The organism is Streptomyces sp. NWU339, from assembly GCF_003143855.1.
In the GTDB taxonomy this organism is placed as follows: Bacteria; Actinomycetota; Actinomycetes; order Streptomycetales; family Streptomycetaceae; genus Streptomyces.
In genome coordinates this window covers 1-57671 of sequence record NZ_QFRK01000022.1, presented here as the reverse complement: position 1 = coordinate 57671, position 57671 = coordinate 1, and the positions used below count along the sequence as shown (strand labels likewise).

The window sequence follows — 57671 nt, the reverse complement described above, 5'->3', positions numbered from 1 at the left end:
GCAGCCGGGCGCGGTCGGTGTCGTCGAGTTCGTGGACGGCGTCCAGGTTGCCGGCGTTGACGTTGTCCCGGTCGAGGTCGATGACGTAGGCGACGCCACCGGACATGCCGGCCGCGAAGTTGCGGCCGGTCTCGCCGAGGACGACCGCGTGGCCGCCGGTCATGTATTCGCAGCCGTGGTCGCCCACGCCCTCGGAGACGACCAGCGCGCCGGAGTTGCGCACGCAGAACCGCTCGCCGACCTTGCCGCGCAGGAACATCTCGCCGCCGGTGGCGCCGTAGGCGAGGGTGTTGCCGGCGATGACGCTGTACTCGGCGAGGTGGTCGGCGCTCCGGTCGGGGCGGATGACGAGGCGGCCGCCGGAGAGGCCCTTGCCGACGTAGTCGTTGGCGTCGCCCTCCAGGCGCAGTGTGATGCCGCGGGGGACGAAGGCGCCGAAGGACTGGCCGGCGGATCCGGTGAAGGTGATGTCGATGGTGTCGTCGGGCAGGCCGGCGCCGCCGAACTTCTTCGTCACCTCGTGGCCGAGCATGGTGCCGACGGTGCGGTTGATGTTGCGGATGGCGACCTGGGCGCGGACCGGCTGGGCGTCGGAGGCGCAGTCGGCGGCGAGCGCGTCGGCGGCGAGCTTGATCAGCTCGTTGTCGAGGGCCTTCGCCAGTCCGTGGTCCTGGGGGACGGCCTGGTGGCGGACGGCGCCGTCGGGCAGGTCCGGGACGTGGAGCAGCGGGGCCAGTTCCAGGCCCTGCGCCTTCCAGTGGTCGACGGCGCGGGTCACGTCGAGGACCTCGGTGTGGCCGACGGCTTCCTCGAGGGAGCGGAAGCCGAGTCCGGCGAGGAGTTCGCGGACCTCTTCGGCGATGAACCGGAAGAAGTTCACGACGTGCTCGGCCTTGCCGGCGAACCGCTCGCGCAGCACCGGGTTCTGGGTGGCGATGCCGACCGGGCAGGTGTCCAGGTGGCAGACGCGCATCATGACGCAGCCGGAGACGACCAGGGGTGCGGTGGCGAAGCCGAACTCCTCGGCGCCGAGGAGGGCGGCGACGACCACGTCCCGGCCGGTCTTGAGCTGGCCGTCGGTCTGGACGACGATCCGGTCGCGCAGGCCGTTGAGCAGCAGGGTCTGCTGGGTCTCGGCGAGGCCCAGCTCCCAGGGACCGCCCGCGTGCTTGAGCGAGGTCAGCGGGGAGGCACCCGTGCCGCCGTCGTGACCGGAGATGAGCACCACGTCCGCGTGGGCCTTGGACACGCCCGCGGCGACCGTGCCGACGCCGACCTCGGAGACCAGCTTGACGTGGATGCGCGCCTGGGGGTTGGCGTTCTTCAGGTCGTGGATGAGCTGGGCGAGGTCCTCGATGGAGTAGATGTCGTGGTGCGGCGGCGGAGAGATGAGGCCCACGCCGGGTGTCGAGTGCCGGGTCTTCGCGATCCACGGGTAGACCTTGGGGCCGGGCAGCTGGCCGCCCTCGCCGGGCTTGGCTCCCTGGGCCATCTTGATCTGGATGTCGTCGGCGTTGACCAGGTATTCGGAGGTCACGCCGAAGCGGCCGGAGGCGACCTGCTTGATGGAGGAGCGGCGGGCCGGGTCGTACAGGCGCTCGGGGTCCTCGCCGCCCTCGCCGGTGTTGGACTTGCCGCCGAGCTGGTTCATGGCGACGGCGAGGGTCTCGTGCGCCTCCTGGGAGATGGAGCCGTACGACATGGCGCCGGTGGAGAACCGCTTGACGATCTCGGAGGCCGGCTCGACCTCGTCGAGGGGGACCGGCTTCCGGTCGGTGGTGAAGCCGAACAGGCCGCGCAGCGTCATCAGGCGTTCGGACTGCTCGTTGACGCGGTCGGTGTACTGCTTGAAGACGTCGTAGCGGCCGGAGCGCGTGGAGTGCTGGAGGCGGAAGACGGTCTCCGGGTCGAACAGGTGCGGTTCGCCCTCGCGGCGCCACTGGTACTCGCCGCCGATGTCGAGGGCGCGGTGGGCGGGGGCGATGCCGGAGGCGGGGTACGCCTTGGCGTGGCGGGCGGCGACCTCCTGGGCGACGACGTCGATGCCGATGCCGCCGATCTTGGTGGCGGTGCCGTGGAAGTACTTCTCGACGAACCGCTCGTCGAGGCCGACGGCCTCGAAGACCTGGGCGCCGCGGTAGGAGGCGACGGTGGAGATGCCCATCTTGGACATGACCTTCAGTACGCCCTTGCCGAGGGCGTGGATGAGGTTGCGGATGGCCTTCTCGGGCTCGCCGTCGACGACCTGCAGGAAGGTGCCCGCGCGGACGAGGTCCTCGACGGACTCCATCGCCAGGTACGGGTTGACGGCGGCGGCGCCGAAGCCGATGAGGAGGGCCACGTGGTGGACCTCGCGGACGTCTCCGGCCTCGACCAGGAGGCCCACCCGGGTGCGCTGCCTGGTGCGGATGAGGTGGTGGTGGACGGCCGCGGTGAGCAGCAGCGACGGGATCGGCGCGTGCTCGGCGTCGGAGTGCCGGTCGGACAGGACGATCAGGCGGGCGCCGTTGCCGATGGCGGCGTCGGCCTCGGCGCAGATCTCCTCGATGCGGGCGGCGAGGGCGTCGCCGCCGCCGGAGACCCGGTAGAGGCCGGAGAGGGTGGCGGCCTTGAAGCCGGGCAGGTCGCCGTCGGCGTTGACGTGGATGAGCTTGGCCAGCTCGTCGTTGTCGATGACCGGGAAGGGCAGGACGACGGAGCGGCAGGACGCGGCCGTCGGCTCGAGCAGGTTGCCCTGGGGGCCCAGGGAGCTGCGCAGGGAGGTGACCAGTTCTTCGCGGATCGCGTCCAGCGGCGGGTTGGTGACCTGTGCGAACAGCTGGGTGAAGTAGTCGAAGAGCAGCCGGGGGCGGTCGGAGAGCGCGGCGATCGGCGAGTCGGTGCCCATGGAGCCGATCGGCTCGGCGCCGGTCTTGGCCATCGGGGCGAGCAGGACGCGCAGTTCCTCCTCGGTGTAGCCGAAGGTCTGCTGGCGTCGGGTGACCGAGGCGTGGGTGTGCACGATGTGCTCGCGCTCGGGCAGGTCGGACAGTTCGATCTCGCCGGCTTCCAGCCACTGGGCGTAGGGGTGCTCGGCGGCGAGGGCGGCCTTGATCTCGTCGTCCTCGATGACGCGGTGCTCGGCGGTGTCCACCAGGAACATGCGGCCGGGCTGCAGGCGGCCCTTGCGGACGACCTTCGCCGGGTCGATGTCGAGGACGCCGACCTCGGAGCCGAGGACGACCAGGCCGTCGTCGGTGACCCAGTAGCGGCCGGGGCGCAGGCCGTTGCGGTCGAGTACGGCGCCGACCTGGGTGCCGTCGGTGAAGGTGACGCAGGCGGGGCCGTCCCAGGGCTCCATCATCGTGGAGTGGTACCGGTAGAAGGCGCGCCTGGCCGGCTCCATCGAGGCGTGGTTCTCCCACGCCTCCGGGATCATCATCAGCACGGAGTGCGGCAGCGAACGCCCGCCGAGGTGCAGCAGTTCGAGGACCTCGTCGAAGGAGGCGGAGTCGGAGGCGTCGGGGGTGCACACCGGGAAGATGCGCTCGAGGTCCTTCTCGGGACCGAACAGGTCGGAGACCAGCTGGGACTCGCGGGCGCGCATCCAGTTGCGGTTGCCCTTGACGGTGTTGATCTCACCGTTGTGGGCGACGAAGCGGTAGGGGTGCGCGAGCGGCCACGACGGGAAGGTGTTCGTGGAGAACCGGGAGTGCACGAGCGCGATCGCGGAGCTGAAGCGGCGGTCCGACAGGTCCGGGAAGAAAGGCTCCAGCTGGCCGGTGGTGAGCATGCCCTTGTAGACGATGGTCCGCGCGGACAGCGACGGGAAGTAGACGCCGGCCTCGCGCTCGGCGCGCTTGCGCAGCGCGAAGGCCGTGCGGTCGAGGTCGATGCCGGTCGCCGCGTGGTCCGTGACGAAGATCTGGCGGAAGGCGGGCATCGTGGAGCGGGCGGCGGCGCCGAGCAGCTCGGGTGCGATGGGCACGTCGCGCCAGCCGAGGACGGTCAGGCCCTCGTCGCGGGCGATCTCCTCGATGCGGGCGGCGGCCTCGTCGGCCGCGTCGAGGGGGAGGAAGGCGGTGCCGACGGCGTAGGCGCCGGCCGCGGGCAGTTCGAAGCCGGCCACCTCGCGGAAGAAGGCGTCCGGGATCTGGGAGAGGATGCCCGCGCCGTCGCCGGAGTCGGGCTCGGAGCCGGTGGCGCCGCGGTGCTCCAGGTTGCGCAGGACGGTGAGTGCCTGATCCACCAGAGTGTGGGACGCCTCGCCGGTGAGGGTGGCGACGAAGCCCACGCCGCAGGCGTCGTGCTCGTCGCGGGGGTCGTACAGGCCCTGGGGGGCGGGGCGGGCATCCATGGAGGACCGGTTCTGGCCTTGCGCGGAATGCTGGCACGGCTGACGCGGCATACGCATCGGCTCTCCTCGTCGTCGTCATGTGGCGTGTGGCAAGTGCCGAGGGACGACGCTGGCCCTCTGCGTGACTGCGAAATTTCGTGCAGATTACACGATGGGTAAGGTCCCGGAAAGGGGGATATTTCATTCCATTGTGCAGACACCTTGCAGGTCACGGCGGGGTTCCGCGCCTGGCGGTGGAGGCTGTGGGGACCGGGGCGGGCAGATCGGTGTCCGCCGGTCCGAAGGCGGGGGGAGGGCGTTCTCGCCTCTCCCCGCGGGTGCGTCACGGGCTTCATTGCCCGCAGCGCTTTCGGCTCATGCCCCGTCGTCACGCGGTCGAAACCAACGAGTAAACAGCTACTTGTGCGGTCCGTCGCACGAAAGCGGAGCCGGATCACCGGACGGCCCGGTCGGATCACGCGAGCCGCGTGATCCGACCGGGCCGTCCGAACCGGATCACCCGAACCGGATCGCCCGTCCGGGTCGGGTGGAGCCGGGTCATCCGACGGCGGTTCCGAACAGCGCGCCCAGGGCGTAGGTCACGCCGGCCGCCGCGCCGCCGAGGGCGAGCTGCCGCAGCCCACTGAACCACCAGGTCCGCGCGGTCACCTTGGCCACCAGCGCGCCGCACAGGAAGAGCCCCAGCAGGGCCACCAGCACGGCCGGCCACAGGCTGCTCGCGCCGAGCAGATAGGGCAGTACGGGAAGCAGCGCGCCCAGCGCGAAGGAGCCGAAGCTGGAGACTGCGGCCACGGTGGGCGAGGGCAGGTCGCCGGGGTCGATCCCCAGTTCCTCGCGGGCGTGGATCTCCAGCGCCTGCTCGGGGTCCTTCGACAGCTGCCGGGCCACCTCGCGGGCGAGCTCCGGATCGACCCCGCGGGACTCGTAGAGGGCGGCGAGTTCGGCCTCCTCGTCCTGGGGGTGCTTGCGCAGTTCGCGCCGCTCGACGTCCAGTTCGGCCTCGACGAGGTCGCGCTGGGAGGCGACGGAGGTGTACTCGCCGGCCGCCATGGAGAAGGCGCCGGCCGCCAGGCCCGCGAGGCCGGTGATGACGATGGTCTGCTGACCGACCGAGCCTCCGGCGACGCCGGTCATCAGCGCGAGGTTGGAGACCAGTCCGTCCATCGCGCCGAACACGGCGGGGCGCAGCCAGCCGCCGTTCACGTCCCGGTGGGTGTGGTTGTCGCGGTGCGCCTCGTGCAGCGTCGCCTCGGTCTCGATGATCGCCATGCGGTCCCCCAGGGAGTTCACGGGAGCGTCTGCGAGCAGACGCAACTTTAGACACGTTCTATTTTTTTACAACGCTCAAGATACTCCCCCTGATTCCCCTCCGCCAGCAAGGAAAGGCTGGGCTAACCTGCGGTTTTGCGGATTCTGCACGTCTGTGCGGAGGGCCGCGCAGATGTCGACCGGGTGACGCTGAGGCGTGTGAGGCTGCGCCGCACACCTCACCGGGGACAGTTCCGCAAAGGGCTTCGCGCCCCTCGGGGCGCCCCTGAGAGGAGAGCCGCGTATGGCATCGACCGCCCGCATCCCCTCCGCCCCGGCACCCGAAGGCTCCGCCGGACTCCGCGAGCGGGCACGCGGCGCGCTGCTCGGCCTGGCCGTCGGCGACGCGCTGGGCGCCCCGGCCGAGAACATGCGGCCCTCCGAGATCCGCGCCCGGTGGGGCCGTGTCACCGGGTACGTCGCGGAGCACCCCGCGGGCACGGACGACACCGAGTACGCGATCCTCACCGGCCTGCTGCTGGCCCGGCACGGCTCCGCGCTCACCCCGGAGCAGGTGGGGGCGGCCTGGCACGAGTGGATCGCGGACCGCTCCGAGGGGTCCTTCCGCGGCGCGGGCTTCAGCGAACGCGGCACCCTGGAGAACCTCCGCCGAGGACTGGCCGCCCCCCTATCCGCCCAGCACCGCCATCCCTGGAGCGACGGGCTGGCGATGCGGGCGGCACCGCACGGCGTCTTCGCGGCCGGCCGTCCCGCCGAGGCAGCCCGGCTGGCGGCCGTCGACGGCTCGGTCAGTCACGACGGCGAGGGCATCTACGGCGGCCAGGCGGTCGCGGCGGGCGTGGCGGCGGCGATGACGGGAGCACCGGTGGTCACCGTCGTCGCCTCCGCGCTGGCCCTGGTGCCGGAGGACTCCTGGACCGCCCGTTCCCTGCGCCGCGCCGTCACCGCCGCCCACCTGGGCGAACGCGCGGTCCGCTCCGCCGTCGTGGTCGGTGGCTATCCCTGGGCCGATCTGGCCCCCGAAGCCGTCGCCCTCGCCTTCGGCGCGTACGCGGCGGCGGACGGCGACTTCGAACAAGCGGTGCTGACGGCCGTCAACATGGGCCGCGACGCCGACACCACGGCGGCCGTGGCGGGCGCCCTCGCGGGGGCGACCCGGGGCGTTCACGCGATCCCGGAGGCCTGGGCCGCGGCCATCGGCCCGGCCCGCGGCAGCTGCCTCCCCGCCATGGCCGGCCACCACGTCCTGGACATCGCGGACCTGCTCGTACCAGGCACTTTCGTCCTGGCAGCGGACAACGACACGGAGGCCCCGGCATGACCCCATCTCCCGCCCCGCCGCCGCGGGCGCGCATCGAGGGCCTGCTCCTCGGCCTCGCCGCCGGCGACGCCGCCGGCTGGCCCGCCGCACGGCACCGGGCCGCCCGGATGCCCGAGTGGACCCGGCGGCTCACCCGGGAGCTGGACGCCTTCGCCGAGCAGAACGCGACCACCACCCTCCCCGTGCCGATCGCCCTCAACCAGTCCCCGGAGCCCTTGCGGCTCGGCCCCTCCGACGACGCCGAGTGGGCGGCGTTCGCGGCCGAGGCGGTCCTGCTGGCCGGCCGCGACAGCGTCCTGGGGGACCTGAGCCGGGAACGCCGTACCCGGGCCGCCATCGACCTGACCTGGAACGTCGTGGCCGGAGAGGTCGCCGCGGCGGCCGCCCGCGCCCCCGAGATCGAGTCGGCCGTGCTCCCCCTGCGCGCCCGTATCTCCGTACGGGCCGGGCTCGGCAACCTCGCCACGGGTCTGCGTCCGCCCGCCACCGGCCACGACAACCCGCACTACTTCGACGACGCGGCCTGCGTACGGGCCTGCGTCCTGGCCGTCGCCCACGCCGGGGACCCCGGACGCGCCGCGGCGCTCGCCGAGTTCGACGCCCGCTACACCCAGGACGGCGACGGGGTGCACGGCGCCCGCGCGATGGCCGCCGCCGTCGCCCTCGCGCTGGCCGGAGCGGACGTGGCGGAGTGTGTGGCCGCCGCGGTCGCCGAGCTGCCCGAGGAGACGGAGATCGGCCGCAACGCCCGGCACGCCCTGCGGCTCGCCGCGGACACCGACGGCGCCTTCGCCCTCGTACCGCTCCTGGAACACCAGATCGTCGACCACGTCTACAGCTACGGTGTCGCCGCCGCCGAAACCGTTCCCGTCGCTCTCGCCCTGGCCACCGCCGCCCGCGGCCGGCTCGCGGAGGCGGTCCCCGCCGCGGCCTGCCTGTCCCGGGTCGCGGACTCCGCCCCCGCCCTCGTGGGCGCCCTGACCGGCGTGCTGGGCGGCGGTGCGGTGATCCCCGCATCGTGGCGGGAGAGCTGCCGCATCCTCTCCGGCTGCGCGCTCCCCCGGTTCACCGGCACCGACCTGGTGGAACTCGCCGGACTGCTGGAAGCCGCGCAACCACCCCCACCAGGGGGATGATTCGGACATGACGCTCACAGAGGACGACAAGCGGGGCCGGGGCGCGCCCCTGGACGAACGGATCACCGGCGCGCTGGTGGGAGCCGCCGTCGGCGACGCGCTCGGCGGCCCCGTCGAGGGGTACTCCCCCGAGCAGATCGCCGAACGCCACGGTGGCCGCGTCCACGGTGTCGTCGGTCCCTGGAACGGCGACGCCTGGCGCACCGCGCGGCCCATCGCCCCGTACCACAAGGGCGACGGACACGTCACCGACGACACCCTCATGACGCACGCCCTGGTCCGGGTGTACGCGCGGGTCCGGGACCATCTGGACGCCCATGCCGTCGCCGACCATCTGGTGCCGGACCTGATGGGCACCCCGCGCTGGATCCCGGAGCTGGAGGCGGAGGCGCTCCCGCTCCAGCGGATCTTCCTCGCGGAGAAGTGGCTGGTGGCCCGGATCCACTACGGCCATGTCGACCCGCGCGAGGCGGGCGTCGGCAACATCGTCAACTGCGGTGCCGCGATGTACATGGCCCCCGTCGGCCTGGTCAACGCGGCCAACCCGGCGGGCGCGTACGCCGAGGCGCTGGACGTCGCGGGGGCCCACCAGTCGTCGTACGGCCGGGAGGCGGCGGGGGTGCTCGCCGCGGCCGTGGCGGCGGCGAGCGCACCGGGGGCGAGTGCGGACTCGGTCGTCGACGCGTGCCTGTCGCTGGCGAAGGACGGCACCCGGGAGGCGATCGAACGGGTCTGCGAAGAGGCTTCCCGGCACCCGGACTTCGAGTCCGCGCTGCGCCCGCTGCGGGAGGCGGTGGCCCCGTACGACACCGTGGGCCCCGACTACCGCTCCCCGTCGCTGGGCGCCCGCCGGCCGTCCCGGCTGCACGCCGTCGAGGAACTCCCCGTCGCGCTGGGCATGGTGGTGGTGGCCCGCGGCGACTTCCGGCAGGCGGTGCTGGGCGCGGTGAACTACGGCCGGGACTGCGACTCCATCGCCACGATGGCCGGGGCGGTGACCGGCGCCCTCGGCTCGCCGGTCCCCGAGGACTGGGCGAAGACCGTGGCGGACGCCAGCCGTCTCGACCTCTGGGCACCCGCGGCCGCGCTGACCGCGGTGACCTGCGAGGTCTTCGCGCGCGACGTCTCCCGACGCCGAGCGCACGAACGGGCGTTCGCCGAGTTGGGAGGCCCGGCATGCTCCGACTGACCTGGGTCCAGCCGGAGGACCTGATCGGCCACGAGCTGCGCCAGGCGGCCCAGGACGGCAGGACGCCCTCGGCCGTCGCGGCCCGCTGGCGCGCGGCGGGCGGCCCCGAGGCCCCGCTCCGTGCCGGCGCCTCCCCGCGTCCGGCGTCCCGCTACCTCAGGCTGCTGGCCGGGGACCTCCTGGACGAACTGGCCGACCTGCCCAGCAGCCTGGCGGACGACGAGCCGACGGACTTCGCCGCGATCAAGTCCCTGTGCCCCGACTGGCCCTCCCCCGCCGGCACCGCTCCGACGGCTCCCGACCACGTCGACGCGGACCACCGCCGTACCGACCGCCTCGAAGCCGCCTGGCTCGGCCGGGCCGTCGGCTGCCTGCTCGGCAAGCCCGTGGAGAAACTCCCCCTCGACGGCATCCGCCAACTCGCCCGGGCCACCGGGAACTGGCCCTTGAACGACTACTTCACCGCCCGCGGAGTCCCCGCGGAACTGGCCGCCCGGTACCCCTGGAACCGTCGCTCCGCGGCCACGTCCCTCGCCGAGAACATCGACGGCATGCCCGAGGACGACGACCTCGACTACCCCCTCCTCAACCTGCTGCTGCTCCAGCGGTACGGCAGGGACTTCACCACCGCGGACGTGGCCCGGCTCTGGCTGGACGAACTCCCGGCGGGCCGCGCCTTCACCGCCGAACGCATCGCCTACCGCAACCTCCTGAGCGGCCTGGAGCCCCCGCGCACCGCCCGGCACCGCAATCCGTTCCGCGAGTGGATCGGCGCCCTGATCCGCGCCGACGTGCACGGCTGGACCAACCCCGGAGACCCGGCGGGCGCGGCGGAACAGGCCCATCGCGACGCGACCCTCACCCACACGGCCAACGGCGTCTACGCCGCGATGTTCGCCGCGGCCGTCATCGCCACCGCCGCCGCGGACCAGACCGTCGGCACCGGCACCGGCGGCCAGGACGTCCACGCCTGTCTGCGGACCGGTCTCGCCGTCGTACCGCCCCGCTCCCGGCTCGCCCGCGCCGTGCGCCACGCCGTGCGGCTGGCGCACGAGCACGACGACTTCGCCACCGTCGTCGACGCGATCCACACCCGGCACGCGGACGTCCACTGGGTGCACGCCGTGCCCAACACCGCGCTGATCGCCGCCGCCCTCACCCACGCGGACGGCGACTTCACCGGCGCGATCTGCCGCGCCGTGTCCGGTGGCCTCGACACCGACTCGAACGGCGCGACCGCCGGCGGCATCGCCGCTCTCCTCGCCGGCTCCCCCGCCGCACTCCCCGAACGCTGGACGGCCCCGCTGAAGAACCGGCTGGCCACCTCCATCGGCACCTTCGACGGCATCGGCTTCGACACCCTGGCCCGTCTGACCCACCTGGAGGCCTCCCGCCCATGACCCGGCCCACCGCCCCCGCCGACCCACCGTCGGCCGTCCTGCGCGTCCTGGACCGCGCCGCCCTCTCCGCCGGGCCCCTCGCCGCGACCCTGCTCGGCGACTTCGGCGCCGAGGTGGTCGAGGTCGAGCACCCGAGGGAGCCGGACCCCTCCCGCGGCCACGGACCGTCGAAGGACGGCGCGGGGCCGTGGTGGAAGATGCTCGGCCGCGACGAACGGACCATCACCCTCGACCTGTCCACGACCGGCGGCCGGGCGACCCTGCTGCGCCTCGCCGGGGCCGCCGACGTGATCATCGAGACCTTCCGGCCGGGCACCCTGGGGAAGTGGGACCTGGGCCGGCCCGTACGCCCGTCGCCCCCCGGCTTCGGCACCCTCGCCGAGGCGACGAGCGGCTTCGCCGCCATCACCGGTGCACCGGACGCGCCCCCGGCGGCCGCCGGTCATCGAGCGCGCCTGTCTGCCGACGGAGCAAGAGATCGAACGGGCGGAGAGGATCGTCAAGGCGGCGGTCGGCGAACGGGGCGCCCGGGCCCTCCCCGACGACGGCTGCTCCATCGACGCGGCGGTGGTGACGGCCGCCCAGTGCGTCCTGTCCCCGGCCCGCCGGGTCTGAGGGCCGCACACACGCCGTGGGGCGCCCGGAATCCTCCGGGCGCCCCACGGCGTCGTTGTCGCAGAAGGCCGGCAGGCCGTCAGCTCTTCTTCGCCGACCCGGCCCCGTCCTTGGAGGGGGCGTCCCCGGAACCCGCCTCGGCGTCGTCCCCGGCCTCGGCGTCTTCCTTGCTCTTGGCGCTCTTGGCGTCTTCCTCTGCCTTGGCGTCCTCGCCCGCCTCGGTGTCCTTCGCCGACTCGGCGTCGCCCTTCGCCCCCGGGGAGTCCGCTTCGCCCTTCTCGCCGGTACCGGTCCCACCGGAGGCCTCGGCCGCACCGCCGGAGGCGGCGGCCGCGCCCGGTTCCACCACGTCCTCGCGTCCCGGCCGCTTCTTCGCCGACACCACGATGTAGACCACCGCGAGCACGAACACGATCATCGCGGTCCAGTTGTTCAACCGCAGGCCCAGGATGTCGTGGGCCTCGTCGACCCGCATGTACTCGATCCAGAACCGGCCCGCGCAGTACGCCGCGACGTACAGCGCGAACGCCCGCCCGTGCCCGAGCTTGAAGCGACGGTCCGCCCAGATGACCAGCAGGGCGACACCGACGCACCACAGCGACTCGTACAGGAACGTCGGGTGGTAGTACCCGGGCACCCGGCCGCCCGCCGTGGACGTGATGTGCAGGGCCCAGGGAAGGTCCGTCTCCCGCCCGTACAGCTCCTGGTTGAACCAGTTGCCCCAGCGTCCGATCGCCTGCGCCAGCGCCAGCCCGGGGGCCACGGCGTCGGCGTACGGCGGCAGGGCGATGCCCCGGCGTCGGCAGCCGATCCAGGCGCCCAGGGCGCCCAGGGCGACGGCTCCCCAGATGCCCAGGCCGCCCTCCCAGATCTTGAAGGCGTCGACCCAGTCGCGGCCCTCTCCGAAGTAGAGCTGGTAATCGGTGACGACGTGGTAGAGACGACCACCGACCAGGCCGAACGGGATCGCCCAGAACGCGATGTCCCAGGCGGTGCCCTTCTGGCCACCGCGCGCCACCCACCGGCGGTCGACGATCCAGAGGGCGACGAAGAGGCCGACGAGGATACTGAAGGCATAGCCGCGCAGCGGGATGGGGCCCAGGTGCAGCACCCCGCTCGACGGGCTGGGAATGTAGGCAAGTTCCATGGCAGGGTCGACGCTACCGTGCCGGACCGGTCCCACGTCGGGCGGCCCGGCTACGGCTCCATAACGGGAGGGCGCCTACTGCTCCTGGTTGGCCTTCCGGACCATCTCCTTCAGCTTCGCCGGCGTCATCGTCTTGTCCTGGTAGATGTTCTTGCCGTCGAGCAGGACGGTCGGTGTGCCCGAGAAGCCGCCCTTCTGGAAGGCCTCCTGGGACTTTCCGACCCAGCTGTGGTGCGTGCCGTCCTCCACACAGCCGCGGAAGGCGGGCGTGTCGAGACCGTCGACCTTGCCTGCCAGCTCGATGAGCTTGCCGTTGTCGGCGAAGGCGTCGTCCGTCTCCTGGGGCTGGTTGTCGAACAGCACGTCGTGGTACTCGGCGAACTTGCCGGCGTCCTGGGCGCAGGCCGCGGCGTTGGCGGAGTTGCGGGAGCCGGTGCCGCCCATGTTGCCGTCGATGAGCGTGACCAGGTGGTACTCGATCTTCAGCTGGCCGGACCGGGACAGCTCGTGCAGGGTCGGGCGGTACGCCAGCTCGAAGGACTTGCAGGCGGGGCAGCGGAAGTCCTCCCACACGGTGAGCGTGGACTTGGCGTTCTCCTTGCCGACCGGGATGGCGAGGCCGTCCTTGCCGAGGGCCCCCGAGGGCGCCACCACCGGGCCGGCCTCCTTTCCGTCGTTCTTCCCGGCGTTGGCGGCGACGACTCCGATCACCGCCGCGAGCCCCAGGACACAGACCACGCTCGCACCCACGATCAGGGTGCGGCGGCGCCTGTCCGCCGTCTTCTGCTTCTCGCGCTCGACCGCCAGCCGCTCCCGGGCGGTGCGCTTTCCCTCACGATTCTTCTCGCTCACACTCCGCAGAACGAACCGGGGAGGCGCACCGCGCCTCCCCGGCCCCAGGTCCACCCGTACGAGGGACCCGTATGACTATCTGCTGACGGCCTGCGGATGACCGGCCACCCGCGGTGCCCGGGCCGGAAACCGCGATCTCCGGCCCGGGAACGGCGTGCTCACGCCTGTCCGCGCACGCCCTTGGCGAGTTCGCCGGCGAGCGCCCGCACGGCCTCGACCCCGGCGGCCGGATCGGGGGCGTCCAGCATCCGCTTGACGAAGGCGGAGCCGACGATCACACCGTCGGCGAAGCGGGCGACCTCGGCGGCCTGGGTGGCGTCGGAGACGCCGATCCCGACGCACACCGGCAGGTCGGCGCGGCTCGCCCGGGTGCGTGCCACGAGTTCCTCGGCCTGCGTGCCGACCGACTCGCGGGTGCCGGTGACCCCCATGAGGGACGCGGCGTAGACGAAGCCGCTGCCCGCCGCGGTGATCTCGGCGAGCCGCTCGTCCTTGCTGCTGGGCGCGACGACGAAGACGGTGGCGAGGCCGTGCTTGTCGGCGTGTTCCCGCCACGGCGCCGACTCTTGGACGGGCAGGTCGGGCAGGATGCACCCGGCGCCGCCCGCCTCGGCGAGTTCGGTGGCGAACCGCTCGACGCCGTAGCGGTCGACGGGGTTCCAGTACGTCATGACCAGGATCGGCTTCCCGGTGGCCCGGTGCGCCTCCCGGACCGTGCGCAGCACGTCGGCGATCCGGACGCCGCCGCGCAGGGCGATGTCGTCGGCGGTCTGGATGACGGGCCCGTCGAGGACGGGGTCGCTGTGCGGCAGGCCCACCTCCACGACGTCGGCACCGCCGTCGATGACGGCCTTGACGGCGTCGATGCCGCCGTCGACGGTCGGGAACCCGGCCGGGAGGTAGGCGATGAGGGCGGCCCGGCCCTCGGACCTGGCCGCGGCGAGGGTGTCGCTCAGCAGCTGTACGTTCCCGCTCACTTGGCGTCCCTCTCGATCTCGGCGGTGTCGGTCTCCGCGTCGGCGGCGACGGTCTTGTCCGTGGTGGCGGTGGTGGCGCCGGCGTCGGCGGTGTCGTACAGCCCGAAGTAGCGGGCGGCGGTGTCCATGTCCTTGTCGCCCCGGCCGGACAGGTTGACCACGATCAGCCCGTCCTCGCCGAGTTCCCTGCCGACCTCCAGGGCACCGGCCAGCGCGTGGGCGCTCTCGATGGCCGGGATGATGCCCTCGGTGCGCGACAGCAGCCGCAGCGCCTGCATGGCGGCGTCGTCGGTGACCGCGCGGTACTCGCCGCGGCCGGAGTCCCTGAGGTAGGCGTGCTCGGGTCCGATGCCCGGGTAGTCGAGCCCGGCCGAGATGGAGTACGGCTCGGTGATCTGGCCCTCGTCGTCCTGGAGGACGTAGGAACGCGAACCGTGCAGGATGCCGGGCTCGCCCGCGGTGAGGGTGGCCGCGTGCTCGCCGCTCTCGATGCCGTGACCCGCGGGTTCGCAGCCGATCAGCCGTACCGAGGCGTCCGGGATGAAGGCGTGGAAGAGCCCGATGGCGTTGGAGCCGCCGCCGACGCAGGCGACGGCGGCGTCGGGCAGCCGCCCGGCGCGCTCCAGGAGCTGGCGGCGGGCCTCGACGCCGATGACGCGGTGGAAGTCGCGCACCAGGCCGGGGAAGGGGTGGGGCCCGGCGACGGTGCCGAAGAGGTAGTGCGTGGTGTCGACGTTGGCGACCCAGTCGCGGAACGCCTCGTTGATGGCGTCCTTGAGGGTGCGGCTGCCGGACTTCACGGCGATGACCTCGGCGCCGAGCATGCGCATCCGGGCCACGTTGAGGGCCTGGCGGCGGGTGTCGATCTCGCCCATGTAGATGGTGCAGTCGAGGCCGAACAGGGCGCAGGCGGTGGCGGTGGCGACGCCGTGCTGGCCGGCGCCGGTCTCGGCGATGACCCGGGTCTTGCCCATGCGCCGGGTGAGCAGCGCCTGGCCCAGCACGTTGTTGATCTTGTGGGAGCCGGTGTGGTTGAGGTCCTCGCGCTTGAGGAAGACCCGGGCGCCACCGGCGTGTTCGGCGAAGCGCGGCACCTCGGTGAGGGCGCTCGGGCGGCCGGTGTAGTTCACCAGCAGGTCGTCGAGTTCGCGGGCGAACTCGGGGTCGGCCTTGGCCTTGTCGTACTCGACGGCGACCTCGTCCACGGCGGCGACGAGCGCCTCCGGGATGAACTTGCCGCCGAACGCCCCGAAGTAGCCTTCGGCGCTGGGGGTCCGACCCTCCGGGTCGGGGATGAAGAACTGGCTGGGCATGCGGAAACCTCACGGTGAGCGTTGTTCTCGGTCACTGATCGCCGTGGGGGCGGGGGTGTCAGGCCACTGCGGGCCGTGGACGGCTCGTCGCGTCCGCGCGACGGAGCCGCACGTGGTCAGGCACAGTCCCGCGCCCCTGGAAGGGGCGCTGCCATCGCATGCCGTTGACCTGACCCGGCTCGTCACCGATCACGTACCGGACCCGGCGCCCGTGGACCCGGCGCGCGGGCGCGCGGCAGCCGCGCGGGCGGCAGCCGCGGGCGAGGCGCGCGTACGGGTCCCTGGCGGCCAGGGTGATCGGGAGCGTCATCGGAGCCAAGCCTACCGGGGGTCAGCCGCGGCCGTGCCGCAGCGCCGGGTGCTCGCCCGCCGCCACCAGGTCGGCGACCGCCGTCTTCGGGTCGCGGCCGGTGACCAGGGACTCGCCGACCAGGACGGCGTCGGCGCCGGCGTTGGCGTAGGCGATCAGGTCGTGCGGGCCCCGGACGCCGGACTCGGCGACCTTGACGAGGTGGTCCGGGAGCTCGGGGGCGATCCGCTCGAAGGTGCCGCGGTCGACCTCGAGGGTCTTGAGGTTGCGCGCGTTGATGCCGATGACCTTGGCGCCCGCGTCGATCGCGCGCTCGGCCTCCTCCTCGTCGTGCGCCTCGACCAGCGGGGTGAGCCCGATGGACTCGGCGCGCTCGATCAGCGACTCCAGGGCCGGCTGGTCGAGGGCGGCGACGATGAGCAGCGCGAGGTCGGCGCCGTGCGCCCGCGCCTCCCAGAGCTGGTACGAGGTGACGATGAAGTCCTTGCGCAGGACGGGGATGTCCACGCGCGCGCGGACCGCCTCCAGGTCGGCCAGCGAGCCGCCGAAGCGGCGCTGTTCGGTGAGGACGGAGATGACGGCCGCGCCGCCCGCCTCGTAGTCGGCGGCGAGTCCGGCCGGGTCGGCGATCGCGGCGAGCGCGCCCTTGGACGGGCTGGAGCGCTTGACCTCGCAGATCACCTTGACGCCCTCGCCCCGCAGGGCGGCCGCGCCGTCCTTGGCCGGGGGTGCCTTGGCCACGCGCTCCTTGAGCTCGTCGAGGCTCACCCGCGCCTGCCGCTCCGCGAGGTCGGCACGGACTCCGTCGATGATCTCGTCGAGCACACTCACGCGAGAGGCCCCCTTCCAGACGGTCCGTCTTCAGTGCGTTCGCTTCCGTCCCGGGGCGTCCCCGCCCTCGTGGTCGGGTCGCCGGACGAAACCGGTGGTCACTGCGATGGTATCCGCAGCGGGGCGTACCCCTCGCATCCGGTGGACGGCGGTCCCACTAGCTGGACGTTCACCAGTCGATCAAGGGTGTAGCCAGCCACCGAACGGCAGGTTCCGGACAACCGTGAAGACCAGCACCAACGCCCCCAGGGACCACAGGAGTGCGGGTGGGGGGTCGATGCGCAGGGGCTTGCCGCGTGCCGCGCGGGCCACCCACGCGGTCCAGAGCACGGCGAGGGCCGCGTAGCCGAGGACGGCGGGCGCGTTGGCCTGGAGGGCCGTCAGGAGGTCGCCGTGGACGACGGCGTGGGCGCTGCGCAGCCCGCCGCAGCCGGGGCAGTACAGGCCGGTGAAGCGCAGCAGCGGGCAGGCGGGGTAGTGGCCGGGTTCGTTGGGGTCCACCGCTCCGACGTAGGCGAAGGCTGCGGCGACGGCGGCGAGCACTCCGGCGGGGAGGGCCAGTCGTGCGGCCCTGCCGCGGGGCGCACGGGGCGTGCCGGGCGTGCGGGGGCTGACGGCGTTCACAGGGTGCATTGTGCCCCGCGCGCACGCGTCAGGGGCGGTCGCGGCACCCGCGTGCCGACCGCCCCTGTTCCGGAGTGCTCCCTGGCGTTCAGCTCTGGGCGCGGGCCGGCTCGCGGTCGCCGCCGGCCTGGTTCAGGGGGTGGACGTGCTCCGGCTTGCCCATGCCCATCTTGCTCATGATCCCGCCGACGGCCCCGCCGAGCAGCGCGATGCCGATGCCCGCCCAGAAGCCGACCGGCGAGCTCACCACCATGAACAGGCTCGCGACGCAGAAACCGATGAAGGCGATGATGACACCGGTCCAGGCGGCCGGGGTGTGACCGTGGCTGCTGCCCGCCATTGCTTGCTCCTCGTTGCCGTGTACTTGTCTGAGCAGGACGCTCGGACTCATTGTCCCGCACCCGCGCGCGTGCCGTCAGCGGGGGTGCTCCTCCGCGCGGCACACACGCCGTCCGGCGCCCGACCGGGCCGCGGTGCGGCCCGGTTCAGGTCCCGGTCGGGTCCTCCCCGCGGTCGAGGGCCTTCCACAGCTCCTCGGGCCGGTCGGGATCGGCGGCGGCCGCGCGGCGCGGCCGGGGGGCGCCGCCGCGCTCGTAGCGACCGGACATCGCGGGCCACAGCCTGCCGTAGCGCAGGGCGAGCGCGCCGGCCAGCAGGAGCAGCAGACCGCCCACGGCCGCGACGTAGGGCCAGGCCGTGTGGCTGAGGGCCGCCACCGTGGCGGAGGTGTCGCCGGAGACCTCGGCGGCCTTGTCGTCGAGCGCGGAGCTGTCGGAGGCACCGAGCAGGGCGGCCGTGACGATGCCCGCCCCGGACAGGGCGAGCAGCGCGGCGACGGCGAGGCGGCCGGTCCGCCGGACGGCGAAGACGGCGACGAGCGCGGCCAGGCCCACCACGGCGAGGGCGGCGGGGACGCCGGTGACGTCACTGCCGTTGGCGGTCAGGGGAAAGGCGCCGCCGGCCACCGTGGCGGTGCCCCGGGACCACTGCTGCCGGGTGGCGAGCAGGGTCACGGCCGCGCCCAGGGCCCCGCACAGCAGGGCGACGGCGAGACTGAGGCGGCCGGCGCGGGCGGGACCGGCAGCCTCGGAACGAGGGGAACGGGGGGGAGGTACAGCAGTCACGTACTCCACTATCGCGTGACCCGGGCGCGAACCGTCACCCGGGGCTCATCCCGGACCCGTCCCGCACCGGCTCACACCGTGCCCAGCCGGTTCGCCGTGTGCACGGCGCGCAGCACCGCGGCCGCCTTGTTGCGGCACTCGACGTCCTCGGCCACCGGGTCGGAGTCGGCGACGATTCCGGCGCCCGCCTGGACGTACGCGGTGCCCCCGCGCAGCAGCGCGGTGCGGATCGCGATGGCGGTGTCGGAGTCGCCCGCGAAGTCCAGATAGCCGACGCAGCCGCCGTACAGCCCGCGCCGGGACGGCTCGAGTTCGTCGATGATCTGCATGGCCCGGGGCTTGGGCGCACCGGAGAGGGTGCCGGCCGGGAAGCAGGCGGTGAGCACGTCGAAGGCGGAACGGCCGGCCGCGACCCGGCCGGTGACCGTCGAGACGATGTGCATGACGTGCGAGTACCGCTCGACGGACATGAAGTCGACGACCTCGACGGAACCGGGCTCGCAGACCCGTCCGAGGTCGTTGCGGCCCAGGTCGACGAGCATGAGGTGCTCGGCGCGCTCCTTGGGGTCGGCGAGCAGTTCCTCAGCGAGGGCCTGGTCCTCCTGCGGGGTGGCGCCGCGGGGCCGGGTGCCGGCGATGGGGTGGACCATCGCCTGCCCGTCGTCGACCTTCACGAGTGCTTCGGGGGACGATCCGACCACGTCGAAGGCCTCGCCGTCCCCGTGGGGGAACCGGAACAGGTACATGTAGGGCGAAGGGTTGGTGGCCCGCAGCACCCGGTAGACGTCCAGGGCACTCGCCGTGCACGGGGTCTCGAACCGCTGGGAGGGGACGACCTGGAAGGCCTCCCCCGCGCGGATGCGTTCCTTGATGTCCTCGACGGCCGCGCGGAAGTCGGGGCCGCCCCACAGCGCGGTGTGGTCGGGGAGCTCGGAGGGCGGGAGGACGGCCGGGGGCTGGGCCACCGCGCGGGTGAGGTCGGCCTCCATGGCGTCCAGGCGGGCCACGGCGTCGGCGTGGGCCTCGTCGACGCCGGTGTCCAGGTCGTTGTGGTTGATCGCGTTGGCGATCAGCCAGACGGAGCCCTCCCAGTGATCCATGACGGCGAGGTCGCTGGTGAGCAGCATGGTCAGTTCGGGCAGTCGCAGATCGTCCCGCTCGCCGGGGCCGATCTTCTCCAGCCTGCGCACGATGTCGTAGCCGAGGTAGCCGACCATGCCGCCGGTGAAGGGCGGCAGGCCGAGGTCGTGGGCGAGGTCGCGCGGGGTGTGCAGGGTTTCGAGCGTGGCGCGCAGCGCGGCGAGCGGGTCGCCCTCGGCCGGCACTCCGACGGGCGGGGTGCCCTCCCAGTGCGCCTGTCCGGCGCGCTCGGTGAGGGTGGCGGCGCTGCGGACGCCGACGAAGGAGTACCGAGACCATGGAAACGCAGGGCGTCCGTTCTCGGCGGACTCGAGCAGGAAGGTGCCGGGGCGCTCGGCGGCGAGCTTGCGGTAGAGGCCGACGGGGGTGTCGCCGTCAACGAGGAGCTTGCGGGTGACCGGGATGACCCGGCGGTCGGTGGCGAGCTTGCGGAACGTCTCGAGGTCCATGCCGGCCGACCTTACTGATCCGAGACGGGCACGCCGGCACCGGCGCCGTCCGGGTGGCTGTCGGTGAGCAGCACGTCGGCGTCGAAGCAGGTGCGGGCGCCGGTGTGGCAGGCGGCGCCGACCTGGTCGACCTTGACCAGGAGGGTGTCGGCGTCGCAGTCCAGGGCGACGGACTTCACGTGCTGGACGTGTCCGGAGGTGTCCCCCTTGACCCAGTACTCCTGGCGGCTGCGCGACCAGTAGGTGCAGCGGCCGGTGGTCAGTGTGCGGTGCAGCGCCTCGTCGTCCATCCAGCCCAGCATCAGCACCTCCTGGGTGTCGTACTGCTGGGCGATGGCGGGCAGGAGGCCGTCGGGGCTGCGCTTGAGCCGTGCGGCGATCCGCGGGTCGAGGCGGCCGGGCCGGGACGTACTACTGGTCATGGGAACCATTGTGCCGCGCGGGACGGGCGCGCCCGGGTCCCGTCCACCGACTGGAAGGGGGGTGGTGGTCGGGTGACGGGCCGAGGAAGGGGCGGCGCGATGCGCCTCGTTGGGGGGTGGAGGTCGGGTGACGGGTGGGCGGACCGGGCAGGTCACCGTAGGCTGACCCCATGTCGACCCATGCCAAGCGTGAACGACTTCTCCTGGCCGATCTGCTGGAGACGGCGGGCCCGGAGGCCCCCACTCTCTGCGAGGGCTGGCGCGCCCGTGATCTCGCCGCGCACGTGGTGGTGCGCGAGCGCCGCCCCGACGCCGCCGGCGGCATCCTGGTCAAGCAGCTCGCGCCGCGTCTGGAGCGGGTGATGGCGGAGTTCACCGCCAAGCCGTACGAGGAGCTGATCCAGCTGATCCGTACCGGCCCGCCGCGCTTCTCGCCCTTCAACCTCAAGCAGGTCGACGAACTGTCGAACATCGTCGAGTTCTACGTCCATACGGAGGACCTGCGCCGCGCCCAGCCCGAATGGACGCCGCGTGAGCTGGACCCGGTGTTCCAGGACGCCCTGTGGTCCCGGCTGGAGCGCAGCGCCCGGCTGATGGGCCGCGGCGTCCCCACGGGCCTGGTGCTGCGCCGTCCGGACGGCCAGACCGCGGTGGCCCACCGCGGCACGCCCGTGGTCACGGTGACCGGCGAGCCGTCGGAGCTGGTGCTGTTCGCCTACGGGCGGCACGGCGCCGCCAAGGTCGAGATGGAGGGCGACGCGGACGCGATCACGAAGCTGAACGAGTCCAAACAGCTCGGGATCTGAGACTTCGTTCCCCTGGAGATCTGGTAGATCTGAGGCACCTGAGAGATCGGAAGAAGAAGTCCCATGATCAAGGTCGCCATGACCAGCGTGTATGTCGACGACGTCGCGAAGGCGCACGCGTTCTACACCGATGTGCTCGGCTTCGAGACCCGTACCCGGATGGACCTGGGCGGCGGCACACTGTTCATCACGGTCGGGGCTCCCCAGGGCGCCCAGCGGGACCTGGAGCTGCTGCTGGAGCCCGGCCAGGGGCCCATCGCGGAGCCGTACCGCAGGGCGGTGCGTGAGGCGGGCCTGCCCGCCATGGTGTTCTCCGTGGCGGACCTCCGCGCGGAGTACGAGCGGCTGCGCGGCGAGGGCGTGATCTTCGTGCAGGAGCCGCAGGAGCAGGGCCCGGTGATCACCGCCCTCCTGGACGACACGGTGGGCAACCTGATCCAGCTCTCCCAGCCCAAGGACTGAGCGTCGGCGGCGCATGCGTTTGCCCGTAAGACAGTTGGCCCCGGCCCTCTCGAGAGGGCCGGGGCCAACTGTCTTACGGGGCGGAGTGTCACCGGACCGGGTGGCCCGCTTCCCGCAGGGTCTGCTTCACCTGGCCGATGCGCAGGTCGCCGAAGTGGAACACCGAGGCGGCGAGGACCGCGTCGGCGCCCGCGGCGACCGCGGGCGGGAAGTCGGTGAGCCGGCCGGCGCCGCCCGAGGCGATCACCGGAACGGTGACGTGCTTGCGGACGGCGGCGATCATCTCCAGGTCGTAGCCGTCCTTGGTGCCGTCCGCGTCCATGGAGTTGAGCAGGATCTCGCCCGCGCCCAGCTCCGCGGCCCGGTGCGCCCACTCCACGGCGTCGATGCCGGTGCCCCGGCGGCCGCCGTGCGTGGTGACCTCGAAGGAACCGCCGGACTCACCGGACTCGGTGGACCCGGTGCGGCGGGCGTCGACCGACAGGACGAGGACCTGGCGGCCGAAGCGTTCGGCGATCTCCCGGATGAGGTCCGGGCGGGCGATCGCCGCGGTGTTGACGCCGACCTTGTCGGCGCCCGCCCGCAGCAGCTTGTCCACGTCCTCGACGGTGCGGACGCCGCCGCCCACGGTCAGCGGGATGAACACCTGCTCGGCGGTGCGGCGCACCACGTCGTAGGTCGTCTCGCGGTTGCCCGACGAGGCGGTGATGTCCAGGAACGTCAGTTCGTCGGCGCCCTCGGTGTCGTACACCTTGGCCATCTCGACGGGGTCGCCCGCGTCCCGCAGGTTCTGGAAGTTGACGCCCTTGACGACCCGGCCGCCGTCCACGTCCAGGCAGGGGATGACTCGGACCGCCAGGGTCATGAACCGTGCTCCTCTATGTCCGCCGAGTGCCTCTGATGTCCTCGGAATGCTTCCACTTCGACCGACACCAGTACGCGCGAGTCCATGAAGCCCTCCACCACCAGGAGGCTGGTCACCGGGCGCACCGGGTCGAACAGCTCTTTGTGGGCGCGGCCCACCGCGTCGATGTCCCGCGAGTGCGCGATGTGCACGCGCGTGCGGATCACGGAGTCGACGCCGAGCCCGAACTCGGCGATCGCCTCCAGGGCGGTGCCGAAGGCGACCCTGGCCTGTTCGTACGGGTCGCCCTCCCCGTACAGCACGTCGCCCTTGAACGCGGTGGTGCCGCCCACCAGGACGCGGTCGCCCGCCGCGACGGCGCGTGCGCAGCCGAAGGAGTCCTCCCAGGGGCTCTCGCCCCGCACGCGCCGTACGGCTTCGGCCGTCATCGCACCGCGTCCTTCTTCACGAGGTGGCCTCCAGGGCCTCTTCCAGGGTGAACGCCTTCGCGTACAGGGCCTTGCCCACGATGGAGCCCTCGACGCCGAGCGGGACGAGCTCGGCGATGGCCCGCAGGTCGTCCAGCGAGGACACGCCGCCGGAGGCCACCACGGGGCGGTCGGTGGCGGCGCAGACGTTCTTCAGCAGCTCCAGGTTCGGGCCCTGGAGGGTGCCGTCCTTGGCGATGTCGGTGACGACGTACCGCGCGCAGCCCTCCTTGTTGAGGCGCTCCAGCGTCTCGTAGAGGTCGCCGCCGTCCCGGGTCCAGCCGCGTCCGCGGAGGGTGGTGCCGCGCACGTCGAGGCCGACGGCGATCTTGTCGCCGTGCTCGGCGATGACCTTGGCGACCCATTCGGGGGTCTCCAGGGCGGCGGTGCCGAGGTTCACGCGGGTGCAGCCGGTGGCCAGGGCGGCGGCCAGGGAGGCGTCGTCGCGGATGCCTCCGGACAGTTCCACCTTGATGTCCATGGCGCGGGCGACCTCGGCGATCAGCTCGCGGTTGTCGCCGGTGCCGAACGCGGCGTCCAGGTCGACCAGGTGCAGCCACTCGGCACCCGAGCGCTGCCAGGCGAGCGCGGCCTCCAGGGGGGATCCGTAGGAGGTCTCGGTGCCGGACTCGCCGTGCACGAGGCGGACGGCCTGGCCGTCGCGGACGTCGACGGCGGGGAGGAGTTCGAGCTTGGCCATGTCGCTACAGGGTTCCGATCCAGTTGGTGAGGAGCTGGGCGCCGGCGTCGCCGGACTTCTCGGGGTGGAACTGCGTCGCCCACAGGGCACCGTTCTCCACTGCGGCGACGAACGGTTCGCCGTGCGTGGACCAGGTGACCGTCGGCGCCCGCATCACCGGGTTGTCCGCCGGGAGGGTCCAGTCGTGGACGGCGTAGGAGTGCACGAAGTAGAAGCGGGCGTCCGCGTCCAGGCCGGCGAACAGCTCGGAGCCGGCCGGCACGTCCACGGTGTTCCAGCCCATGTGGGGCACGATGTCGGCCCGCAGCGGCTCGACCGAGCCGGGCCACTCGTCCATGCCCTCGGTCTCGACGCCGTGTTCGATGCCCCGCGCGAACAGGATCTGCATGCCGACGCAGATGCCCATCACGGGCCGGCCGCCGGACAGCCGGCGGTCGATGATCCAGTCGCCCCTGGCCTCCCTGAGGCCCTTCATGCAGGCGGCGAAGGCGCCGACGCCGGGGACGAGCAGGCCGTCGGCGTTCATCGCCGTGTCGAAGTCGCGGGTGATCTCCACGTCGGCGCCCGCACGTGCGAGGGCGCGTTCGGCGGAGCGGACGTTGCCGAAGCCGTAGTCGAAGACCACGACCCGCTTGGTGGCGCTCACGGTCACACCTCCAGCCGGAGGACGCCGGCGGTCAGACACATCGCGGCGCCGATCGCGAGCACCACGACGACACCCTTGGGCATCTTCTGCCTGATGAACGAGACGACCCCGCCGACGAAGAACAGGCCGACGACGATCAGGGCGGTGGACAGGCCGTTCATGCTTACAGGGCGCCCTTCGTGGAGGGCAGGATGCCCGCCGCGCGGGGGTCGCGTTCGGACGCGTACCGCAGGGCTCGGGCCAGCGCCTTGAACTGGCACTCCACGATGTGGTGCGCGTTGCGCCCGTAGGGCACGTGCACGTGCAGGGCGACCTGGGCCTGGGCGACGAAGGACTCCAGGATGTGCCGGGTCATCGTGGTGTCGTACTCGCCGATCATCGGCGCCATCTTCTCGGGCTCGGTGTGCACGAGGTAGGGGCGGCCGGACAGGTCGACGGTGACCTGGGCGAGGGACTCGTCCAGGGGGACCGTGCAGTTGCCGAAGCGGTAGATGCCCGTCTTGTCGCCGAGCGCCTGCTTGAAGGCGGCACCGAGGGCGAGGGCGGTGTCCTCGATGGTGTGGTGGGAGTCGATGTGCAGGTCGCCCTCGGTCTTCACGGTCAGGTCGAACAGACCGTGCCGGCCGATCTGGTCGAGCATGTGGTCGTAGAAGCCGACCCCGGTGGAGATCTCCGTCTTTCCGGTGCCGTCGAGGTCGATCTCGACGAGGACCGACGTCTCCTTCGTCGTCCGCTGCACGCGTCCTACGCGGCTCATGCGCTCTGCTCCTTAGGGGGTGTGGGGGTGGCCCCCACGTAACTGACCAGTTCACGGACCGCGTCGAGGAACGCGTCGTTCTCGGCCGGGGTGCCCGCGGTGACCCGCAGCCGTCCCGGTACGCCGTTGTCCCGGACCAGGACGCCCCGGTCGAGGATCTTCTGCCAGACCACGTGGGCGTCCGCGAACGTGCCGAACTGGACGAAGTTCGCGTCGGACGCGGTCACGTCGTAGCCGAGGCCGCGCAGTTCGGTGACCAGCCGGTCCCGCTCCCGCTTCAGCTGCTCGACGTACTGCAGCAGCGTGTCGGTGTGCTCCAGGGCGGCCAGTGCGGTCGCCTGGGTGATCGCCGACAGGTGGTAGGGCAGCCGGACGAGCTGCACGGCGTCCACGACCGCCGGATGCGCGGCGAGGTAGCCCAGACGCAGGCCCGCCGCGCCGAACGCCTTCGACATGGTGCGGGAGACGACGAGGTTCGGGCGTCCCTCGAGCAGCGGCAGCAGCGAGTCGCCGTGGCTGAACTCGACGTACGCCTCGTCCACGACCACCATCGACGGCTTGGCCGCCTGGGCGGCCTCGTACAGCGCGAGGACCGTCTCGGCCGGGACCGCGTTGCCGGTGGGGTTGTTGGGGGTGGTGACGAAGACGACGTCCGGGCGGTGCTCGGCGATCGCCTTCTCGGCGGCGGGCACGTCGACGGTGAAGTCTTCGCCCCGGGGTTCGGAGATCCATTCGGTGCCGGTGCCGCGCGCGATGAGTCCGTGCATCGAGTACGACGGCTCGAAGCCGATCGCCCTGCGGCCGGGCCCGCCGAAGGTCTGCAGCAGTTGCTGGATGACCTCGTTGGAGCCGTTGGCCGCCCAGACGTTCTGGACGTCGACGGGGTGCGAGCCGGTCTTCGTCAGGTACTCGGCCAGCCTGGTGCGCAGCTCGACCGCGTCCCGGTCGGGGTAGCGGTTGAGGTGCCGGGCGGCCTCGCGGACCCGCTCGGCGATCCGCTCGACGAGCGGCTCGGGCAGCGGGTAGGGGTTCTCGTTGGTGTTCAGCCGTACGGGGACGTCCAGCTGGGGCGCGCCGTAGGGGGACTTGCCGCGCAGCTCGTCCCGTACGGGGAGGTCGTCGATGGTGACGTTCGTTTCGTTCACTTGCTCTCGGGCACCTTCCAGCCGAACCTCGCCTTGATCGCCGCGCCGTGCGCGGGCAGGTCCTCCGCCTCGGCCAGCGTGACCACGTGGTGCGCGACGTCGGCCAGCGCGTCCTCGGTGTAGTCGACGATGTGGATGCCGCGCAGGAAGGACTGGACGGACAGGCCCGAGGAGTGGCAGGCGCAGCCGCCGGTGGGCAGGACGTGGTTGGAGCCGGCCGCGTAGTCGCCCAGGGAGACGGGGGACCAGGGGCCGACGAAGATCGCGCCGGCGTTGCGCACCCGGTCGGCGAGCGCGGCGGCGTCGGCGGTCTGGATCTCCAGGTGCTCGGCGCCGTAGGCGTCGACCACGCGCAGGCCCTCGTCGAGGCCGTCGACCAGCACGATCGCGGACTGCCGGCCGGCGAGCGCCGGTACGATCCGGTCCTCGATGTGCTTGGTGGCCTTGACCTGCGGCTCCAGTTCCTTCTCCACCGCGTCCGCGAGGTCCGCGGAGTCGGTGACGAGGACGGCGGCGGCCAGCGGGTCGTGCTCGGCCTGGCTGATCAGGTCGGAGGCGACGTGCACCGGGTCGGCCGTGGCGTCGGCGAGGATCGCGATCTCGGTCGGGCCGGCCTCGGCGTCGATGCCGATCTTGCCGGTGAAGTAGCGCTTGGCGGCGGCGACCCAGATGTTGCCGGGGCCGGTGACCATGGTGGCGGGCGGGCAGGACTCGGTGCCGTGGGCGAACATCGCGACGGCGGTGGCGCCGCCCGCGGCGTACACCTCGTCGACGCCGAGCAGCGCGCACGCGGCGAGGATCGTCGGGTGCGGCAGGCCGCCGAACTCCTTCTGGGCCGGCGAGGCCAGCGCGATCGACTCGACGCCGGCCTCCTGGGCCGGGACGGCGTTCATGATCACGGAGGACGGGTAGACGGACCGGCCGCCGGGCGCGTACAGGCCCACGCGGTCGACGGGCACCCACTTCTCGGTGACCGTGCCGCCGGGCACGACCTGGGTGGTGTGGGTGGTGCGGCGCTGTGCGCGGTGGACGAGGCGGGCGCGGCGGATGGACTCCTCGAGGGCCGCGCGCACGGCCGGGTCCAGCTGCTCCAGCGCGTCGGCGAGGGCCCGCGCCGGCACCCGGACGGACTCCAGACGCACGCCGTCGAACCGCTCGGTGAAGTCGATCAGCGCCGCGTCGCCCCGATGATGCACGTCCTCGCAGATGGGCCGCACCTTCTCCAGGGCGGCCGCGACGTCGAAGTCGGCTCGGGGCAGCAGGGCGCGCAGGGCGGGGCCCTCGGGGAGGGCGTCGCCGCGCAGATCGATTCGGGCCAGGAAGGAATCTTGCAGCACGGGGTCAATTCTCTCAGACCCGCGCCGGACGCCGTGCGAGCGTTCCAGTGGCTGATACGAGTCCCTCCTGGTGACGCATTGTGCACGCCGGGAAGAGCCTTCTTACTTTCTGTGTTCGAAAGGTCACCGGGTGGGCATGACCTGTTGTACGAGTTGTGCGAAGAGACGAACTCGCAAGTATCCGAGGAAAGAGTCCGAGGAGAGATCCGAGGAAATACTCGAGAAAGGGTGAAGGACGTGACCGAGGGGGCGGGGCCGCGCGCCGGGGAGCCGCCGGACGACCTGACCGCCGTGGAGGCGGGCATGTGGCAGGCCTTCCGCAACGGCAGCGTGTACGACCTGAGCAGCGGGGACGGCGTCGTCGACGATCCGCACGGAGGGCACCCGTGGGGGCCCGAGCGGACCGTGCGGGCCCGTGTCGTGTGCTGGCTCCTGCTGGACGGACCGCCCCCGCTGGCCGGGCGGGTCTCCTCACTGAAGCTGGTCGGAGTGCGGATCAGCGGTGTGCTGGACCTCGCGGGCGGCACGGTGGCGCCGTACGTCGAGATGCGCGACTGCCGCTTCGAGCGGGACGTGCTGCTGCCGGAGGCCCGGTTCACCACGATGCGGCTGGTGGACTGCTCGGTGCCGCGTCTGGAGGCGGCCCGGTTGCAGACGGAGGGCGATCTGCATCTGCCGCGCTGCCGGTTCCCGGGCGGCATACGGCTGACCGATGCCCAGATCGGTACGGATCTGCTGCTCAACCAGGCGATCGTGCACCGCGACCGCAGCGGCCGCTCGATCGCCGCGGACGGCATGACCGTCGGCCAGGACCTCCAGGCCGAGCTGCTGGAGTCGCACGGCGAACTGAGCCTGCGGACCGCGCAGATAGGTGTCTCGCTGAGTCTGCGCGGGGCCCTGCTGGACAATCCGTCCGCCCGGCTCGCGCTGAACGCGCCCCAGCTGACCGTCGAGCGGTCGCTGTATCTGACGCCCGCCGGGGTCGGTTCCCAGGCGAGGAGCGGGATGACACCGGCGCGCGGGACGCGGATACAGCGGTTCGAGTGCCGGGGCGGGGTGCGGCTGGACGACGGGCGGTTCGGGGACGCGGTCGACTTCGAGCGGGCCCGGTTCACCCTGACCGACGACCAGGAGCTGTCGCTGCGCCGGGTGCAGACGCCGGAGCTGCGGTTCCTCGGGGAGCGGCCGGCCCGCGGGCGGGTGACGCTGTCGGGAGCGCGGGTGGTCAATCTGGTGGACCGGGCGGACAGCTGGCCGGGGCCCGGCCGGCTGCACATGGGCGGCTTCGTCTACGAGACCCTCGTGCCGCGCGGGCCGTTCTCGCTGGCGGAGCGGCTGGAGTGGGTGGCCGCGGCGAGCGCCGAGTACACCCCGGAGCCGTACGAGCGGCTGGCCGCCGTGCTGCGGGCGGGCGGCGAGGACGAGGACGCCCGCGAGGTGCTGCTCGCCAAGCAGCGCAGGCGCCGCGAGAGCCTGCCGGTGGCGGCCAAGCTGTGGGGCTACGCACAGGACTGGACGGTCGCCTACGGCTACCGGCCGGGGCGGGCCGCGGTGTGGATGGCGGTGCTGTGGGCGGGTGGCTCACTGGCGTTCGCACACGCGCACCATCCGCCCATCAAGGACGGCGAGCATCCGACGTGGAATCCCGCCCTTTTCGCCCTGGACCTGCTGCTGCCGGTGATCGACCTGGGCCAGGTGGGGTTCTGGCAGCTGCGCGGCGGCTGGCAGTGGCTCGCGGCGGCGTTCATCCTGCTGGGCTGGATCCTCGCCACAACGGTGGCGGCGGGGGCCACCCGAACCCTGCGCCGCCTCTGACCGGCCTTGCCCGGCGCAGTCCCGACAGCACTCCCCGCGGCTCCGGCAGTCCCGGCGGGCCCAGGGCTTTTTACCCGGCCTTGACCGGTTGGCGTACAACTTTCCGCGACTTCCATGAAGGGTCTGGCGCTGCTGTGACCTGCGGTCTTTCAATGGTCGACACCATGGCTCTGCTGTATGCGTTCACCCGCGCGTCCCGGGTGCGAGGAAAGACGGGCACCGCCTCGCCCATCGCCCCTGCGCTGCCCGCCGACGACGAGGTGCTCCTCGACGCGCCCGACGAGGAGCTGGGTCCGGCACTGGTCGGGGCCGCCGCCGGCGATCCCGCGCCCGCCGCCGAACTGCTCGCCGCCACCCGGCACAGCGGGGCCTGGGAGCACCGCGACCGGAAGGTGCGGAAGCTCGCGGCCTTCGCGCTCTCGCGCCCCGAGTGGCTGGACACCTGGCGTGCCCGCGACCCGCACGACCCCGACGGGCTGCTCGTGGACGCCCAGCGGGCGGTGCACCGCGCCTGGGACTCACCGGCCCGTACCGAAGCGCTGCGCGAGGTGAGCCCGCTGATCACGGCAGCCGCCCGGGCCGACCACCGCGACCCCGTGCCGTGGCGGCTCGCCCTGGACCACGCCCGCGGCGCACGCGCCGGACACCGGTACTTCCAGGAGCTGTGGGAGGCGGCGGTCCGCCGCGCCCCGCACCACTACGGCTGCCATGTGGCGGCCCTGCGCTACCTGGCGTCCTCCTGGCACGGCGCGCACCGCGAGTGCTTCGACTTCGCCGACCAGGCCGCGCAGGACGCGCCGGAGGGCTCGCTCACGCAGGCGCTGCCGCTGTGGGCGGCCTTCGGTTACCTCACCGACGGCTGCGGTCCCGAGGTGCCGCGCGCCCGGCTCGAGGCGGCGGCCGACCGCGCCGCGTCCCTGTCCGCCCGGCTTCCGGCGGCCCACCCCCGGTCGGCCGAGCTGCGCAACCTGCTGGTCTACGTCCTCCTGCGCCTGGAGCGATGACCGGACGCCCTGGAGCAACTGCGCCTCACCGGCCCGTACGCCACCTCCTCGCCCTGGGACCGGGACGCGGACGATCCCCTCGGCCGGTTCCTGGAGGTGCGCCGGGACGTGTACGCGGCGGTGGCCGCCGGTCCCGCCGTCACCCCCTCCGGCGCCTTCGCACCGGGCTCCGGGCATCCACAGAATGAACGGGGCGGCCGGGTCCGCTTCGGCGACCATTAGGCTTTTGCGTCGTGACCACCGTCCGGCTCCCGCTCTTCCCCCTGAACTCGGTGCTGTTCCCGGGGCTCGTGCTTCCGCTCAACATCTTCGAGGAGCGCTATCGCGCCATGATGCGCGAGCTTCTGAAGACCCCCGAGGACGAGCCGCGCCGGTTCGTCGTCGTGACGATCCGCGACGGCCACGAGGTCGCCCCGAGCGTCCCCGGCATGCCCGACCCGACGGCCGTACCCGAGCGGGGCCCGGCGGCGGGCTTCGGTCCGGACCCGCTGCGGGCCTTCCACAAGGTGGGCTGTGTGGCCGACGCGGCCACGATCCGGGAGCGGTCCGACGGCACCTTCGAGGTGCTGGCGACGGGGACGACCCGGATGCGCCTGCTGTCGGTCGACGCCTCCGGACCGTTCCTGACGGCCGAGCTGGAACCGGTGGCCGAGGAGCCCGGCGAGGAGGCGGGGGCGCTCGCGGAGGGGGTGCTGCGGGCGTTCCGCCAGTACCAGAAGCGGCTGGCGGGGGCGCGGGAGCGGTCGCTGGCGACCGGCGCGGAACTGCCGGACGAGCCGGGGGTGGTGTCGTATCTGGTCGCCGCCGCGATGATGCTCGACACGCCGACGAAGCAGCGCCTGCTGCAGGCACCGGACACGGCGTCCCGGCTCCGCGACGAGCTGAGGCTCCTGCGCACGGAGACGGCCATCATCCGCCACCTGCCGTCGTTGCCCGCGGCGGAGCTCACCCGCGGACCGACGAATCTCAACTGAGGCAACAGAGGCAGCGGCAGGGCCAGGGGCAGGGGCAGGAATGGCGAAGAAGTCCAAGAAGCAGCAGCCGGGCGGTACGCCCGCGACGGTGGCACTCACCGCGGCGGGGGTGCCGTTCACGGTCCACTCCTACGACCACGACCCCGCGCACCCGTCCTACGGCGAGGAGGCGGCCGAGGCGATGGGCGTCTCCCCGGACCGCGTCTTCAAGACGCTGGTGGCGGACGTCGACGGCGCGCTGACGGTGGCGGTGGTCCCGGTGGCGGGGCAGCTGGACCTGAAGGGCCTGGCGGCGGCGGTCGGCGGCAAGCGGGCCGCGATGGCCGACCCCGCCCTCGCGGAACGCACCACGGGCTACGTCCGCGGCGGCATCTCGCCCCTGGGCCAGCGCAAGAGGCTCCGCACGGTGCTGGACGACTCGGCCGGCCTGCACGAGACGATCTGTGTCTCGGCCGGCCGCCGCGGCCTGGAGGTCGAGCTCGCCCCGGGCGACCTGGCCGAGCTGACCGCGGCGGTACTCGCCCCGATCGGGCGTGTCTGAGCCCTCGACGAGCCCCACTTCTTCGGTTAGTCAGAAGAGGCATGTCGAAGAGAACCCGCAAACGCAAGTGGCGCACCAGGAAAGGCCGCGCGAACCACGGCAGGCGCCCCGCTTGAACCGAACCCCCGCACGCCCCGCCCCGGCCCACCGCGGAGCCGGTGCCCCGGCGGGCGACGTCCGCCCGTCAAGGAGCGGCCTCATGGGGGTCCCCCTGTTCATGGGGCCCCCTGTTCATGGGGGTCCCCCCTGTTCGAGCGGAGCCGAGAACTCGGGGGAGGAGCCGAGAGCTCGGGGGCGCGTGCCGGGCGTCGCGACGGGGCGGACGTCGCCCGCCGGGGCGCTACGCCCCCGGGGCCCCGTCGGCCGGTCGCTGTGGGACGTAGGGGTCCACCGGCGGGAAGGGGTCGGGGTCACGGGGGCCGAAGAGCGCGGTCAGGCCCAGGTGGACGACCAGCCCGGCGAGCGGCCAGGCCAGCAGCGCTCCTTTGGCGTTCAGCTTCAGCGGCGCGTCGAACGTCACCCCCCTGCCCACGTCCTTCGCGTGGGCGACGACGTCCTGCGTGGGCCCGAGCCACACCCCGAGCCGCCACGCCAGCAACGACCCGAGCAGCCCGCCGACCCCGAGCGCCACCACCAGCGGCACGCCCCCGCGCCGCCGCACCAGGAACACGGCGAGCGCGCTCACCGCGCCGAGCCCCAGGGCGAGCAGTGTGAACGTCCCGTCCACCCCGATGGCCTGCTCACCTTCGGTGTCCTTGAGGTAGACGACCCAGTTGTCGCCCACGACGTCGCCCGTCAGCGGCACGCGCGGCGCCAGCCACCACCACAGCACGCCGAGCAGCACCCCGCCGAGCGCCACCGCCACCGCGGTCACGGCGGCCTCGCGCAGTTCCGTCCTCATCCCGGGGCCGTCCTGTTCGTACCAGCCGTAGCCGGTGTGGCCACCGTGACCGGCGGACCCGGTGGACCCGGTGTGGCCGGGACCGGTGGGCCCGTCCGCGGACGCGGCGGCCACCTGGCCGGCGGACGGCGGCTGCCACCCGCCGTGCAAGGAACGTTCATGCGGAGGCGGTGGTGGTGTCAGAGGTGCGCTCACCCTGACATCGTGCCAGGCCCGGCTGTGCGGCGCGTCACCGGACAGCGGCCCTGCGGTACGCCCAGGTCGCCACGGCCAGCGAGAGCACACCGACCACCCCGCACACGGCGAGATCGCCCAGGACCAGGGCCCAGTCGGGATGCGGCGCGAAGGTCCGCGCGAGGGCCTCGACGCCGTACGTCGACGGCAGCAGATCCCGGGCCAGGCGTACCACCTCCGGCATCCGCTCCGCCGGCAGCACGCCCAGCAGCAGGGCCGCCGACATGCCCAGCTGGCCGAGGAGCGTGGCGAACTCGGCCCGCGGTGCGAGCAGCCCCAGCGCGGCCCCCAGCCCGGCGAGCGCGGCTCCCGAGAGCGGGATCACCGCGGCCAGCACCCACAGATGCGTCAGCGGCAGCCCGAACAGCACACATCCGAAGGCCGCGGTCACCACGGTCCCCGGCACGGTGAACGAGGCGTAGGCGCCGGCGGCCCCCAGCACCACCGCCGCCGGCGGGACGGGCAGGGTCGCGTAGTGGTCGAGGCCGCCGCCGGCCCGCAGCTGCCCGAAGTACTGCGCGAGCAGGTTGAGCGCGACGAAGGCGACGACCAGGACGGACGATCCGGCGACCACCGCCCGCGCCTCACCGCCGCCGTCCACGACCCCGCGCATCAGGATCATGATCCCGACGGACTGGAAGGTCGCCACGAACAGCAGCGGGATCCGCGCCACCCGCGCCCGGGACAGCTGCGCCCGGTACACGGCCGCCAGTGAGGGCCACAGTCGCGCCCGCGGCCCGAGCACGGCCGGCTCCGGCACGGCCTCCTCCGCGGCCAGGGCACCGCCCGGCAGGACATCGGCGGGTACGACACTCACGTCGCGCTGCTCCCCTTCCCATTCCAACGGAGGTTCCCCCGGAGGTTCGGCCGGAGATCCACTCGCACCCACTCCGGCAGTCGCCCTGTTCCGTACGGACACGGCGCCCGGTGCGCTCAGCGCCCCGCCGTCGCTCACGCCTTCACCAGTCCCTGCCGCACGGCACCGCCCAGCGCCAGGTACACGTCCTCCAGACTGGGCGTGGCGAGCGTGAAGTCGTCCAGCGCGGCGAAGGCGGCGCCGCCGGTGACGGTGGCGACGACCGTACGGGCCTCCTCGGGCGCGAGCCGCAGCGTCCAGCGGCGGCCCGACTCGACGGCGCGGTCCACGAGCGCGGCCACCTCGGGCACGTGCAGCGGGGCCGCCTCGCGCCACACCAGGTCGACCCGTACCTCGCCCGCGACCCGCTCCTTCAGTCCGGCCGGGCTGTCGCAGGCGATCACCCGGCCCCGGTCGAGGACGGCGACCCGGTCGAGGACGGTCTCGGCCTCGATGACGTTGTGGGTGACCAGCAGCACGGTGGTGCCGTGCTCGACCCGGCGCCGGTCGACGGCGGACCACACGGCGCGCCGCGCCACCGGGTCCATCCCGGAGGTGGGTTCGTCGAGCACGAGCAGCGGACGCTCCCCCACCAGCGCGGTGGCGAAGCAGGCCAGCCGGCGCTGACCGCCGGACAGCTTCTTCAGGGGGCGCCCGGCGATCGGGGTGAGCCCCAGTTCGTCGAGGACGGCGTCCCGGTCCGTACGAGCCCGCTTCGCGTCGAGGCCGCGCAGCCGCGCGGTGGTCTCGACGGCGAGCGAGACCGTCAGCTCGTCGAGCGCGGTGGACTCCTGCCCGAGGTAGGCGAGGATCCGCGCGGCGCGCTCGGGGTGGCGCACGATGTCGTGGCCGAGGATCCGCACGCTGCCGTGGTCGGGCCGCATCAGACCGGTGAGCTGTCGTACCAGGGTGGACTTGCCGGCCCCGTTCGGCCCGAGCAGCCCGAAGATCTCACCGCGCCGGACGTCGAGCGTCACGTCGTCGGTGGCCCGGACCTCGGGGGTCGCCGGGACTCCGCGGCGCCCGCGGGCCGCCGGATACGTCTTGGTCAGCCCGCGCACCGCGCACACGATGTCGCCATCGTGCCGGAATGCGTGTACCGCGCGCGTGCTCACAAGGGACGAGACTACGGGGTCCGCGGCCCGGGCCCGCTTCCGGGTCGGCCGACCGCCCCAAAACCACCGGTAGAACGACAAACCCGCCGCACCCGCCGGACCCGCCGCAAAGGGCCGCCGTCGCGCGGCGGCGCGGACACCGGGCGGGCCCTCGGTCACTCCGCGGCCGCGGCGCGCTCCGTCCCCGTGCGCAGGTCCAGCTCGCGCCAGAAGCCCGCGCGGATGGCGTACCGGTCGCGTTCGTCGATCTGGTCGTCCTTGTGGGCGAGCAGGCCGAAGCGGGCGGCATAGCGCAGCAGCTCGCCGTCGACACGGTGCGGGATGCGGGGGTACATGGCGGACAGTCGCTGGATGCCGCTCTGGTCCCCGAGCCGGTCCACCCAGCGGCGGGCGAAGACCTGCCCCACCTCGAAGGGGTCCCCGCCGACCGTGGTGATGTCCTCCTCGCGGTCGGCCCACCGCTGCTCCGCGGAGGTCAGCTGGGCGAGCGTCGGCAACGAGGCGACGTCGCCGGGCTCGGTGACGGACCGGTCGACCCAGCCCTTGTCGGAGGACCAGCGCAGGGTGGCGGACTGCGGCTGGTGAGGGGGCGTGGCACTGGGGCCGCGGAGGGCCGCCAGATCCTTGGGGGTGGGTACGCCCTTGGTGGCGGGCGACCGCTCGCCGGTGCCGTTGTGCCCGGCGCCGACCGGATGCGGGGGTTCCTGCTCGGGCTGCTCGGCAGCCGGCGCGGACTCCGGCAGCGGGGCGGAGAGGATCGCGGCGATGTCGGGACGGGCGGGGGGCGGCGGGGCGCACACCCCGGAGAAGTCCTTGGCCCGCACCGCCTTGGTGATCCACGCACGGTCCAGCACCCGGCGTTCGTCGGCCTCGGCGACCAGGTCCTCGGACTGGTTGTAGTCGCCGTCGGCAGCCTGTACGGCCCACAGGTGGACGGCGACGCCGTGCTCCTTGGCCGCCATCATGCCGGGCAGCAGGTCGCCGTCGCCCGTGACCAGGACGATGTCGGAACAGGCGCGGTTGCGGGCCAGCTCGGTCAACTCGGCGTGCATGGCGGCGTCCACGCCCTTCTGCGCCCAACGGCCGTCACTGCGCGTGAGGGCTCCGAGCCGAACGGTGACCCTGGGCATCACCCGCAGCCGGCGGTGCTCGGGCTGCGGCACGCGGTCGGGGGCGCCGTCGAACCAGTAGATCCGCAGCAGGGGCTGACTCGTATCGGACTCGGCGCGGTCGCGCAGCCCCTGGATGAGGGCGGCGTGATCGACGGTGATGCGGGACCGCGAGGGCTCCCCGGCGAGGAGACTGGCGGCGGCCCCCAGCAGATACCCGGCGTCCACCAGGACGATGCAGCGGTCCACGCGATCCACCCTCTTTCCGGGAGGTTTGCTTCGGGCTTGCTTCGAGTCTGCCCGACCGTGCCGGGGTTAACGGTCCGAACTCGATCTTCGGCGTGGCGTTTCCACACTTCCTTCGCCCACTCACCCTGTCACACACGGTAATTGTCCGACATGCGACCATCATTCGGCTATGTGAGTCTGGTCCCGGCCCTGGCCCCTAGATCCCCCACAGGAGGCATCACCATGGCCAAGAACAAGAACCGTGAACGGAAGCAGCAGCCGGCCGCGCGCACCCAGCAGGCGACCCAGCCGTCTGCTGCGGAGCCGCAGACCGAGCAGCACGGCCCGCAGATCACTCCCGACGACGTCGCCCGCAAAGGCCGGCAGAAGCGCTTCGGCCACAACTGACACCCGCGCGAGGGGCCGTTGAGCGCCCCGCGCACGGTACATGCAGAGGGGCGCGCCCGTCACCGGGCGCGCCCCTCTTACGTCTTGGGCATCTCCTCACACACGTCGGCCGACCGACCCGGCGCGCGCCGGCCCGGAGGCCCCCCGGGGTACTGGCCCCTAGCCCGCCAGGCAGGACGGGCCGAGGAGGACCTTGAGGTCGCCGAACAGGGCGGGGTCCGGCTTGACCCGGTGCCGGTCCAGGCGCAGCACCGTCGTCTTCGTCGGCCCCTGGAGCCTGATGCGGACCTCGCTGTCGCCCTTGTGATGGCCGAGGATCTCGCCGAGGCGGCTGACCATCGGCGGGGTGACCCTGGTGGCCGGGATGGTGAGCACGACGGGCGCGTTGGTGCCCGCGTTGGACAGGTCGGGCACCTGGAGTTCCATGGCGACCAGGCGCGGCACGTCCTCGCGCTTGTCGAGGCGGCCCTTGACGAACACCACGGCGTCCTCGACGAGTTGGGTCGAGACGAGCTGGTAGGTCGCGGGGAAGAACATGCACTCGAGGGAACCGGCGAGGTCCTCCACCGTGGCGATCGCCCAGGCGTTGCCCTGCTTGGTCATCTTGCGCTGGAGGCCCGAGATGATGCCGCCGATGGTGACCACCGCGCCGTCGCCGAAGTCGCCGCCGGTGAGCTGGGAGATGCCCGCGTCGGCCTTGTCGGACAGGACGTGCTCCAGTCCGAACAACGGGTGGTCGGAGACGTACAGGCCGAGCATCTCCCGCTCCTGCGCGAGCAGGTAGGTCTTCTCCCACTCGTCGTCGGTGAAGGTGACGTCGAGGCCGAAGCCGGGCTCGCTGGTCTCCTGCTCGCCCATGCCGCCGAAGAGGTCGAACTGTCCCTCGGCCTCCTTGCGCTTGACCGCGACCACGTTGTCGATCATCGGTTCGTACTGGGCCGTGAGGCCCTTGCGGGTGTGCCCCATGGAGTCGAAGGCGCCCGCCTTGATCAGCGACTCCGTGGTCCGCTTGTTGCAGACGACCGCCTCGACCTTGTCGAGGTAGTCCGGGAACGAGGTGTACTTCCCCTTGGCCTTGCGGCTCTTGATGATCGACTCGACGACGTTGGTGCCGACGTTGCGGACCGCGGACAGGCCGAAGAGGATCACGTCGTCGCCCTGCGCGGCGAAGTTCGACTCGGACTCGTTGACGTTCGGCGGGAGCACCCTGATGCCCATGCGGCGGCACTCGTTGAGGTAGACGGCCGACTTGTCCTTGTCGTCCTTGACCGAGGTGAGCAGCGCGGCCATGTACTCGGCGGGGTGGTTGGCCTTGAGGTAGGCGGTCCAGTACGAGACCAGTCCGTACGCGGCGGAGTGCGCCTTGTTGAAGGCGTAGCCGGCGAAGGGCACCAGCACGTCCCAGAGGGCCTGGATGGCTTCGTCGCTGTAGCCGTTCTTGCGGGCGCCGGCCTGGAAGATGACGAAGTTCTTCTCCAGCTCCTCCGGCTTCTTCTTGCCCATCACGCGGCGGAGGATGTCGGCCTCGCCGAGCGAGTAGCCCGCGATGATCTGGGCGGCCTTCTGCACCTGCTCCTGATAGACGATCAGGCCGTAGGTGACCGACAGCACCTCCTGGAGCGGCTCCTCCAGTTCCTTGTGGATCGGCGTGATCTCCTGGCGGCCGTTCTTGCGCTCCGCGTAGTTGATGTGCGAGTTCATGCCCATCGGGCCCGGCCGGTAGAGGGCCGAGACGGCGGAGATGTCCTCGAAGTTGTCGGGCTGCATCTGGCGGAGCAGCGAGCGCATCGGGCCGCCGTCGAACTGGAAGACACCGAGGGTGTCACCGCGGCAGAGCAGTTCGAAGGTCTTGGGGTCGTCCAGCGGCAGGGCGAGCATCTCCAGGTCGATGCCCTTGTTGGCCTTCACCATCTTGATGGCGTCGTCCATGATGGTGAGGTTGCGCAGGCCCAGGAAGTCCATCTTCAGGAGGCCGAGCGACTCGCACTGGGGGTAGTCCCACTGTGTGATGGTCACGCCGTCGGTGTGCCGCACCCAGATCGGGGCGTGGTCGACGATGGGTTCGCTGGACATGATCACGCCGGCCGCGTGCACGCCCATCTGCCGGACCAGGCCCTCGACGCCCTTGGCGGTGTCGATGACCTTCTTCACGTCCGGCTCGTTCTCGTACATCGCGCGGATCTCGCCGGCCTCGTTGTAACGCGGGTGCGAGGGGTTGGTGATGCCGTCGAGGTCGATGCCCTTGCCGAGGACGTCGGCGGGCATGGCCTTGGTGAGCCGGTCGCCCATGGCGTACGGGTAGCCCAGCACGCGCGCGGAGTCCTTGATGGCGTTCTTCGCCTTGATCTTGCCGTAGGTGCCGATCATGGCGACCTTGTCGGCGCCGTACTTCTCCGTCACGTACCGGATCACCTCGACGCGCCTGCGCTCGTCGAAGTCGATGTCGACGTCGGGCATGGAGATGCGCTCGGGGTTGAGGAACCGCTCGAAGATCAGGCCGTGCGGGATCGGGTCGAGGTCGGTGATGCCGAGGGCGTAGGCGACGATCGAGCCGGCGGCGGAGCCACGGCCGGGGCCGACCGCGATGCCCTGCTTCTTGGCCCACATGATGAAGTCGGCGACGACGAGGAAGTACCCGGGGAAGCCCATCGAGATGATGGTGTCCATCTCGTACTCGACCTGCTTCATGCGGTCGTCCGGGATGCCGCCCGGGAAGCGGCGGTGCATGCCGCGCATGGTCTCCTCGCGGAACCAGCTGACCTCGGTGTACCCCTCCGGAATGTCGAACTTGGGCATCAGGTCGCGCTTCTCGAACATGCCCGTGGTGTCGACCATCTCGGCGATCAGCCTGGTGTTGTCGCAGCCCTGCTGCCAGGCGTCGGAGGAGTCGATGGCGTACATCTCCTCGGTGGACTTGAGGTAGTAGCCGGTGCCGTCGAACCTGAAGCGGTCGGGGTCGGAGAGGTTCTTGCCGGTCTGGATGCACAGCAGCGCGTCGTGGGCGGTCGCCTCGTGCGCGTACGTGTAGTGCGAGTCGTTGGTGACCAGGGGCGGGATGCCGAGCTTCCTGCCGATCTCCAGGAGGCCGTCGCGGACCCGGTGCTCGATGTCGATGCCGTGGTCCATCAGCTCCAGGAAGTACCGGTCCTTGCCGAAGATGTCCTGGTAGTCGGCGGCCGCCTTGAGCGCCTCGTCGAAGTGGCCGAGGCGCAGCCGGGTCTGTACCTCGCCGGAGGGGCAGCCGGTGGAGGCGACGAGCCCGGTGGACCACTGGGCGATGCTCTCCTTGTCCATCCGGGGCCACTTCTGCAGCCAGCCCTCGGCGTACGCGTCGGAGGAGAGCCGGAAGAGGTTGTGCAGACCCGTGCTGTCGACCGCCCAGATGGTCTTGTGGGTGTAACCGCCGGAACCGGAGACGTCGTCCCGCTTCTGGTGCGGCTGGCCCCACTGGACCTTGCGCTTGGTGCGCCGCGACTCGGGCGCGACGTACGCCTCGATCCCGATGATCGGGGTGACTCCGGCCTTCTCCGCACTGTGGAAGAAGTCGTACGCCCCGTGCAGGTTGCCGTGGTCGGACATGGCGATGTGGCTCATGCCCATCTCGTTGCAGGCGTTGAACATGTCCTTCAGCCGCGCGGCACCGTCCAGCAGCGAGTACTGGGTGTGGACGTGCAGGTGCGTGAAGGGCGACTTCGGCACGGTGCGGCCTCCAAGGAGAACGAGCGGTGACGGGCAGGTGGGCAGTCCGGTGGTCAACGTCGAAGTCTATGCCCCGGCACTGACACTCCAGGGCTCCGCCGTCGTACCTTCTGGCGAGTGGCGCGGGCACTCCCGTGACGCGCCGCGCGTTAGGCACGGGGACGGATCAGCCGTCCCCGGACGTCCCGTACCAGGAGGCACTCAGCGATGTCGGTCCCGCAGCTCAACGACGAGCACCGCGGCGAGGAGATCCTCGCCGTTCTCGACACCGCCTTCGGCGAGCTCCTGGCCGCCGACCCGGCCGCGTTCCGCGTGAAGTTCCGGAAGATGGCGGCCTCGGCGTTCGCGTTCTACCGGGGCACGGCGTGCCTCTTCTACCATGATCAGAACGCTGAGAACGCTGAGAACGCTGGGAACGCCGGGCGAGGTGGAAGGACATACAGCGGGCCGTACCTGGACGACCGGACGTCCCGGGTGTGGATCCACGGCGATCTGCACGCGGAGAACTTCGGCACGTACATGGACTCCAACGGCCGTCTGGTCTTCAACGTCAACGACTTCGACGAGGCCTACGTCGGCCCCTTCACCTGGGACCTCAAGCGCTTCGCCGCCTCCATGGCGCTGATCGGCTACGCGAAGGCGCTCAGCGACGAGCAGATCACCGAGCTGGTGCGGATCTACACGGCCGCGTACCGGGAGCGCGTCCACGCGCTGGCGACCGGAGCGAAGAGCGACGAGGTGCCGCCGTTCACGCTGGACACCGCGCAGGGGCCGCTGCTCGACGCGCTGCGCGACGCCCGTTCGCTGACCCGTTTCGGGCTGCTGGACTCGATGACCGTCATCCGTGACTTCGAGCGCCGCTTCGCCTCCGGCGGCGGCGCGGTCGAGCTCGACGCCGCCACGCGCTACAAGGTCCTCGCCGCCTTCGACGGCTACCTGGAGACGCTGCCGGACGCCTCGCTGGCCCGCCCGGACTCCTACCGTGTGAAGGACGTCGTGGGCCGCCGCGGCATCGGCATCGGCTCGGCCGGGCTACCCTCGTACAACATCCTGCTGGAGGGACACAGCGACGCCCTGGAGAACGACGTCGTGATCTACATCAAGCAGGCCCAGACCCCGGCCGTCTCCCGGCACATCACCGATCGGGCGATCCAGGACTACTTCCGGCACGAGGGCCACCGCACGGTGATCTCCCAGCGTGCTCTGCAGGCGCACGCCGACCCGTGGCTGGGCTGGACCGAGCTGGACGGCGCGGGGCAGCTGGTCGCCGAGGTCTCGCCGTACGCCGTGGACCTGGACTGGGGCGACATCGACGAGCCGGAGGAGATGGCCCAGGTCGTCGCCGACCTCGGCCGGGCCACGGCCACAATGCACGCGGCGGCGGACGACACCTCCGGCGAGTCCCTGGTGCCGTTCTCCACCGAGCGCGCCATCGACGCGGCGATCGCGGCCGACGAGGACGGGCTGGAACCCCTGCTGGTCGACTTCGCGCACACCTACGGCGCACGCGCGCGCCGTGACCACCAGATCTTCCTGGACCTGTTCCGCAACGGCAGGATCCCGGGCCTGTGACCTCCCTCCCGCCCGGGGAGACACAGCCCACAGGAACCCTTTAGGGATCCCTTACCGGAGCACGTGACACACTCGTTCCCATCATGGACATACCCGGAGCCCCGCTCAGAGCCCTGCGCGCGGCGCTGTTCACGACCATGGTCGTGACCCTCAGCGCCGCGTCGCACGTGCTGCTGTCCGGGGCCCCGCTGCCGCTGAACACGGTGACGGTGATCGCCGCCGCCGTGTTCGTCCTGGCCTACGCGCTCGCGGGCCGGGCAGGCTCCTTCGGGCGGATCGCCGCGCTGCTGATCCCGCTGGAGCTGGCCGCCGACACCGTGTTCACCACCGGGCAGCACCTCTGTTACGGACGGATGGGCGGCCCGGTCGCGGGTCCGCTGCGCTCGGTCGGCTTCGACCTGCTGTGCGGCGACGGCAGCAGTGTGGGCACCCCGCTGGCCCGGGTGGCCGGCACCGCGGCCGACGGCGGCGACCGGTTCGTCGGCCTGCTCGCCCAGGCCGGCCCCGCCACCGCCTGGCTGCTGCTCGGCGCGCACATCGGCGTCGGTCTGTTCGCCGCCGCCTGGCTGCACCGCGGTGAGCGTGCGCTGGCCCAGCTGCTGGGCGCGATGGCGGCGAGCACCTTCCGGCCGCTGCTGCTGGCGGTCGCCGCGGTGACCGTGCACCGGGCCCCGAAGGCCCGTCGGCCGCATCGCCCGGCCCTCCGGACCACCACGGCCGTGGACCGGTTCCTCGTGCACTCCCTGGGACGGCGCGGACCGCCGTGCTCCGCCGCCCTCGTCTGAGGCGACCCTCCGCCCCGGCGTCGGCGGCCCGCAGTCCGAGCATCTGTAGTCCCCCCATACATATCCCGCACACACACTGTGCGCGTCCCCTGTGGAGAGCATCACCATGAGCAAGCGGAACAGCCAGGCGGCGAAGACGGCGGCCCGTGAGCGTCTGCGCGTCGAGCGCGAGCGCGAGGCCAAGAAGGCCAAGGTCAAGCGCCAGCTCATCGTCGCCGGCTCGATCGTCGGTGTCCTGGCGATAGCCGGCGGCATCGGCTACGCCGTCGTCCAGGCCAACCAGCCCAGCGCGTGGGAGGCCGCGGAGGACGCCAAGCTCGTCAAGCCGGCCAACAGCAGCGGCGAGAACGGCACGACCGTCGTCGTCGGCAAGGCCGACGCGAAGAAGACCCTGGAGCTGTACGAGGACCCGCGCTGCCCGATCTGCGCCACGTTCGAGCAGGGCGTCGGCAAGACGATCGAGAAGGACGTCGCGGACGGCAAGTACAAGGTCCAGTTCATCGGCGCCTCGTTCCTGGACCGCAACCTGACCGGCGAGGGCTCCAAGAACGCCCTGAGCGCCCTGGGCGCCGCGCTGAACGTCAGTCCCGAGGCCTTCCTCGCCTACAAGGCCGCGCTCTACTCGGCCGAGTTCCACCCCGAGGAGAGCCAAGACAAGTTCAAGGACGACTCCTACCTGATCAAGGTGGCGAACTCCGTCGAGGAACTGAAGGACAACAAGAAGTTCCAGACGGCCGTGGAGAACGGCACCTATGACAGGTGGGCGCTGGAGATGTCCAAGAAGTTCGACGACAGCGACGTCAAGGGCACCCCGACGCTGATGATGGACGGCAAGAAGGTGACCGGAGCCGACGGGCAGAACGCGCCCATGACGGCCCCCGAGTTCACCGCGGCGATCGACAAGGCCCTCAAGGCCTGAACCTCGGCCGGCTGACTCCGCGCCGAAGAGCGGGCGAACTTTTGTGAGTTCGCCCGCTCTCGCGTGTACCTGTCAGTAACCTGATCGGCTGTGACCAGTCGACACAGATCATCCGAGAGCACCTTCTCCGCCGCCGCGGACGTCAACTCCCTTGCCCCGCACCGCCGTACGGTCGTCAAGGCGGCCGCCGCGACCGTGCTCCTGGCCGGACCGCTCGCCGCCGCGCCCTCCGCCCGCGCGGCCACCTCCCAGACCCCCGCCTTCCTGCACGGGGTGGCCTCCGGCGACCCGCTGCCGGACGGCGTCCTGCTGTGGACGCGGGTGACGCCGACGCCGGAGGCGATACCCGGCTCCGGCCTCGGCCCGGACACCGAGGTCAGCTGGACCGTCGCCCTGGACAAGGCGTTCAGCACCGTCGTCGCGAAGGGCTCGACCCGCGCCACCGCCGCCTCCGACCACACCGTCAAGGCCGACGTCCGCGGCCTGGCGCCGGCCACCGACTACTGGTTCCGCTTCTCCGCCGGCGGCACCGACTCCCCCGTCGCCCGCACCCGCACCGCCCCGGCCGCCGACGCCGCGGTGACCGGTCTGCGCTTCGGCGTGGTCTCCTGCTCCAACTGGGAGGCCGGGCACTTCTCGGCGTACCGCCATCTCGCGGCCCGCGGCGACCTGGACGCCTGGCTGCACCTCGGCGACTACATCTACGAGTACGGCACCGGCGAATACGGCACCCGCGGCAGGACCGTCCGCCCGCACGCGCCCGCCCACGAGATCGTCACCCTCGCCGACTACCGCGTACGGCACGCGACGTACAAGACCGACCCCGACCTCCAGGCGCTGCACGCCAAGGCGCCGGTCGTGGCGATCTGGGACGACCACGAGTTCGCCAACGACGCCTGGTCGGGCGGCGCCGAGAACCACACCGAGGGCGCGGAGGGCACCTGGGCCGCGCGTCAGGCCGCGGCCAAGCAGGCCTACTTCGAGTGGATGCCGGTACGTCCCGCGCTGGCCGGCACCACCTACCGCCGGCTGCGTTTCGGCAGGCTCGCCGACCTCTCGCTGCTGGACCTGCGTTCCTTCCGCTCCCAGCAGGCCCCGTTCGGCAGCGGCGAGGTCGACCACCCGGACCGCACGCTCACCGGCCGTGCCCAGCTCAACTGGCTGAAGGCGGGACTGTCGGCGTCCGACACCACCTGGCGGCTGGTCGGCACCTCGGTGATGATCTCGCCGCTCGCCCTCGGCGCGCTCCCGGCCAGCCTGCTGAAGCCGCTCGCCAAGCTGCTGGACCTGCCGCAGGAGGGCCTCGCCCTCAACACCGACCAGTGGGACGGCTACACCGACGACCGCCGCGAACTCCTCGCCCATCTGCGGACGAACGCGATCGGCAACACGGTCTTCCTCACCGGCGACATCCACATGGCGTGGGCCAACGACGTGCCGGTGAACGCGGGCACCTATCCGCTGTCCCCGTCGGCGGCCACCGAGTTCGTCGTCACCTCGGTCACCTCCGACAACCTCGACGATCTCGCCAAGGTCCCCGAGGGTTCCGTCTCCGCGGTCGCCTCACCGCTGATCAAGGCCACCAACCGGCACGTCCACTGGGTGGACACCGACCGCCACGGCTACGGGGTGCTGGACATCACCGCCGAGCGGGCGCAGATGGACTACTACGTGCTGTCCGGCCGCACCGATCCGGCCGCCACGTCCGCGTGGGCCCGCTCGTACCGGACCCGCAGCGGCACGCAGCGGGTCGAGCGCGCCACCGCCCCGGTCTGACGTCCCCGGATCAGTCCTCCAGCGAGTCGAGGAAGCCGAGCGCCACCCGCCAGGTGGCCTCGGCGGCCTCCTCGTCGTGGTCCGGCAGGTCGGGGTCGGTGTAGAGGTGACCGGCCCCGGCGTACCGGTACACCTCGACGTCGGCTCCGGCACGGCCCATCTGCAGGTACCAGGCGCTCAGCCAGTCGTCGGTCTCGAACGGGTCCGGCTCGGCGACGTGCAGCTGCACCGGGAGGTCGTCCACCTCGGCGTTCGCCGCGATGTCCGAGGTGCCGTGCAGAAGCAGCAGCCCGCGCGCCTTGCCGTCGCCGAGGGCCAGCGTCTGGGCGACCGAGGCGCCGAAGGAGAAACCGGCGTACACCAGCCCCCGCTCCGAGTAGGGCGCGGCGGCGAGGACGGCCCGTCTCAGCAACTCGTCCCTGCCGATCGACTCCTGGTGGGCCATGCCCTCCTCGACCGTGTCGAACGTACGGCCCTCGAAGAGGTCGGGCGTCCACACCTCGTGTCCGGCGCCGCGCAGCCGGTCCGCGGCCCGGGCCACCGCGGGCCGAAGGCCGTAGGTCGAGTGAAACAGCATGATGTTCATGACGCCCATGGTGCCAGCCGGGTCTGACAGCCGGTGCAGGCCCGGTCGGCCGGGCCGGCGCACCCCGCGGGCCGACCGGGCCGGGGGCCGTACCCACGACGGCGCGAACCTCACATGTTCACTCCGCGCGAGGCCGGTTACGTTCGAGGGCATGGAAGACGTGCTCCGCCCATTGATCGTGGTCGGCGGCTCGGTCGTGCTCACCCTGGTGCTCGGCTGGGCCACCGACCGACTGCTGCGCAAGGCCGACGAACAGCACCCCGAGACCCCGCTGTGGGAGCTGCTCCGCCGCGCCCGCATCCCCTACCAGCTGCTGATCTGCGCGGCCCTGCTGAGAGGTTCGTACGACCAGGCCCGGTTGTTCGAGGACCACCGGGAAGGCCTCGGGCGGATCCTGACGCTGGTGCTGATCGGATCGGTCGCCTGGATGGTGATCCGGATCGCGGCGGCCGTCGTCGAGACCTCGTACACCCGGTACGCCAACGTGCACCGCGAACGCTCCCCGGCCAGGGTCCGCCGGGTGCGCACCCAGGTGACGCTGATCAGGCGGGTGGTCTCGGCGATCGTCGGGGTGGTGGCGGCGGCCGCGATGCTGCTGACCTTCCCCGCGATGCGCACGGCCGGCGCCTCACTGCTGGCCTCGGCCGGTGTCCTCGGCATCGTCGCCGGTGTCGCCGCCCAGTCCACGCTCGGCAACCTGTTCGCCGGACTGCAGATCGCCTTCGGCGACATGGTGCGCATCGGCGACACGGTCGTGGTGGACGGCGAGTGGGGCACGGTCGAGGAGATCACCCTGACCTTCCTGACCGTGCGCACCTGGGACGAGCGCCGGATCACCATGCCGGTGTCGTACTTCACGTCCAAGCCGTTCGAGAACTGGTCGCGCGGCACACCGCAGATGACCGGCACCGTCTTCTGGCACCTCGACCACTCGGCCCCGCTGGAGACGATGCGGGACAGGCTCCGCGACATCCTGCGGGAGTGCCCGGCCTGGGACGGCCGCGCCTACAACCTGACCGTGACGGACAGCACGCCCAGCACCATGGAGGTGCGGGCCCTGGTGACGGCCAGGGACGCGGACGACATATGGACGGTACGGGTCACGGTCCGCGAGCAGATGATCCGCTGGCTGGCCGAGGAGCACCCCTACGCCCTGCCCCGGGTCAGCACGGCCGCCGCGGAACTGCCGCCGGGCCCGGCGCCGGAGCTCGACGGCCACCGTCGCTCCCCCGGCACCGTACCCGCGGCCCGCGGCCCGCACGAGAGCACCGGGAAGCGGGAAACGCCCACAGGCCCGGCAAACCCGGCAGCCCCTGCAAACCCGACAAGCACAACAAGCACCGGCAAGCGCTGACGGCCTCTCAGTGGCCGCGTTCCGCGCCGCCGTTGACCTGGATGATCTGCGAGGTGATGTGCGCGGCGCCCGGGGAGGCCAGCCAGTGCAGGGTGGCGGCCACGTCCCCGGGCTTTCCGGCCCGGCCGTCGGACGTCTCGGCGACCAGCCGCGCCCGCCGCTCGTCGTCGAGGCCGTCGCCGAAGAAGGCGGTGTCCTCGATGTAGCCGGGCGCGACCACGTTGACCGTGATGCCGTGCGGCCCCAGCTTCCGGGCGAGGCCGTGGGCGTACGGGTGCAGTCCGGCCTTGGCCGCCGCGTACGCGAGCTGCCCGGACCCCCGGTAGGCGGCGATGGAGCTCAGGAACAGCACCCGCCCGCCGGGCTCGGCGAGCCGGTCCTCCAGGGCCTCCGTGAGCAGGACGGCGGTCAGCAGGTTGAGCCGGAAGTTGACCGTCCAGTGGCGGGCGACGGCGTCGAGCGGGTCGTCGCCCCCGGCAGGGGGCTCGAGGAGACCGTTGCCCCCGGCGCTGTGGATCAGCACGTCGACGGCCCCGAACTCCCGGCCCACGAAGCCGCTGACACCGCGCACGGCGACCGGGTCGGCGAGGTCGGCGGCGTACACCGACGCCCCCGGCACCCCGGCCCCGGCCCGTTCCAGCACGTCCCCGCGCCGCCCGAGCAGCAGCACCCGGTCCCCGTCCGCGGCGAACATCCGTGCCGCCGCCAGACCGATCCCCGTACCGCCCCCGCTGATCACCACGTTTCTCGTCATACCCCGACCCTACGAACAGAAGGCCGCACCGGGGGACGAACTCACCGCATGCTCCGCACATCCAGATGTCGCAGCACCCGGTCCACCACCTCGGGATCGGCCCCCGCCTCACTGCGCGCCGCCAGCACCTCGTGCCGGGCGGCACTCAGCATCTCGCTCCGGATCCGCCGCACCCGCTTCGCCCGCCGGGTCCGCTGCCGGTGGGACTCCCTCCGCTCGTCGCCCGCCATGTCCGGGTTGATCTGCATCCCGATCTCGAAGGCGCTCCGCAGCATCTGCTCGGACAGCTCCTCCGGCAGCTCCTCGACCTCCTCGATCTCCCGCAGCCGCCGCTTGGCCGCCCGTGCCGCCCGTACCGCGAGATCCCGCTCGTACTCCTTCTCCCGCCCGGTGTCGGCCTCCACTCCCAGCCGCTTCACCAGCCACGGCAGGGTCATCCCCTGGACCAGCAGCGTCGCCATGATCACACCGAACGCGATGAAGACGATCTCACTGCGGACGGGAAAGGCGTCCCCGGCATCGGTCTGCAGCGGAATCGCCAGCGCCAGCGCCACGGAGGCCACCCCGCGCATCCCGGACCACCACATCACCACGGCCTCGCGCCAGCCGACCGGAATCTCCTCGTCGAGGTCCCGCGCGGAGTGCAGCCGCTTCGTCAGCCAGGTCGCCGGCAGCAGCCACAGCAGCCGGACGAGGACGACCACCCCCACGATCGCCGCCGCCCAGCGGAGCAGCTCGCCCCAGTGGCCGGCCGCGGTCCTGAGCGCGTTGTGCAGCTCGAGGCCGACCAGCCCGAACGCGACACCGGTGACGAGCGTGTCGACGATGTCCCAGAAGGCGTGCCCGGCGAGCCGGGTCATGACCTCGTCGGGGTCGGTGGCGTACTCCACCAGGAACAGCGCGGTGGTGAGTACGGCGAGCACCCCCGAGCCGTGCAGTTCCTCGGCCAGGGCGTAGGCGGCGAACGGCACCAGCAGGCTCATCGCGATCTGCAGGGTCGCGTCCCCGAGCAGGCCCATCAGATGGTTGGCCCCCCAGCCCAGCGCGAGGCCGACCGCGACCGCCACCACCGCCGACAGCACCAGGTCCAGCCCCGCCCGCCAGGGCGAGAAGGCTCCGCTCACGGCGGCGGCGATCGCCACGTGGTACAGCACGATCGCCGTCACGTCGTTGAACAGGCCCTCGCCCTCCAGGATCGACACCAGCCGGCGCGGCAGCCCCAGCTTCCCGGCGACGGCGGTCGCCGCGACCGGGTCGGGCGGCGCGACCAGCGCGCCGAGGGCCACGGCGGCGGCCAGCGGCAGACCCGGCACGATCGCGTGGGCCACGACGGCCACACACAGCGTGGTGACGAACACCAGCGCCACGGCCAGCAGGAGGATCGGTCTGACGTTCGCGGCGAACTGGCGCCAGGACGTCCGGCGGACGGCGGCGTAGAGCAGGGGCGGCAACAGCAGCGGCAGGATCAGGTCCGGCGGGATGTCGACGTTCGGGACGAACGGCAGCAGCGCCAGGGCGATCCCGAAGACCGTCATCAGCACCGGCGCCGGCAACCCCAGCCGGTCCCCGACCGGAACGCTCACCACGGCCCCGAGCAACACGGTGAACAGCAAGGCCAACTGATCCACGGTCAGCGCTCCGGGCGGGTCGACGGTCGGGCAGCAGGCTTCCAGCCTGTCACGCCCCTGCCCTCAGCAGGCCGTTCGATGCCCCGGTTACAGAACGCGCCGCATGGCCCGGTGCGGCATGCCCGCGTCCGGGAACTCCGGCCCGTACGCCTCGTACCCCAGCCGCTCGTAGAACCCCAGGGCATGGGTCTGCGCGTGCAGGTCGACGGCAGTGAGCCCGCGCGCGCGGGCCGCCTCCTCGATGCCCCGCACCAGCGCCGCCCCGACGCCGAGCCCGCGCGCCCGGCGGGTCACCGCGAGCCGCCCCAGAGAACCGGGCGTCTGTTGCACGGCGCGGCCGCCGCCGTTCTTCGCTGCGGCGGCCTCGCCGTGCAGCAGACGCCCGGTGCCGAGCGCCTCGCCGTCCGCACCGAGCGCGAGCACGTGCACGGCGCCGGCGTCGTACGCGTCGTACTCCAGGTCCTCCGGCACGCCCTGCTCGGCGACGAAGACCTCCTTGCGGACCGCGAAGCACGCCTCCCGGTCCCCGGGCTCCACCGCCTCGCGGACCACGTACGGGGTGCTCACGCGTACGTCTCCTCCCGGACCTGGTCCAGCGCCTGCTGCAGGTCCTCGGGGTAGTCGCTGCTGAACTCCGCCCACCGGCCGTCCCCCGGGTGTTCGAAACCGAGCCGTACGGCGTGCAGCCACTGGCGGGTCAGGCGGAGCCGCTTGGCGAGCGTGGGATCGGCGCCGTACGTCAGGTCGCCCACGCAGGGGTGCCGGTGGGCGGCCATGTGGACGCGGATCTGGTGGGTGCGGCCGGTCTCCAGCTTGACGTCGAGGAGGGAGGCGGCGCGGAAGGCCTCGACGAGGTCGTAGTGCGTGACGGAGGGCTTGCCCTCGGCGATGACCGCCCACTTGTAGTCGTGGTTCGGATGCCGGCCGATGGGCGCGTCGATGGTGCCGCTGGTCGGGTCGGGGTGGCCCTGGACCAGCGTGTGGTAGCGCTTGTCGACCGTGCGCTCCTTGAACTGGCGCTTCAGCGACGTGTACGCGTACTCGGACTTGGCGACCACCATGAGACCGGAGGTGCCGACGTCCAGGCGGTGCACGATGCCCTGGCGCTCGGCGGCGCCGGAGGTCGAGATGCGGTACCCGGCGGCGGCGAGACCGCCGATCACGGTCGGTCCGGTCCAGCCGGGCGAGGGGTGGGCGGCGACCCCGACCGGCTTGACGACGACGACCACGTCGTCGTCGTCGTGCACTATCTCCATGCCCTCGACGGGCTCGGCGACCACCTGGACCGGCGCGGGCGCCTGCGGCATCTCCACTTCGAGCCAGGCGCCGCCGCTGACCCGCTCCGACTTGCCGACCACCGACCCGTCGACCGTGACCTTTCCCGCGGCGGCGAGCTCGGCCGCCTTGGTCCGGGAGAAGCCGAGCATGCGGGAGATGGCGGCGTCGACGCGCTCGCCCTCCAGGCCGTCGGGCACGGGCAGGGTACGGATCTCGGGAATGGTGCTCACCCGTCGAGTATGCCGGACCGGTCGGACGACCCCGTACGCGCGTTCAGCGGGCCGGTCAGTCCTTGTGGACGGTTCCGTCCGGATCGAGGCCCCGGAAGGACAGCAGGACGATCAGGATGCCGCCGCAGACGATCGCCGAGTCCGCCAGGTTGAAGACGGCGAAGTGCTTGGGCGCGATGAAGTCCACGACCGCGCCCCGGAAGACGCCCGGGGAGCGGAAGATCCTGTCCGTGAGGTTGCCGAGGGCACCGCCGAGCAGCAGCCCCAGCGCGATCGCCCAGGGCAGGCTGTACAGCTTGCGGGCGAGCCGGACGATCACCACGATCACCGTGGCCGCGATCACCGTGAAGATCACGGTGAAGGCCTCGCCGAAACCGAAGGCCGCGCCCGCGTTGCGGATGGCCTCGAACCTCAGCCAGTCCCCGATGATCTCGATGGGCGCGTGGTGCTCCAGCTTGGCGACCACGATCATCTTGCTGATCAGATCGAGGGCGTAGGCGACGGCGGCGACGGCGAACAGCACGGCCACCCGCCGCTTGCCGCGGGGTGTCCCGGCCGCTGTGTCCTGGGCATCGGCCCGGTCGTGCTCGGCACGGTCCTGCCCGTCCCGGTCCGCGTCCGGGGTCTCCGGCGTACCGATGATGCGCTCCGCCTCTGCCACGTGAGTCCCTCAACCTAGGTACCTGACTGAGGACGAGGGTACGACACACCCCGCACGGCCCTCGTGCTCAGGAGGCATGTGGAGGTGATCAGTAGCGGCGCTCCTGCTTCTGCTTGCACTCGACGCACAGCGTGGCCCGGGGGAAGGCCTGCATACGGGCCTTCCCGATGGGGTTGCCGCAGTTCTCGCACAGGCCGTAGGTACCGGCGTCCAGGCGCTGCGTGGCGCGCTCGTACTGGGTGAGCATCTCGCGCGCGTTGGCGGCGAGCGCCAGTTCGTGCTCCCGCGTGATGTTCTTCGTACCGGTGTCGGCCTGGTCGTCGCCCGCGCCGTCACCGGAGTCCCGCATCAGGCCGGCCAGCGATCGCTCGGACGAGCTGATCTCCTCGCGCAGCCGCAGCACCTCGGTCATCAGCTCGGCCCGCGCCTCCTCGACCTCCTCCGGTGTCCAGGGGTCCTCGCCCGGGCGCACCGCGAGATCGCCGGGCTCCACCGCCGCGATCCGCGCCTTGGGCACGGCGGTCTTCGCCTCCGTCGCCGTACCAGGAGTCTTCTTAGCACCCACCGTGGTCGCTCCCGTCTGCGTCGCGGTCCCGGCCGCGCCCGCGTCAGTGGCCGTGCCGCGCCCGGCCGTGTCCTGTGTGCCCCCGCTGGTCCTGGTGGTGCCCTTGCGTGCGGCGCCCCGGCCGGTCCGACCCCCGGTGCCCTGCGAGACACCGGCCCGCCCGACCCGGGCCCCTGCTCCGGCCGCTTTCCCGCCCGAGCCGTCGGCCGCCGCTGCCGCTGCGGAGACCGCCTTCTTCGCGGCCGCCTTCTTCCCCGCCGTCCCTTCCGCGGCCTTTCCCGCCGCCTTCTTCGCGGCCGCCTTCCGCGTGGCCGCTCCCTTCGAGGCCGCCACCTTTCCGGCCGCCTTCTCCGCCGTCGCCTTCCCGCCCCCCCGGGTGCTCCTCCTCCCGCCCTCCCCCTCGGCTCCGCCGCCTGAAGCGGGCGCGGCCCTGCTGGACACCGACTCCTCGTCGGCGGTCTTCTTCGCCACCATGGCCGCGGCCCCTTCACATACCGTGATCTTGCGCGCGAATCGTGCTGGGACGATAAATCGACTCGGGTCCCGCGGCAACGGGGCGCACCGCCCGATCCGCCCGCCCCGCCGACGCCGCGCGGCGGACCTGCATGCGTTGTGCCCAGCTCCCCGCCGGGTATGCCATCAAGCCGGACGTCCGCGAATCCGAACGCCCGTACCACTCCATTTGGGCGTATGTCACCCCATGGGGAGTCCCCGTGACATCCGCGCGGTCCTCGCCTGCCGCCCGCCCAACAAACCGGTCGGCCGCTGCCGCCTCCGCGCCGTACACTGGGCGCAGCGAGAAGCGTGGATGGGGACGAGTAGCGGCGTAAGCAGCCCAGAGCGACCCGGGGACGGTGTGAGCCCGGGGGCGAGCCCGACGTGAAGATCACCCCGGAGCCGCCGGAGGAAAGTCCTGGGCAGTGGGCTCGGCCCACAGGCCCACCCGGGCGAGTAGAACCGGCATCGCGACCCCAATGAGGGGGCTCACCGGAGCACACGACGCACCGGGGGGCCAAGGAGGGTGGTACCGCGGGAGCGCGCCGACGGCGGCGCAGGGATCGACACAGCTCTCGTCCCTCCGGACGGAAGGCAGCAAGTCCGCCGGAGGAAGCCCGCTGATGACAACGCCGACGTACCGACAGGTGCCAGCCCAGGTCGACCTGCCCGCCCTCGAGCACGCCGTGCTCGACTTCTGGCGGGAACAGAAGATCTTCGCCAAGAGCCTCGAGCAGTCCGAGGGCCGCCCCGAGTGGGTGTTCTACGAGGGCCCGCCCACCGCCAACGGCATGCCGGGCGCCCACCACATCGAGGCGCGCGTCTTCAAGGACGTCTTCCCCCGCTTCCGGACCATGCAGGGCTACCACGTGGGCCGCAAGGCCGGCTGGGACTGCCACGGCCTCCCGGTGGAGCTGGCGGTGGAGAAGGAGCTCGGCTTCTCCGGAAAGCAGGACATCGAGGCGTACGGCATCGCCGAGTTCAACGCCAAGTGCCGCGAGTCGGTGACCCGCCACACCGACGCCTTCGAAGAGCTCACGACCCGTATGGGCTACTGGGCCGACCTCAATGACCCCTACCGCACCATGGACCCGGAGTACATCGAGTCCGTCTGGTGGTCGCTGAAGGAGATCTTCAACAAGGGGCTGCTGGTCCAGGACCACCGTGTCGCCCCCTGGTGCCCGCGCTGCGGCACCGGCCTGTCCGACCACGAGCTGGCGCAGGGCTACGAGACGGTCGTCGACCCGTCCGTCTACGTCCGCTTCCCGCTCACCTCCGGCCCGCTGGCCGGCGAGGCCGCGCTCCTGGTGTGGACGACCACCCCCTGGACCCTGGTCTCCAACACCGCGGTCGCCGCGCACCCCGAGGTGACCTACGTGGTCGCCACTGACGGCGAAGAGAAGCTGGTCGTCGCCGAGCCGCTGGTCGCCAAGGCCCTCGGCGAGGGCTGGGAGACCACCGGGCAGACCTTCACCGGCGCCGAGATGGAGCGCTGGACGTACCGGCGCCCCTTCGAGCTCGTCGAGTTCCCGAGCGCAAGCGAGGGAACCGATGGACACAGCTCCGAGCCGGCCCACTACGTGGTGAACGCCGACTACGTCACCACCGAGGACGGCACGGGTCTGGTCCACCAGTCCCCCGCCTTCGGTGAGGACGACCTCAAGGTCTGCCGCGCCTACGGCCTGCCGGTGGTGAACCCGGTCCGCCCGGACGGCACCTTCGAGGAGGACGTCCCGCTGGTCGGCGGCGTCTTCTTCAAGAAGGCCGACGAGAGGCTGACGGAGGACCTGGACAGCCGCGGCCTGCTCTTCCGGCACACCCCGTACGAGCACAGCTACCCGCACTGCTGGCGCTGCCACACCGCGCTGCTGTACTACGCGCAGCCGTCCTGGTACATCCGGACCACGGCCGTCAAGGACCGGCTGCTCGAGGAGAACGAGAACACCAACTGGTTCCCGGACTCGGTCAAGCACGGCCGGTACGGCGACTGGCTGAACAACAACATCGACTGGGCGCTGTCCCGCAACCGCTACTGGGGCACCCCGCTGCCGATCTGGCGCTGCGAGGACGACCACCTCACCTGCGTCGGCTCGCTCACCGAGCTGACCGGGCTGACCGGCACCGACCAGTCGGGCCTCGACCCGCACCGCCCGTACATCGACGAGGTCACCTTCGCCTGCCCGCAGGACGGCTGCGCGAAGACCGCCACGCGCGTGCCGGAGGTGATCGACGCCTGGTACGACTCCGGTTCGATGCCGTTCGCGCAGTGGGGCTACCCGTACAAGAACAAGGAACTGTTCGAGGCCCGCTACCCGGCGCAGTTCATCTGCGAGGCCATCGACCAGACCCGCGGCTGGTTCTACACGTTGATGGCGGTCGGCACGCTGGTCTTCGACAAGTCGTCGTACGAGAACGTCGTCTGCCTCGGCCACATCCTCGCCGAGGACGGCCGCAAGATGTCCAAGCACCTGGGCAACATCCTGCAGCCGATCCCGCTGATGGACCGGCACGGCGCGGACGCGGTCCGCTGGTTCATGGCGGCCGGCGGCTCCCCGTGGGCGGCCCGCCGGGTGGGGCACGGCACCATCCAGGAGGTCGTCCGCAAGACGCTCCTGACCTACTGGAACACGGTCGCCTTCCAGGCGCTGTACGCGCGCACCTCCGGCTGGGCCCCGTCCGAGGCCGACCCGGCGCCCGCCGACCGTCCGCTGCTGGACCGCTGGCTGCTCTCCGAACTGCACGCGCTCACCGACCAGGTGACCCGGGCGCTGGAGGGCTTCGACACCCAGCGGGCCGGCAAACTGCTGTCCGCGTTCGTCGACGACCTGTCCAACTGGTACGTCCGCCGCTCCCGGCGCCGCTTCTGGCAGGGCGACAAGGCCGCGCTGCGCACCCTGCACGAGGTCGTGGAGACGGTCACCAAGCTGATGGCCCCGCTGACCCCGTTCATCACCGAGCGGGTCTGGCAGGACCTGGTCGTGCCGGTCACCCCGGGCGCCCCCGAGTCGGTCCATCTGTCCTCCTGGCCCGAGGCGGACCTGACGGCGATCGACCCGGAGCTGTCCACCCAGATGGTGCTGGTGCGCCGCCTGGTGGAGCTGGGACGGGCCACCCGCGCGGAGTCGGGGGTCAAGACCCGCCAGCCGCTCCAGCGCGCCCTGATCGCGGCGAGCGGCTTCGGCGCCCTCCACCCCGAGCTGCACACACAGATCACCGAGGAGCTGAACGTCGAGTCCCTGGCGTCCCTCTCCGAGGTGGGCGGCTCACTGGTGGACACGACGGCCAAGGCCAACTTCCGCGCGCTCGGCAAGCGGTTCGGCAAGCGGGTCCAGGACGTGGCCCGGGCCGTCGCGGACGCGGACGCCGCCGCGCTGTCCCTGGCGCTGCGCGAGGGCACCGCCGCGGTGGAGGTCGACGGTGAGACGATCACCCTCTCCCCGGACGAGGTGATCATCACGGAAACCCCGCGCGAGGGCTGGTCGGTGGCCTCCGACTCGGGTGCCACGGTCGCGCTGGACCTGGAGATCACCGAGGAGCTGCGCCGCGCGGGCCTGGCCCGGGACGCGATCCGGCTGATCCAGGAGGCCCGCAAGAACAGCGGCCTCGACGTGGCCGACCGGATCGCCCTGCGCTGGACGGCCACGGAGGCCGCCACGATCGCGGCCCTGACCGAGCACTCCGCTCTGATCGCCGAAGAGGTCCTGGCGACGGACTTCGCCCAGGGAGAGGCGGACGACTCCTATGGGCAGGCGTTCACGGACGAGGGCCTGTCCCTGACGTTCCGGCTGCGCAAGGCGTAACGCTCCGAGTCGGCCCCGCGCCCCTCGGGGCGCGGGGCCGTGTCGATGTACGGCTCCTCCGCACCTGCCGGGACGGCCCGTCCCGGCAGGTGCGGAGGAGCGATCCACGCCGAAGGTCCGGGCTCACCAAGATTTTCGGTGAGCCCGGACCTTCGGCGTTGTGTACGTCGGACACCGCACCCAAACCTGAACAAACGCTGCAAACTCCGTGAACGCGCGTAGCGAAAGGGCGGGGCCCCGGGTTGTCGAACCCGGGGCCCCGCCCTGAACGCCGTCGGCCGTCAGGCCGTACTCATGGCCGTGAGGCCGTCAGTTGTCGTCCTCGTCGATCAGGAACCCGCGCATCGGCGAGGGCGCCTGGCCCATCGGCGACGGCCCCTGCGGGCGCACCGGCGCCATGGGCTGGGTCATCGCCGGCTGCATCTGCTGCTGGCTGCCGTAGGACGGGCCGGGCTGGGCGCCCGGACCGCCGCCCATCGGCTGGCTGCCGCCGTAGGACGGCGCACCGGCACCGGCCGGAGCCATCGAGGGCGCCGGGGACGGCGGCAGCGACGCGGCGGCCGGCTGACGCGGCGGGGCGAGCGAGTCGTCCGCCTGGGTCTCCAGCTGACGCAGCTGCGACTCCAGGTAGGACTTCAGCCGCGTGCGGTACTCGCGCTCGAAGCCGCGCAGGTCCTCGACCTTGCGCTCCAGCGTGGCGCGGGCGGACTCCAGGGAGCCCATCGCGACGCTGGAGCGCAAGGT

Annotated in this window: 50 protein-coding genes and 3 pseudogenes (1 of these 53 running past the window's edge); 19 read left to right on the top strand and 34 right to left on the bottom strand. The window is 72.2% G+C overall.

Translation table 11 applies throughout. The annotated features are described in order from the left end of the window. Both gltB and DIZ27_RS24345 read right to left on the bottom strand, forming a co-directional pair. Window positions 1-4336: the 5' portion of a glutamate synthase large subunit gene (gene gltB / locus DIZ27_RS24350; RefSeq protein WP_109380591.1), read on the bottom strand. It extends 209 nt beyond the left edge of the window; only the first 4336 of its 4545 coding nucleotides appear in the window; it begins with the start codon at window positions 4334-4336; its stop codon lies off the left edge, out of view. A 537-nt stretch (window positions 4337-4873) separates the two neighbouring features. Beyond that, on the bottom strand, window positions 4874-5605 hold the full coding sequence (locus DIZ27_RS24345; protein WP_109380590.1) for a VIT1/CCC1 transporter family protein: 732 nt from the start codon (window positions 5603-5605) through the stop codon (window positions 4874-4876). Between the two features lie 283 nt (window positions 5606-5888). Between DIZ27_RS24345 and DIZ27_RS24340 the strand changes: the two genes are divergently transcribed. The 6 genes and pseudogenes from DIZ27_RS24340 to DIZ27_RS24315 all read left to right on the top strand — a co-directional run bounded on the left by DIZ27_RS24340 (window position 5889) and on the right by DIZ27_RS24315 (window position 11266). Then, complete coding sequence (locus DIZ27_RS24340) at window positions 5889-6926, top strand: ADP-ribosylglycohydrolase family protein (protein ID WP_109380589.1); 1038 nt, start codon at window positions 5889-5891, stop codon at window positions 6924-6926. Further along, the gene (locus DIZ27_RS24335) at window positions 6923-8062 is read left to right on the top strand and encodes an ADP-ribosylglycohydrolase family protein (RefSeq protein WP_109380588.1); all 1140 of its coding nucleotides are present in this window, start codon (window positions 6923-6925) and stop codon (window positions 8060-8062) included. The genes DIZ27_RS24340 and DIZ27_RS24335 overlap by 4 nt, the downstream gene beginning before the upstream one ends. 7 nt (window positions 8063-8069) lie before the next feature. Next, window positions 8070-9251, top strand: a complete 1182-nt coding sequence (locus DIZ27_RS24330) for an ADP-ribosylglycohydrolase family protein (protein WP_109380587.1) — start codon at window positions 8070-8072, stop codon at window positions 9249-9251. Continuing rightward, window positions 9239-10651: an ADP-ribosylglycohydrolase family protein gene (locus tag DIZ27_RS24325; RefSeq protein WP_109380586.1), complete on the top strand. Its 1413-nt coding sequence runs from the start codon at window positions 9239-9241 to the stop codon at window positions 10649-10651. Before DIZ27_RS24330 ends, DIZ27_RS24325 begins: the two co-directional genes overlap by 13 nt. Continuing rightward, window positions 10648-11139 (top strand): annotated as a pseudogene (locus DIZ27_RS24320) (CoA transferase); the annotation flags it as partial. The gene DIZ27_RS24325 and the pseudogene DIZ27_RS24320, both read left to right, overlap by 4 nt. Next, entirely contained in the window at window positions 11063-11266 is a 204-nt protein-coding gene (locus DIZ27_RS24315; RefSeq protein ID WP_181383673.1) for a hypothetical protein, read from the top strand. The pseudogene DIZ27_RS24320 and the gene DIZ27_RS24315, both read left to right, overlap by 77 nt. Before the next feature lie 79 nt (window positions 11267-11345). Here the strand turns inward: DIZ27_RS24315 and lgt are convergent, their stop codons facing one another. From lgt to hisI, 11 genes are all read right to left on the bottom strand, one after another. Further along, window positions 11346-12413 (bottom strand): prolipoprotein diacylglyceryl transferase, encoded by a 1068-nt coding sequence (lgt, locus tag DIZ27_RS24310; RefSeq protein ID WP_109380585.1) that lies wholly within the window; start codon window positions 12411-12413, stop codon window positions 11346-11348. A gap of 75 nt (window positions 12414-12488) precedes the next feature. Next, the gene (locus DIZ27_RS24305) at window positions 12489-13265 is read right to left on the bottom strand and encodes a thioredoxin domain-containing protein (RefSeq protein WP_181383665.1); all 777 of its coding nucleotides are present in this window, start codon (window positions 13263-13265) and stop codon (window positions 12489-12491) included. Window positions 13266-13423: 158 nt separating this feature from the next. Beyond that, entirely contained in the window at window positions 13424-14242 is an 819-nt protein-coding gene (gene trpA, locus DIZ27_RS24300) for a tryptophan synthase subunit alpha (protein WP_109380583.1), read from the bottom strand. Next, window positions 14239-15555: a tryptophan synthase subunit beta gene (gene trpB / locus DIZ27_RS24295; RefSeq protein ID WP_109380582.1), complete on the bottom strand. Its 1317-nt coding sequence runs from the start codon at window positions 15553-15555 to the stop codon at window positions 14239-14241. Before trpB ends, trpA begins: the two co-directional genes overlap by 4 nt. A gap of 58 nt (window positions 15556-15613) precedes the next feature. Then, window positions 15614-15865: a tryptophan biosynthesis modulator TrpM gene (trpM, locus tag DIZ27_RS24290; protein ID WP_109380581.1), complete on the bottom strand. Its 252-nt coding sequence runs from the start codon at window positions 15863-15865 to the stop codon at window positions 15614-15616. 21 nt (window positions 15866-15886) lie between these two features. After that, complete coding sequence (gene trpC / locus DIZ27_RS24285; protein ID WP_109380580.1) at window positions 15887-16696, bottom strand: indole-3-glycerol phosphate synthase TrpC; 810 nt, start codon at window positions 16694-16696, stop codon at window positions 15887-15889. 180 nt (window positions 16697-16876) lie between these two features. After that, window positions 16877-17329 (bottom strand): DUF2752 domain-containing protein, encoded by a 453-nt coding sequence (locus tag DIZ27_RS24280; RefSeq protein WP_109380579.1) that lies wholly within the window; start codon window positions 17327-17329, stop codon window positions 16877-16879. 79 nt (window positions 17330-17408) lie between these two features. Beyond that, window positions 17409-17660 (bottom strand): HGxxPAAW family protein, encoded by a 252-nt coding sequence (locus DIZ27_RS24275; RefSeq protein ID WP_109380578.1) that lies wholly within the window; start codon window positions 17658-17660, stop codon window positions 17409-17411. Window positions 17661-17805: 145 nt separating this feature from the next. Then, on the bottom strand, window positions 17806-18453 hold the full coding sequence (locus DIZ27_RS24270; protein ID WP_109380577.1) for a TIGR02234 family membrane protein: 648 nt from the start codon (window positions 18451-18453) through the stop codon (window positions 17806-17808). Between the two features lie 62 nt (window positions 18454-18515). After that, window positions 18516-20033, bottom strand: coding sequence for an anthranilate synthase component I (locus DIZ27_RS24265; RefSeq protein ID WP_109380576.1), 1518 nt, complete (start codon window positions 20031-20033; stop codon window positions 18516-18518). Window positions 20034-20044: 11 nt separating this feature from the next. Then, window positions 20045-20464, bottom strand: a complete 420-nt coding sequence (hisI, locus tag DIZ27_RS24260; RefSeq protein ID WP_375232000.1) for a phosphoribosyl-AMP cyclohydrolase — start codon at window positions 20462-20464, stop codon at window positions 20045-20047. A gap of 161 nt (window positions 20465-20625) precedes the next feature. Here hisI and DIZ27_RS24255 point away from each other — a divergent pair, with 161 nt between their 5' ends. Further along, the gene (locus tag DIZ27_RS24255; protein WP_109380574.1) at window positions 20626-21261 is read left to right on the top strand and encodes a TIGR03085 family metal-binding protein; all 636 of its coding nucleotides are present in this window, start codon (window positions 20626-20628) and stop codon (window positions 21259-21261) included. A 63-nt stretch (window positions 21262-21324) separates the two neighbouring features. Continuing rightward, window positions 21325-21723 (top strand): VOC family protein, encoded by a 399-nt coding sequence (locus tag DIZ27_RS24250; RefSeq protein ID WP_109380573.1) that lies wholly within the window; start codon window positions 21325-21327, stop codon window positions 21721-21723. An 88-nt stretch (window positions 21724-21811) separates the two neighbouring features. Here DIZ27_RS24250 and hisF read toward each other — a convergent pair whose 3' ends face one another. Genes hisF through hisD form a run of 8 tightly spaced genes read right to left on the bottom strand, consistent with a single transcriptional unit; the run spans window position 21812 to window position 27640 of the window. Further along, window positions 21812-22588: an imidazole glycerol phosphate synthase subunit HisF gene (gene hisF, locus DIZ27_RS24245; protein ID WP_109380572.1), complete on the bottom strand. Its 777-nt coding sequence runs from the start codon at window positions 22586-22588 to the stop codon at window positions 21812-21814. Then, window positions 22585-23016, bottom strand: a complete 432-nt coding sequence (locus DIZ27_RS24240) for a Rid family hydrolase (RefSeq protein ID WP_109380571.1) — start codon at window positions 23014-23016, stop codon at window positions 22585-22587. Before DIZ27_RS24240 ends, hisF begins: the two co-directional genes overlap by 4 nt. 16 nt (window positions 23017-23032) lie before the next feature. After that, on the bottom strand, window positions 23033-23755 hold the full coding sequence (priA, locus tag DIZ27_RS24235; protein ID WP_109380570.1) for a bifunctional 1-(5-phosphoribosyl)-5-((5-phosphoribosylamino)methylideneamino)imidazole-4-carboxamide isomerase/phosphoribosylanthranilate isomerase PriA: 723 nt from the start codon (window positions 23753-23755) through the stop codon (window positions 23033-23035). A gap of 4 nt (window positions 23756-23759) precedes the next feature. After that, complete coding sequence (gene hisH, locus DIZ27_RS24230) at window positions 23760-24401, bottom strand: imidazole glycerol phosphate synthase subunit HisH (protein ID WP_109380569.1); 642 nt, start codon at window positions 24399-24401, stop codon at window positions 23760-23762. A gap of 2 nt (window positions 24402-24403) precedes the next feature. Continuing rightward, entirely contained in the window at window positions 24404-24562 is a 159-nt protein-coding gene (locus DIZ27_RS45885; protein WP_181383664.1) for a hypothetical protein, read from the bottom strand. Window positions 24563-24564: 2 nt separating this feature from the next. Then, on the bottom strand, window positions 24565-25158 hold the full coding sequence (hisB, locus tag DIZ27_RS24225; protein WP_109380568.1) for an imidazoleglycerol-phosphate dehydratase HisB: 594 nt from the start codon (window positions 25156-25158) through the stop codon (window positions 24565-24567). Continuing rightward, complete coding sequence (locus DIZ27_RS24220) at window positions 25155-26303, bottom strand: histidinol-phosphate transaminase (RefSeq protein ID WP_109380567.1); 1149 nt, start codon at window positions 26301-26303, stop codon at window positions 25155-25157. The genes hisB and DIZ27_RS24220 overlap by 4 nt, the downstream gene beginning before the upstream one ends. Next, window positions 26300-27640: a histidinol dehydrogenase gene (gene hisD / locus DIZ27_RS24215; RefSeq protein ID WP_258308522.1), complete on the bottom strand. Its 1341-nt coding sequence runs from the start codon at window positions 27638-27640 to the stop codon at window positions 26300-26302. Before hisD ends, DIZ27_RS24220 begins: the two co-directional genes overlap by 4 nt. Window positions 27641-27877: 237 nt before the next feature. Here hisD and DIZ27_RS24210 point away from each other — a divergent pair, with 237 nt between their 5' ends. The 4 genes and pseudogenes from DIZ27_RS24210 (at window position 27878) to ybaK (ending at window position 31974) form a co-directional block, all read left to right on the top strand. Next, a complete protein-coding gene (locus DIZ27_RS24210) occupies window positions 27878-29455 on the top strand; it encodes an oxidoreductase (RefSeq protein WP_109380652.1) in 1578 nt (525 codons plus the stop codon). 152 nt (window positions 29456-29607) lie between these two features. Next, a pseudogene (locus DIZ27_RS24205) lies at window positions 29608-30681 on the top strand (hypothetical protein). Window positions 30682-30692: 11 nt separating this feature from the next. Beyond that, window positions 30693-31433 carry an LON peptidase substrate-binding domain-containing protein gene (locus DIZ27_RS24200; RefSeq protein ID WP_109380566.1) on the top strand — a complete coding sequence of 247 codons (741 nt, stop codon included), beginning with the start codon at window positions 30693-30695 and terminating at the stop codon, window positions 31431-31433. Between the two features lie 40 nt (window positions 31434-31473). Next, window positions 31474-31974: a Cys-tRNA(Pro) deacylase gene (ybaK, locus tag DIZ27_RS24195; RefSeq protein ID WP_109380565.1), complete on the top strand. Its 501-nt coding sequence runs from the start codon at window positions 31474-31476 to the stop codon at window positions 31972-31974. A gap of 340 nt (window positions 31975-32314) precedes the next feature. On the opposite strand, the gene DIZ27_RS24190 is transcribed toward ybaK, so the two are convergent. From DIZ27_RS24190 to DIZ27_RS24175, 4 genes are all read right to left on the bottom strand, one after another. Then, complete coding sequence (locus DIZ27_RS24190) at window positions 32315-33070, bottom strand: AAA family ATPase (protein ID WP_109380564.1); 756 nt, start codon at window positions 33068-33070, stop codon at window positions 32315-32317. Window positions 33071-33104: 34 nt separating this feature from the next. Then, a complete protein-coding gene (locus DIZ27_RS24185; RefSeq protein ID WP_109380651.1) occupies window positions 33105-33926 on the bottom strand; it encodes an ABC transporter permease in 822 nt (273 codons plus the stop codon). 134 nt (window positions 33927-34060) lie between these two features. Next, window positions 34061-35035, bottom strand: a complete 975-nt coding sequence (locus DIZ27_RS24180) for an ABC transporter ATP-binding protein (protein ID WP_109380650.1) — start codon at window positions 35033-35035, stop codon at window positions 34061-34063. 200 nt (window positions 35036-35235) lie between these two features. Continuing rightward, on the bottom strand, window positions 35236-36438 hold the full coding sequence (locus DIZ27_RS24175; RefSeq protein ID WP_109380563.1) for an NYN domain-containing protein: 1203 nt from the start codon (window positions 36436-36438) through the stop codon (window positions 35236-35238). Between the two features lie 222 nt (window positions 36439-36660). Here DIZ27_RS24175 and DIZ27_RS45880 point away from each other — a divergent pair, with 222 nt between their 5' ends. Beyond that, window positions 36661-36825 carry a hypothetical protein gene (locus DIZ27_RS45880; RefSeq protein ID WP_181383663.1) on the top strand — a complete coding sequence of 55 codons (165 nt, stop codon included), beginning with the start codon at window positions 36661-36663 and terminating at the stop codon, window positions 36823-36825. Window positions 36826-36984: 159 nt separating this feature from the next. Here DIZ27_RS45880 and dnaE read toward each other — a convergent pair whose 3' ends face one another. Next, entirely contained in the window at window positions 36985-40524 is a 3540-nt protein-coding gene (gene dnaE / locus DIZ27_RS24170) for a DNA polymerase III subunit alpha (protein WP_109380562.1), read from the bottom strand. Between the two features lie 207 nt (window positions 40525-40731). Here dnaE and DIZ27_RS24165 point away from each other — a divergent pair, with 207 nt between their 5' ends. From DIZ27_RS24165 to DIZ27_RS24150, 4 genes are all read left to right on the top strand, one after another. Beyond that, window positions 40732-42096, top strand: coding sequence for a DUF2252 domain-containing protein (locus tag DIZ27_RS24165; RefSeq protein WP_109380561.1), 1365 nt, complete (start codon window positions 40732-40734; stop codon window positions 42094-42096). Between the two features lie 83 nt (window positions 42097-42179). After that, a complete protein-coding gene (locus tag DIZ27_RS24160; protein WP_109380560.1) occupies window positions 42180-42881 on the top strand; it encodes a hypothetical protein in 702 nt (233 codons plus the stop codon). A gap of 106 nt (window positions 42882-42987) precedes the next feature. Next, the gene (locus tag DIZ27_RS24155) at window positions 42988-43800 is read left to right on the top strand and encodes a DsbA family protein (protein ID WP_109380559.1); all 813 of its coding nucleotides are present in this window, start codon (window positions 42988-42990) and stop codon (window positions 43798-43800) included. A 90-nt stretch (window positions 43801-43890) separates the two neighbouring features. After that, window positions 43891-45576 carry an alkaline phosphatase gene (locus DIZ27_RS24150; RefSeq protein ID WP_109380558.1) on the top strand — a complete coding sequence of 562 codons (1686 nt, stop codon included), beginning with the start codon at window positions 43891-43893 and terminating at the stop codon, window positions 45574-45576. A 10-nt stretch (window positions 45577-45586) separates the two neighbouring features. Here DIZ27_RS24150 and DIZ27_RS24145 read toward each other — a convergent pair whose 3' ends face one another. Next, window positions 45587-46162 carry a dienelactone hydrolase family protein gene (locus DIZ27_RS24145; RefSeq protein WP_109380649.1) on the bottom strand — a complete coding sequence of 192 codons (576 nt, stop codon included), beginning with the start codon at window positions 46160-46162 and terminating at the stop codon, window positions 45587-45589. 151 nt (window positions 46163-46313) lie between these two features. Here DIZ27_RS24145 and DIZ27_RS24140 point away from each other — a divergent pair, with 151 nt between their 5' ends. Continuing rightward, window positions 46314-47516: a mechanosensitive ion channel family protein gene (locus tag DIZ27_RS24140; protein WP_109380557.1), complete on the top strand. Its 1203-nt coding sequence runs from the start codon at window positions 46314-46316 to the stop codon at window positions 47514-47516. 7 nt (window positions 47517-47523) lie between these two features. Here DIZ27_RS24140 and DIZ27_RS24135 read toward each other — a convergent pair whose 3' ends face one another. The 6 genes from DIZ27_RS24135 to DIZ27_RS24110 all read right to left on the bottom strand — a co-directional run bounded on the left by DIZ27_RS24135 (window position 47524) and on the right by DIZ27_RS24110 (window position 53106). Next, window positions 47524-48270, bottom strand: coding sequence for an SDR family NAD(P)-dependent oxidoreductase (locus DIZ27_RS24135; protein WP_109380556.1), 747 nt, complete (start codon window positions 48268-48270; stop codon window positions 47524-47526). 41 nt (window positions 48271-48311) lie between these two features. Then, window positions 48312-49898, bottom strand: a complete 1587-nt coding sequence (locus DIZ27_RS24130) for a Na+/H+ antiporter (protein ID WP_109380555.1) — start codon at window positions 49896-49898, stop codon at window positions 48312-48314. Window positions 49899-49985: 87 nt separating this feature from the next. Further along, complete coding sequence (locus DIZ27_RS24125; protein ID WP_109380554.1) at window positions 49986-50465, bottom strand: GNAT family N-acetyltransferase; 480 nt, start codon at window positions 50463-50465, stop codon at window positions 49986-49988. Next, the gene (locus tag DIZ27_RS24120; protein WP_109380553.1) at window positions 50462-51406 is read right to left on the bottom strand and encodes an RluA family pseudouridine synthase; all 945 of its coding nucleotides are present in this window, start codon (window positions 51404-51406) and stop codon (window positions 50462-50464) included. The genes DIZ27_RS24125 and DIZ27_RS24120 overlap by 4 nt, the downstream gene beginning before the upstream one ends. Before the next feature lie 55 nt (window positions 51407-51461). Then, window positions 51462-52067: a signal peptidase II gene (gene lspA / locus DIZ27_RS24115; RefSeq protein WP_109380552.1), complete on the bottom strand. Its 606-nt coding sequence runs from the start codon at window positions 52065-52067 to the stop codon at window positions 51462-51464. Window positions 52068-52155: 88 nt separating this feature from the next. Further along, entirely contained in the window at window positions 52156-53106 is a 951-nt protein-coding gene (locus DIZ27_RS24110; RefSeq protein ID WP_109380551.1) for a TraR/DksA family transcriptional regulator, read from the bottom strand. A 644-nt stretch (window positions 53107-53750) separates the two neighbouring features. Here DIZ27_RS24110 and ileS point away from each other — a divergent pair. Next, entirely contained in the window at window positions 53751-56927 is a 3177-nt protein-coding gene (gene ileS / locus DIZ27_RS24100; protein ID WP_109380550.1) for an isoleucine--tRNA ligase, read from the top strand. Window positions 56928-57236: 309 nt separating this feature from the next. Here the strand turns inward: ileS and DIZ27_RS24095 are convergent. Then, window positions 57237-57671, bottom strand: a pseudogene (locus DIZ27_RS24095) (cell division protein DivIVA); the annotation flags it as partial.

Coding starts and splice junctions, on each gene's coding strand:
- ileS (WP_109380550.1), top strand. CDS start 53,751: ATGACAACGCCGACGTACCGACAGGTGCCAGCCCAGGTCGACCTGCCC.
- hisI (WP_375232000.1), bottom strand. CDS start 20,464: ATGGTTCCCATGACCAGTAGTACGTCCCGGCCCGGCCGCCTCGACCCG.
- hisB (WP_109380568.1), bottom strand. CDS start 25,158: ATGAGCCGCGTAGGACGCGTGCAGCGGACGACGAAGGAGACGTCGGTC.
- trpM (WP_109380581.1), bottom strand. CDS start 15,865: ATGACGCTCCCGATCACCCTGGCCGCCAGGGACCCGTACGCGCGCCTC.
- DIZ27_RS24325 (WP_109380586.1), top strand. CDS start 9,239: ATGCTCCGACTGACCTGGGTCCAGCCGGAGGACCTGATCGGCCACGAG.
- DIZ27_RS24250 (WP_109380573.1), top strand. CDS start 21,325: ATGATCAAGGTCGCCATGACCAGCGTGTATGTCGACGACGTCGCGAAG.
- ybaK (WP_109380565.1), top strand. CDS start 31,474: ATGGCGAAGAAGTCCAAGAAGCAGCAGCCGGGCGGTACGCCCGCGACG.
- DIZ27_RS24275 (WP_109380578.1), bottom strand. CDS start 17,660: ATGGCGGGCAGCAGCCACGGTCACACCCCGGCCGCCTGGACCGGTGTC.
- DIZ27_RS45880 (WP_181383663.1), top strand. CDS start 36,661: ATGGCCAAGAACAAGAACCGTGAACGGAAGCAGCAGCCGGCCGCGCGC.
- DIZ27_RS24330 (WP_109380587.1), top strand. CDS start 8,070: ATGACGCTCACAGAGGACGACAAGCGGGGCCGGGGCGCGCCCCTGGAC.
- lgt (WP_109380585.1), bottom strand. CDS start 12,413: ATGGAACTTGCCTACATTCCCAGCCCGTCGAGCGGGGTGCTGCACCTG.
- DIZ27_RS24155 (WP_109380559.1), top strand. CDS start 42,988: ATGAGCAAGCGGAACAGCCAGGCGGCGAAGACGGCGGCCCGTGAGCGT.
- DIZ27_RS24140 (WP_109380557.1), top strand. CDS start 46,314: ATGGAAGACGTGCTCCGCCCATTGATCGTGGTCGGCGGCTCGGTCGTG.
- DIZ27_RS24340 (WP_109380589.1), top strand. CDS start 5,889: ATGGCATCGACCGCCCGCATCCCCTCCGCCCCGGCACCCGAAGGCTCC.
- DIZ27_RS24160 (WP_109380560.1), top strand. CDS start 42,180: ATGGACATACCCGGAGCCCCGCTCAGAGCCCTGCGCGCGGCGCTGTTC.
- DIZ27_RS24135 (WP_109380556.1), bottom strand. CDS start 48,270: ATGACGAGAAACGTGGTGATCAGCGGGGGCGGTACGGGGATCGGTCTG.
- DIZ27_RS24110 (WP_109380551.1), bottom strand. CDS start 53,106: ATGGTGGCGAAGAAGACCGCCGACGAGGAGTCGGTGTCCAGCAGGGCC.
- DIZ27_RS24345 (WP_109380590.1), bottom strand. CDS start 5,605: ATGGCGATCATCGAGACCGAGGCGACGCTGCACGAGGCGCACCGCGAC.
- DIZ27_RS24335 (WP_109380588.1), top strand. CDS start 6,923: ATGACCCCATCTCCCGCCCCGCCGCCGCGGGCGCGCATCGAGGGCCTG.
- DIZ27_RS45885 (WP_181383664.1), bottom strand. CDS start 24,562: ATGAACGGCCTGTCCACCGCCCTGATCGTCGTCGGCCTGTTCTTCGTC.
- DIZ27_RS24145 (WP_109380649.1), bottom strand. CDS start 46,162: ATGAACATCATGCTGTTTCACTCGACCTACGGCCTTCGGCCCGCGGTG.
- DIZ27_RS24255 (WP_109380574.1), top strand. CDS start 20,626: ATGTCGACCCATGCCAAGCGTGAACGACTTCTCCTGGCCGATCTGCTG.
- DIZ27_RS24265 (WP_109380576.1), bottom strand. CDS start 20,033: ATGGACCTCGAGACGTTCCGCAAGCTCGCCACCGACCGCCGGGTCATC.
- hisF (WP_109380572.1), bottom strand. CDS start 22,588: ATGACCCTGGCGGTCCGAGTCATCCCCTGCCTGGACGTGGACGGCGGC.
- DIZ27_RS24240 (WP_109380571.1), bottom strand. CDS start 23,016: ATGACGGCCGAAGCCGTACGGCGCGTGCGGGGCGAGAGCCCCTGGGAG.
- DIZ27_RS24280 (WP_109380579.1), bottom strand. CDS start 17,329: ATGCACCCTGTGAACGCCGTCAGCCCCCGCACGCCCGGCACGCCCCGT.
- priA (WP_109380570.1), bottom strand. CDS start 23,755: ATGGCCAAGCTCGAACTCCTCCCCGCCGTCGACGTCCGCGACGGCCAG.
- DIZ27_RS24165 (WP_109380561.1), top strand. CDS start 40,732: ATGTCGGTCCCGCAGCTCAACGACGAGCACCGCGGCGAGGAGATCCTC.
- trpB (WP_109380582.1), bottom strand. CDS start 15,555: ATGCCCAGCCAGTTCTTCATCCCCGACCCGGAGGGTCGGACCCCCAGC.